The 57,671-nt window shown below is 70.2% G+C and carries 48 protein-coding genes, 2 tRNA genes and 1 pseudogene (2 of these 51 cut by a window edge); 30 read left to right on the forward strand and 21 right to left on the reverse strand.

Annotated features, from left to right (window positions below; all coding sequences use genetic code 11):
* The 4 genes from metX to tssA all read left to right on the forward strand — a co-directional run.
* A protein-coding gene (gene metX, locus LDO11_RS09540; protein WP_232141344.1) for a homoserine O-acetyltransferase MetX crosses the window boundary here: on the forward strand, window positions 1-121 show its 3' portion. Its footprint begins 995 nt before the window's first position; the window shows 121 of its 1,116 coding nt (coding positions 996-1,116); the start codon falls outside the window, past its left edge; it ends in the stop codon at window positions 119-121.
* Window positions 122-177: 56 nt separating this feature from the next.
* Window positions 178-771: a cysteine dioxygenase family protein gene (locus LDO11_RS09545; protein ID WP_232141345.1), complete on the forward strand. Its 594-nt coding sequence runs from the start codon at window positions 178-180 to the stop codon at window positions 769-771.
* Between the two features lie 43 nt (window positions 772-814).
* Window positions 815-901, forward strand: a tRNA-Leu gene (locus tag LDO11_RS09550).
* Between the two features lie 88 nt (window positions 902-989).
* Window positions 990-2,054: a type VI secretion system protein TssA gene (gene tssA, locus LDO11_RS09555; protein WP_232141346.1), complete on the forward strand. Its 1,065-nt coding sequence runs from the start codon at window positions 990-992 to the stop codon at window positions 2,052-2,054.
* Window positions 2,055-2,057: 3 nt separating this feature from the next.
* Here tssA and LDO11_RS09560 read toward each other — a convergent pair whose 3' ends face one another.
* The 6 genes from LDO11_RS09560 to LDO11_RS09585 form a co-directional block, all read right to left on the reverse strand.
* A complete protein-coding gene (locus tag LDO11_RS09560) occupies window positions 2,058-2,816 on the reverse strand; it encodes an OmpA family protein (protein ID WP_435574627.1) in 759 nt (252 codons plus the stop codon).
* A gap of 1 nt (window position 2,817) precedes the next feature.
* Window positions 2,818-3,801: a type VI secretion system-associated protein TagF gene (gene tagF / locus LDO11_RS09565; RefSeq protein WP_129135612.1), complete on the reverse strand. Its 984-nt coding sequence runs from the start codon at window positions 3,799-3,801 to the stop codon at window positions 2,818-2,820.
* Window positions 3,798-7,532: a type VI secretion system membrane subunit TssM gene (gene tssM, locus LDO11_RS09570; protein ID WP_232141347.1), complete on the reverse strand. Its 3,735-nt coding sequence runs from the start codon at window positions 7,530-7,532 to the stop codon at window positions 3,798-3,800. The genes tagF and tssM overlap by 4 nt, the downstream gene beginning before the upstream one ends.
* An 11-nt stretch (window positions 7,533-7,543) precedes the next feature.
* The gene (locus LDO11_RS09575; protein WP_232141348.1) at window positions 7,544-8,974 is read right to left on the reverse strand and encodes a hypothetical protein; all 1,431 of its coding nucleotides are present in this window, start codon (window positions 8,972-8,974) and stop codon (window positions 7,544-7,546) included.
* Window positions 8,975-9,045: 71 nt separating this feature from the next.
* On the reverse strand, window positions 9,046-9,306 hold the full coding sequence (locus LDO11_RS09580; RefSeq protein WP_232141349.1) for a PAAR domain-containing protein: 261 nt from the start codon (window positions 9,304-9,306) through the stop codon (window positions 9,046-9,048).
* A gap of 98 nt (window positions 9,307-9,404) precedes the next feature.
* Window positions 9,405-10,274, reverse strand: a complete 870-nt coding sequence (locus LDO11_RS09585; protein ID WP_232141350.1) for a M15 family metallopeptidase — start codon at window positions 10,272-10,274, stop codon at window positions 9,405-9,407.
* Window positions 10,275-10,382: 108 nt separating this feature from the next.
* Here LDO11_RS09585 and LDO11_RS09590 point away from each other — a divergent pair, with 108 nt between their 5' ends.
* The 5 genes from LDO11_RS09590 to rnt all read left to right on the forward strand — a co-directional run bounded on the left by LDO11_RS09590 (window position 10,383) and on the right by rnt (window position 14,215).
* A complete protein-coding gene (locus LDO11_RS09590) occupies window positions 10,383-11,240 on the forward strand; it encodes a hypothetical protein (RefSeq protein WP_129135607.1) in 858 nt (285 codons plus the stop codon).
* Window positions 11,241-11,278: 38 nt separating this feature from the next.
* Window positions 11,279-12,097, forward strand: a complete 819-nt coding sequence (locus LDO11_RS09595) for an NRDE family protein (protein ID WP_129135606.1) — start codon at window positions 11,279-11,281, stop codon at window positions 12,095-12,097.
* 29 nt (window positions 12,098-12,126) lie between these two features.
* The gene (locus tag LDO11_RS09600) at window positions 12,127-12,897 is read left to right on the forward strand and encodes an SDR family oxidoreductase (protein ID WP_232141351.1); all 771 of its coding nucleotides are present in this window, start codon (window positions 12,127-12,129) and stop codon (window positions 12,895-12,897) included.
* Between the two features lie 72 nt (window positions 12,898-12,969).
* Window positions 12,970-13,536, forward strand: coding sequence for an elongation factor P-like protein YeiP (gene yeiP, locus LDO11_RS09605; RefSeq protein WP_129135604.1), 567 nt, complete (start codon window positions 12,970-12,972; stop codon window positions 13,534-13,536).
* Window positions 13,537-13,549: 13 nt separating this feature from the next.
* A complete protein-coding gene (rnt, locus tag LDO11_RS09610; protein ID WP_232141352.1) occupies window positions 13,550-14,215 on the forward strand; it encodes a ribonuclease T in 666 nt (221 codons plus the stop codon).
* 50 nt (window positions 14,216-14,265) lie between these two features.
* On the opposite strand, the gene sugE is transcribed toward rnt, so the two are convergent.
* The 5 genes and pseudogenes from sugE to rnr form a co-directional block, all read right to left on the reverse strand.
* The gene (gene sugE / locus LDO11_RS09615) at window positions 14,266-14,583 is read right to left on the reverse strand and encodes a quaternary ammonium compound efflux SMR transporter SugE (protein ID WP_129135602.1); all 318 of its coding nucleotides are present in this window, start codon (window positions 14,581-14,583) and stop codon (window positions 14,266-14,268) included.
* A gap of 122 nt (window positions 14,584-14,705) precedes the next feature.
* On the reverse strand, window positions 14,706-14,834 hold the full coding sequence (locus LDO11_RS15740; RefSeq protein WP_343226122.1) for a diguanylate cyclase domain-containing protein: 129 nt from the start codon (window positions 14,832-14,834) through the stop codon (window positions 14,706-14,708).
* A gap of 42 nt (window positions 14,835-14,876) precedes the next feature.
* Window positions 14,877-15,182: pseudogene (locus tag LDO11_RS09625) on the reverse strand (ligand-binding sensor domain-containing protein); the annotation flags it as partial.
* 133 nt (window positions 15,183-15,315) lie between these two features.
* Entirely contained in the window at window positions 15,316-16,065 is a 750-nt protein-coding gene (gene rlmB / locus LDO11_RS09630; protein ID WP_232141353.1) for a 23S rRNA (guanosine(2251)-2'-O)-methyltransferase RlmB, read from the reverse strand.
* 63 nt (window positions 16,066-16,128) lie between these two features.
* Entirely contained in the window at window positions 16,129-18,594 is a 2,466-nt protein-coding gene (rnr, locus tag LDO11_RS09635; RefSeq protein WP_232141354.1) for a ribonuclease R, read from the reverse strand.
* Window positions 18,595-18,695: 101 nt separating this feature from the next.
* Between rnr and LDO11_RS09640 the strand changes: the two genes are divergently transcribed.
* The 3 genes from LDO11_RS09640 (at window position 18,696) to cydC (ending at window position 22,408) form a co-directional block, all read left to right on the forward strand.
* A tRNA-Leu gene (locus LDO11_RS09640) sits at window positions 18,696-18,780 on the forward strand.
* Window positions 18,781-19,001: 221 nt separating this feature from the next.
* A complete protein-coding gene (gene cydD / locus LDO11_RS09645; protein ID WP_232141355.1) occupies window positions 19,002-20,735 on the forward strand; it encodes a thiol reductant ABC exporter subunit CydD in 1,734 nt (577 codons plus the stop codon).
* Entirely contained in the window at window positions 20,732-22,408 is a 1,677-nt protein-coding gene (cydC, locus tag LDO11_RS09650) for a thiol reductant ABC exporter subunit CydC (protein ID WP_232141356.1), read from the forward strand. The genes cydD and cydC overlap by 4 nt, the downstream gene beginning before the upstream one ends.
* Window positions 22,409-22,435: 27 nt before the next feature.
* On the opposite strand, the gene LDO11_RS09655 is transcribed toward cydC, so the two are convergent.
* Entirely contained in the window at window positions 22,436-23,200 is a 765-nt protein-coding gene (locus LDO11_RS09655; RefSeq protein ID WP_232141357.1) for a Crp/Fnr family transcriptional regulator, read from the reverse strand.
* 95 nt (window positions 23,201-23,295) lie between these two features.
* On the opposite strand from LDO11_RS09655, the gene parC reads away from it, so the two are divergent.
* Entirely contained in the window at window positions 23,296-25,539 is a 2,244-nt protein-coding gene (parC, locus tag LDO11_RS09660; protein WP_232141358.1) for a DNA topoisomerase IV subunit A, read from the forward strand.
* Window positions 25,540-25,656: 117 nt separating this feature from the next.
* Here the strand turns inward: parC and bfr are convergent, their stop codons facing one another.
* Window positions 25,657-26,154 carry a bacterioferritin gene (gene bfr, locus LDO11_RS09665; protein WP_232141359.1) on the reverse strand — a complete coding sequence of 166 codons (498 nt, stop codon included), beginning with the start codon at window positions 26,152-26,154 and terminating at the stop codon, window positions 25,657-25,659.
* A 175-nt stretch (window positions 26,155-26,329) separates the two neighbouring features.
* Here bfr and LDO11_RS09670 point away from each other — a divergent pair, with 175 nt between their 5' ends.
* On the forward strand, window positions 26,330-28,972 hold the full coding sequence (locus tag LDO11_RS09670) for a penicillin acylase family protein (RefSeq protein WP_232141360.1): 2,643 nt from the start codon (window positions 26,330-26,332) through the stop codon (window positions 28,970-28,972).
* Window positions 28,973-29,179: 207 nt separating this feature from the next.
* On the opposite strand, the gene LDO11_RS09675 is transcribed toward LDO11_RS09670, so the two are convergent.
* The 8 genes from LDO11_RS09675 to map form a co-directional block, all read right to left on the reverse strand.
* Complete coding sequence (locus tag LDO11_RS09675) at window positions 29,180-29,779, reverse strand: nitroreductase family protein (RefSeq protein WP_232141361.1); 600 nt, start codon at window positions 29,777-29,779, stop codon at window positions 29,180-29,182.
* A gap of 192 nt (window positions 29,780-29,971) precedes the next feature.
* Complete coding sequence (gene fabV, locus LDO11_RS09680) at window positions 29,972-31,177, reverse strand: enoyl-ACP reductase FabV (protein WP_232141362.1); 1,206 nt, start codon at window positions 31,175-31,177, stop codon at window positions 29,972-29,974.
* Between the two features lie 188 nt (window positions 31,178-31,365).
* Window positions 31,366-33,090: an asparagine synthase B gene (asnB, locus tag LDO11_RS09685; protein ID WP_232141363.1), complete on the reverse strand. Its 1,725-nt coding sequence runs from the start codon at window positions 33,088-33,090 to the stop codon at window positions 31,366-31,368.
* A gap of 282 nt (window positions 33,091-33,372) precedes the next feature.
* Window positions 33,373-34,515 carry a succinyl-diaminopimelate desuccinylase gene (gene dapE, locus LDO11_RS09690; protein ID WP_232141364.1) on the reverse strand — a complete coding sequence of 381 codons (1,143 nt, stop codon included), beginning with the start codon at window positions 34,513-34,515 and terminating at the stop codon, window positions 33,373-33,375.
* Window positions 34,516-34,525: 10 nt separating this feature from the next.
* Entirely contained in the window at window positions 34,526-34,885 is a 360-nt protein-coding gene (locus LDO11_RS09695; RefSeq protein WP_232141365.1) for a Spx/MgsR family RNA polymerase-binding regulatory protein, read from the reverse strand.
* 2 nt (window positions 34,886-34,887) lie between these two features.
* Complete coding sequence (gene dapD, locus LDO11_RS09700) at window positions 34,888-35,754, reverse strand: 2,3,4,5-tetrahydropyridine-2,6-dicarboxylate N-succinyltransferase (RefSeq protein WP_232141366.1); 867 nt, start codon at window positions 35,752-35,754, stop codon at window positions 34,888-34,890.
* Window positions 35,755-35,796: 42 nt separating this feature from the next.
* Window positions 35,797-38,406, reverse strand: coding sequence for a [protein-PII] uridylyltransferase (glnD, locus tag LDO11_RS09705; RefSeq protein WP_435574628.1), 2,610 nt, complete (start codon window positions 38,404-38,406; stop codon window positions 35,797-35,799).
* Window positions 38,407-38,501: 95 nt separating this feature from the next.
* The gene (gene map, locus LDO11_RS09710; protein ID WP_232141368.1) at window positions 38,502-39,281 is read right to left on the reverse strand and encodes a type I methionyl aminopeptidase; all 780 of its coding nucleotides are present in this window, start codon (window positions 39,279-39,281) and stop codon (window positions 38,502-38,504) included.
* A 359-nt stretch (window positions 39,282-39,640) separates the two neighbouring features.
* Here map and rpsB point away from each other — a divergent pair, with 359 nt between their 5' ends.
* From rpsB to dnaE, 16 genes are all read left to right on the forward strand, one after another.
* The gene (gene rpsB / locus LDO11_RS09715; protein WP_232141369.1) at window positions 39,641-40,465 is read left to right on the forward strand and encodes a 30S ribosomal protein S2; all 825 of its coding nucleotides are present in this window, start codon (window positions 39,641-39,643) and stop codon (window positions 40,463-40,465) included.
* Between the two features lie 117 nt (window positions 40,466-40,582).
* Window positions 40,583-41,461, forward strand: coding sequence for a translation elongation factor Ts (gene tsf / locus LDO11_RS09720; protein ID WP_129135584.1), 879 nt, complete (start codon window positions 40,583-40,585; stop codon window positions 41,459-41,461).
* Between the two features lie 299 nt (window positions 41,462-41,760).
* On the forward strand, window positions 41,761-43,269 hold the full coding sequence (locus tag LDO11_RS09725) for a GGDEF domain-containing protein (RefSeq protein WP_232141370.1): 1,509 nt from the start codon (window positions 41,761-41,763) through the stop codon (window positions 43,267-43,269).
* Window positions 43,270-43,336: 67 nt separating this feature from the next.
* Window positions 43,337-44,056, forward strand: a complete 720-nt coding sequence (pyrH, locus tag LDO11_RS09730; RefSeq protein ID WP_129135582.1) for a UMP kinase — start codon at window positions 43,337-43,339, stop codon at window positions 44,054-44,056.
* An 82-nt stretch (window positions 44,057-44,138) separates the two neighbouring features.
* Window positions 44,139-44,696 (forward strand): ribosome recycling factor, encoded by a 558-nt coding sequence (gene frr / locus LDO11_RS09735; RefSeq protein WP_129135581.1) that lies wholly within the window; start codon window positions 44,139-44,141, stop codon window positions 44,694-44,696.
* Between the two features lie 119 nt (window positions 44,697-44,815).
* Window positions 44,816-45,559 (forward strand): polyprenyl diphosphate synthase, encoded by a 744-nt coding sequence (gene uppS / locus LDO11_RS09740; protein ID WP_343226121.1) that lies wholly within the window; start codon window positions 44,816-44,818, stop codon window positions 45,557-45,559.
* Window positions 45,556-46,392, forward strand: a complete 837-nt coding sequence (locus tag LDO11_RS09745) for a phosphatidate cytidylyltransferase (protein ID WP_232141371.1) — start codon at window positions 45,556-45,558, stop codon at window positions 46,390-46,392. Before uppS ends, LDO11_RS09745 begins: the two co-directional genes overlap by 4 nt.
* Window positions 46,393-46,429: 37 nt before the next feature.
* On the forward strand, window positions 46,430-47,608 hold the full coding sequence (gene dxr, locus LDO11_RS09750) for a 1-deoxy-D-xylulose-5-phosphate reductoisomerase (protein WP_232141372.1): 1,179 nt from the start codon (window positions 46,430-46,432) through the stop codon (window positions 47,606-47,608).
* Between the two features lie 33 nt (window positions 47,609-47,641).
* Window positions 47,642-49,003: an RIP metalloprotease RseP gene (rseP, locus tag LDO11_RS09755; protein WP_232141373.1), complete on the forward strand. Its 1,362-nt coding sequence runs from the start codon at window positions 47,642-47,644 to the stop codon at window positions 49,001-49,003.
* Window positions 49,004-49,058: 55 nt separating this feature from the next.
* Window positions 49,059-51,590, forward strand: a complete 2,532-nt coding sequence (gene bamA, locus LDO11_RS09760) for an outer membrane protein assembly factor BamA (protein ID WP_232141374.1) — start codon at window positions 49,059-49,061, stop codon at window positions 51,588-51,590.
* A 17-nt stretch (window positions 51,591-51,607) separates the two neighbouring features.
* The gene (gene lpxD / locus LDO11_RS09765; RefSeq protein WP_232141375.1) at window positions 51,608-52,630 is read left to right on the forward strand and encodes a UDP-3-O-(3-hydroxymyristoyl)glucosamine N-acyltransferase; all 1,023 of its coding nucleotides are present in this window, start codon (window positions 51,608-51,610) and stop codon (window positions 52,628-52,630) included.
* Window positions 52,627-53,082 (forward strand): 3-hydroxyacyl-ACP dehydratase FabZ, encoded by a 456-nt coding sequence (gene fabZ / locus LDO11_RS09770; protein WP_129135574.1) that lies wholly within the window; start codon window positions 52,627-52,629, stop codon window positions 53,080-53,082. The genes lpxD and fabZ overlap by 4 nt, the downstream gene beginning before the upstream one ends.
* A 1-nt stretch (window position 53,083) precedes the next feature.
* Window positions 53,084-53,872, forward strand: a complete 789-nt coding sequence (gene lpxA, locus LDO11_RS09775) for an acyl-ACP--UDP-N-acetylglucosamine O-acyltransferase (RefSeq protein WP_129135573.1) — start codon at window positions 53,084-53,086, stop codon at window positions 53,870-53,872.
* Between the two features lie 28 nt (window positions 53,873-53,900).
* Window positions 53,901-55,127: a lipid-A-disaccharide synthase gene (lpxB, locus tag LDO11_RS09780; RefSeq protein WP_435574629.1), complete on the forward strand. Its 1,227-nt coding sequence runs from the start codon at window positions 53,901-53,903 to the stop codon at window positions 55,125-55,127.
* 154 nt (window positions 55,128-55,281) lie between these two features.
* The gene (gene rnhB, locus LDO11_RS09785) at window positions 55,282-55,929 is read left to right on the forward strand and encodes a ribonuclease HII (RefSeq protein ID WP_232141376.1); all 648 of its coding nucleotides are present in this window, start codon (window positions 55,282-55,284) and stop codon (window positions 55,927-55,929) included.
* A 258-nt stretch (window positions 55,930-56,187) separates the two neighbouring features.
* Window positions 56,188-57,671, forward strand: the start of a protein-coding gene (gene dnaE / locus LDO11_RS09790; protein WP_232141377.1) for a DNA polymerase III subunit alpha. It continues 2,041 nt past the right edge of the window; the window shows 1,484 of its 3,525 coding nt (coding positions 1-1,484); it begins with the start codon at window positions 56,188-56,190; its stop codon lies beyond the right edge, outside the window.

Below are 57,671 nucleotides of genomic sequence, written 5' to 3' on the forward strand. Positions count from 1 at the left end.
GCGCGCTGGCGGCTGCGATGCGCGCTTCCTGCCGCTGCCGTCGCCACAGGGCCACGACGCCTTCCTGGTCGACTTCGAGCGCTTCGGGCCGGCGGTGCGCGGCTTTCTCGACGGGCTGTAGGCCACAAGGGGTCGTCCACCGGGCCGTCGCCGCGGGCTTGGCCTAGAATGGCCTGCATGACCGAGACCGCCCTGCCCGACATCCGCTTCACCGGTCGCGACAAGCTGGTGCGCGCCATCGACACCGCGGTGGCCAGCGGTGACGAGCACGCGGTGACCGCCGCACTGCGCACCGTGCTGTGCAACGTGATCGGCGATCCGGAGGTCGAATTGCCGGCCTGCGTGCACGAGCCGGTCGCCGACCATTACGCCCGCCGCGAGCTCTATCGCAGCCCGGAGCACGGCTACAGCATCGTCGCGATGACCTGGGGCCCCGGCCAGGCGACGCCGCTGCACGACCATTGCGGCCTGTGGTGCGTGGAGGGTGTCTGGCACGGGGTGCTGGAGATCACCCAGTACGAGCTGCTGGAACAGGACGGTGAGCGTTTCCGCTTCCGCGCCGCCGGCGGCATGCAGGCGGGCCCCGGCAGCGCCGGGAGCCTGATCCCGCCGCACGAGTACCACACCATCGCCAACGCCAGCAGCGACCGCGTCGCGGTGTCGGTGCACATCTACAAGGGCCCGATGGAACGCTGCGCGCGCTTCGTGCCCGAAGATGGCGAGTGGCACCTGCACACCGACAGCCCGCTCGCGGTGGATCCCGCCGCCTGAGTGCCTCGCAGCGCGCGCGGCTGGCGGTATACTCGCGCTCCGCGCCGGAGTGGCGGAATCGGTAGACGCAGCGGACTCAAAATCCGCCGCCCTTGAAAGCGTGCGGGTTCGAGTCCCGCCTCCGGCACCACCACCCGGCCGACCAGGCTGGCCTGGTTCCTGTCCGATGGATCGGTGCAGGGCTGGACTTGCGAGGCTACCCGGAACGGACTCCCGACATGCTGGACCTGGACGACCTGCTGGCGCCGATCGACGCCACCTACCCCGCCGGCGAAGACCTCGCGTTCTCTTCCGAACTCGACCTGATCCAGGAAGCGCGCCGCGCCGACGACCCGACCCTCGAACAGGGCGACTGGGTCACCGACATCAAGAGCGCCGACTGGCCGGTGGTCGCGCGCACCTGCAGCGACCTGTTGCGCACCCGCACCAAGGACCTGCGCATCGCCGCATGGCTGGTGGAGGCGAATGGCCAGCTGCACGGCCTGGCCGGGCTTGCGCAGGGCTACCGGCTGGTCGCCGGCCTTTGCGACCGCTACTGGGACGACCTGCACCCGCTACCCGAAGGCGACGACCACGAGGAACGTATCGGCAACCTCGGCTGGCTGCTCGGCAATTCCCTGCAGTGGCTGCGCACGCTGCCGATCGTGCAGGCGCCGCAGGGGCGGTTCGGACTGGGCGCATTCGAGGCCGCGCATGCGCGTGGCGACCAGGACCCCGGCGATGGCCGGCCCGGCCTGGAACTGCTCGAGGCCGCGCGGCGCGACACCCCGCATGGGTTCTACCGGCAGCTGCTCGAGGATGCTGACGATTGCGTCGAAGCGCTGCGCGAACTGCAGCTGGCGGTGGACGCACGGCTGGGCGTGGACGGCCCGAGTTTCGCCGCCGTCAACGACCAGGTCGACACCCTGCGGCGGATGCTCGGCCGCTTTGCCCGCGAAGCCGGTGTGCTGACCGATGACGGCGGTGACGCCCACGCGACAGAGGTGCCGATGGGCACCGATGCAGAGTCGACGCAGGGCGCACCGGCGGCGGGCAGCATGCCGGCAACCGCGGGGCCGCTGGCATCGCGCCGGCAGGCGCTTGCCCAGCTGCGCCAGGTCGCGGAGTTCTTCCGTCGCACCGAGCCGCACAGCCCGGTGGCCTATCTCGCCGACAAGGCCGCGCGCTGGGGCGAAATGCCGCTGCATGTGTGGCTCAAGCGCGTGATCAAGGACGATGCCACGCTCGCGCAGATGCAGGAGATGCTCGACGTCGAGGATCCCTCTCAGGACCCCTACGGCTGAGCGCTACAGCACCTTGAACTGGATGCGGCGGTTGCGCGCGCGGCCCTCATCGGTCGCGTTGTCGGCGATCGGCTCGTCCGGCCCGCGGCCGAGCACGCTGAGGTTGTCCACCGGGATGCCCTGCCCCACCAGATAGTCACGCACCGCCAGGGCGCGCGCCTGGCTCAGCGCGATATTGCCCTGGCGCGCGCCGACGTCGTCGGTATGGCCGACGATCTGCACCCGCGCATCGCCGATCTCGCGCAGGCCCGAGGCCATCTCGTCGAGGATGCCGCGGCCGACATCGGTGAGTTGCGCGCTGCCGCTTTCGAACTCGACGATGCGATCGCCCAGCGTCGCGTCGAGCAGGTTCTGTCCGGACCCGCCGGTGCGCAGGCTGTTGGTGACCGTGTAGCGGCTGCTGCTGGCGAGGCTGAGTTCGCTGGCGACCTGCTGCCGCTGCGCCTCGTTGACCACCTGGCCGGTGATGCGCACCGCCTGGCCGTTGACCTCGAGCGCGCCGTCCGACACCCGGCGCAGGCCCGGCCCGACCATGTTGGCGACGTACTCGCCCCAGTTCGGCGGCGTGGGGATGGATTCGATCTGCAGGCGGTCGACCACCCGTTCGGCGCCGTAGACCTCGTGCAGCCGCGCCAGGATCAGCGCCTTGCTGGCCTGGTCGGGCACGATGCCCTCGGCGATGACCGGCTTCGAGGTGTCCTGTGCGGATGCGGTACCGGCCAGCAGTACGCACGCCAGCATCGTGTGGAGGATCGTTCGCATCTCAGGTCCCCAGAAAGGTTTCGCCAAACAGCTTGCGTGCGGTCTTCAGCGACAGGTCGTCGCGGTCGAGATAGCTGGCGAGCCGGTTGAGCGCGTAGTCGCCGGGCAGGTAGTCCTCGACCCAGCCCGCCTGGCTGCCGCGGATCAGGTAGTCCGCCGCCACGGTGGGGTCCAGCACCGCACCCAGCACCTGGTCCTGCGCGCCGTTGAAGCCGACCACCAGCCGCGGTACGGCCTCGTCGCGCACCAGCACTGCGAGTTCGAAATCGCCGCGGGCGATGAAGCCCGAGACCAGGTCCAGCCAGAACGCCGCCACCAGCGGACGGTGCAGGCTGTCGGTGGGCAGCGGCAGCTCGAGGCCCTTGTCGATGCTGATGCCGCCACCGGTGAGCAGCGGCTGCAACAGCAGGCCGAGCGCCGGCAGCATGTGGCGCAGCGAGACCTCGGCATGGCCGGCGTCGCGCAGGCGCGCCTGCAGCGAGCCGATCGTCTCCATGTCGAGGAAGTCGTCGAACGGGGCCTGGTAGGCCAGCGGATCGACCGCGAGCTCGTAGCGCGCCTCCCCAAGCGTACGCAGCGGCTCCTCGGGCGCGTCCGCGCTCACCGCGTTCGCCGACAGGCGCGACAGCCCGGTCCACACCCGTGACAGCGCCAGCGGGCTGCGGGCAAGGAATGCGAGCGGCTGGCCGACCTCGAGCCGGATCGCCGACAGCAACGGGAAACGCCGCGACGAGGCGTCGTGGCTCGGGCGCAGGTGCCCGCACACCACCAGCCGGCTGCGCGAGCCGAGGAACGCATACGCCACGCCGGGGGTGGCGTCGTAGAGACGCTTCCAGTCCGGGTTGCGCGCCAGCAATTCGATGCTGCCGCCCGCCCAGCGGTCGAGCAGTGCCATCAGCTGGTGGTCGTCGGCGGTGCGCACGAAATCCCCGCGTGCCGGGATCTTGCCGAAGTAACTGACCGCGGCCGTCGCTGTCTGGCTCATGCGCCTTCCTCCATGGATGCGTCCACATCGGTGGCGGCGGTGGCCGTCGTGTCCGGCTCGCCGGCCACCGTGGACGGCAGTTGCAGGCCGCGCTGCCACTCGCCACTGCCGCTGGCTGCACCGGCGCGGCGGGTGATGCGCATGTCCACGGTGATCGAGATTCCTTCCGCGCTCCAGGTCACCGAACTGCTGTCCGGACGGCTCTCCACCCGCGCTGCTTCCATCAGCCGGACGAAACCGTTGCTGCCCGGTGCATCCACCACGCGCACGGTGCGGCCGTCGCTGGTGACCACCGACAGCTGCGCGCCCGGCACCTGCCCCGGATTGGGCCACTGGAAGGTGGTCCAGGTCGGCGGCGTATTGCGATAGCGCATCGCCTGGCCGTCGATCTCCAGCGTGTATTCGACCGCGCCGATCGCCGGCGCCGGCTGGATCTGGAAGATCGTGGTGTCCTGGCCACCCGCGCCGGCGGCACTGCCGCTGACCCAGTCGCCATAGCCGCTGACCAGTTCCGGAGACAGGGTGATGCCCATGCCCGCCCAGCGCCGCGGTTCGAGCAGGTTGCCGCGCTGGATCACCAGCGCCCCCAGCGCGTCCCTGTTGAAGCCGGCCACCGCGCCGCTGCTGCCGAAGATCGCCGCGACATCGCCCGGTGCGGCATCGACATCCGCCCCCTGGTCGAACGGGAACTGCCGGCCGATGCCGTCGCGGAACGGCTGGTACACCTGCGCCGCCCACACCCGGTTGATCTCGGCCTCGGTCGGCGCCACCAGCGCGGCAAAGGTCTCGGTCAGCGGGCGCAGCAGCAGCGGCCGCAGCGCGTTGCGCTGGGTCTCGTCGAGGCCATTGAGCATCTGCTCGTCGACCAGCGCGAGCGCCGCGTTGAGTTCGGAGCCGTCGTTACCCAGCGTATCCTGCATCAGCCGGCGGGCACCCGGGCCCGGCTCGCCTTCGGTACGGATCGCGTTGAGCCGGCTGCGCAGCTTGCCCAGGGTCTGGAAATAGCTGTCGATCAGCGCCGGACCATCGCCGGTGCCCAGCAGCCGCGCGAAGCCCTCGAAGGTCTTGCCGACCGGCCCCATTGCCGCCTGCACGGCCTGGCCGGTCCCGGGATCGAGCTCCATCGGCAGGGACGACGGCGCGCGCCGCAGGACCACGCGCTGGAACCACGCCACGAAGCCGCCGCGCCCGGGGCCCTGCGCAGCACGCAGTGCCGCCGGATTGTCCCAGACGGTCTGTTCGTTGATCGCCTCCAGCAGCGCCCGGAGCGGTGAGTTCTGGGGATCGCCGAGGCTGTTCATGCGCGCAACCGCGGCGTCGAAATCCTCGAAGCGGTTGACGCTCACGCCCTGCAGGAATTTCTGCCATTCCTGCGCGTATTCCTGCTTGTACAGCGCGGCCAGCTGGCGCGAGATGTGCTCCGGGCTGCCCGCCAGCGACAGGTCGCTCTGTTCGGTGGTATCGAGCACCCAGTCGGTGGTGCTGAGCTCGCTGCCGGCCGCCTCGTCAAACGCGGCGCGCACATAGTCCTCCCAGGCCTTGCGCGAGAACGCGCCGGAGATCGCATAGCTGCCGGCAATCGCCTCGCCATTACGCTCCTCGCCGACCAGCGAGGCCACGGTAATGGTCGGGAAGCGCGTGGCCGCACGCGCCTTGATCTGTGCGAACACCCGCTCGATGGCCGGCTGGCCCTTCATCACCTGGCGCAGCGCCTCGCGGCTGTCGGCCACCAGCGCGACCCTGGTGTCCAGCTGCGGCCACGCCGGGTCGTCCGCCTGCGCGACGTAGAAACCGAGCAGCTTCTCGGCGCTGCGTGCCATCTCCTCGCGCGACATCTGCCCGCGGTTGGCCTCCAGCCAGCCACGCCAGAAGCGCGTCAGCTGGTGGGCGAGGTGCGCCTGCTCCACGCGCCCACGGTTGCCGAGCATCAGGTAGGTCTTGAGCGCGTTGTAGGCGTCGTTGGCGTCGTCCGGCGAAGCTTCCTGGTACAGCGTGGCCTCCTGCGCCTGTGCCTGGTCGCCCGCCGTGGCGGGCTCCTGCAGGCCACCACCGGCGGCGACGTCGGCCAGGAAGCTCTCCAGCCGCGCGCTGGTGGGCGCAAGCATCACCTGGCGCATGCCGTGGAAGTACTCGTCGCGGAGCTTGCGTTCGATGCGCTCGCTCTGGTCCATGCCGATCACCGAGGCGATGCCACGCGACTGCCGGTGCCGCGCCAGCTGTTCGAGACGGTCCTGCAGCAACGACAGCGCCTGCAGCCGCGACTGCAGGTCGACACGGCCTTCCTGCGCGCGAACCGCCTGCTCCAGATCGCGCGAGGCGTTCTCCACCAGCTGGCGATGCGTCGTGTACGACCAGGCCCAGCCACCCAGTGCCAGCGCCAGTGCCGCCACCGATCCGAGGAACACCGCATAGCGCAGGCGGGTGCGTCGCGGGCTCGAGTACTGCTGCACAAGGCCGCGGTCGGCGAAAATGACCTTGCGGAACAGATCCTTCAGGAAATGCGCGGTATGCCCGGTGGTCGAAGGCTCGACCGCGGCATCGCGCGCCGGCTGCAGCGCGAACTCGCGCGAGACCCGCTCGGACGCGTAGTGCACCGAATGGCCTTCCTGCAGCGCGCTGGTGAAGTAGAAGCCGCGGAACACCGGCTTGAACTGGTAGGGATTGTCCTCGAACAGGGTGGCGATGAAGGTGCGCAGCGCCGGCTTGATGGCTGCGAACTCCAGCGGCAGCGTCAGCAGCCCCGGCGACACCTGGCCGCCGCGCTGCATCGCCATCTGGCTGAGGCTCATTTCCTTGAGGCCGTCGGCGAGTTCGTCGAAATGCGCATCGAAGGCGCCGAGCGCGTCGGTCCCGGCGTTCGGCTCGAAGGGCAGCGTGGCGCCCCAGACGTTCTCGCGCTCGGCCGGGTCGAGCCCACGGAAGAACTCGGTGAAGCCTGCGATCAGGTCGGCCTTGGTGAACACCACATAGACCGGCGCGAACACCTCCAGCCGCTCGGTGATCTCCTGCACGCGCTGCCGCAGGCTCTTGGCGAGCTCGATGGCGAATTCCGGCTTGCTGCCGGAGATCTCGGCGATGCTGGCGGCGATCAGGATGCCGTTGAGCGGCGCGCGCGGGCGGTTCTTCTTCAGCAGGTCGAGGAAGGTCAGCCACTCCAGGCGGTCCTCGACGCTGACCGAGTAGCGGCCGGCGGTGTCGAGCACGATGCCCTCGGTGGTGAAGTACCAGTCGCAGTTGCGGGTGCCGCCGATGCCCTGGATGACATTGCCGCGGCTGTCGCCGAACGGGAATTTCAGCCCGGAATTGAGGATCGCCGAACTCTTGCCCGCGGCCGGGTTGCCGATGATCACGTACCAGGGCAGCTCGTACAGCGCGGCCTTGCCCTTGAGCACGCCGATGCGCGAGGACTTGATCGCCGCCACCGCTTCCATCATCCGCGTGCGCAGCGCTTCGGTATCGGCCTTCGCCGCGGGGCGTGCGTGTGCGACCGCGCGATCGGCGTCCTCGGCCACCATCCGGTCGATGCCCTGCGCCGCACGTCGCGCACGCAGCCGGCGTACCAGCCACACCGCCGCGGCGACCAGCAGCGCCACCACCAGCAGTGCCAGCAGCCACATCCCGATCCGGCGCAGCCCATCGGCGCCGAACATGGCGATCGCCGCCGCGGAGACGATGCCGATCGCGGCGAGCACGCGGTAGTCGGTGAGGTAGTAACGCAGTCTGCTGAACATCGGGCAATCCGTCAGGCGACAGTGGCCGGCGCATCGGCGTCGGCGCGGGAGCTGGAGCCATCGTCGTCGACCGGCACGATGGCAAGGGCGAGGCGCCGGCGCTCGTCGAGCAGTGACAGCGCCAGCAGCGGTTGTGCGGAGTCCTGCACCCGGGCAGCCGCCAGCGCCAGCAATGCGACCGGTGCCACGATGCCGAGCGCACCGTTGGCGATGCCCAGCGCCGGGCACTGGTGGGCGGTATCGAGATCCGGGCAGACCAGCGACACCGCGGCGGCGGTCTCCACCGCGGGCGCGGTGCGCTGGTCGGCGTCGCTGAGCACCAATCCGACCGATGCGGGCTCGATGCCCGCCTCGCGCATCGCGCGTTCCAGCAGGTCGGCGGTGGCGCGCGCGCCGGCACGCAGCGACGCCAGCGAGGTTTCGCCGTCCACCTGCGTGTGCACGAACGCCATGGCGCCGTGGGACCCGGCCGCGCGCTGCAGCAGCACGCCAGCTGCACCCTCCCCCGGCACCAGGCCGTCCTGGTGGCGCGCACCCATCAGCAGGCCTGCGGACTCCAGGCGGCGGACCGCCTGCGCGCCGACCTGCGAATCCGCCGCCAGCAGCAGATGCCAGCGCGTCGCTCGATCGGGGCCATCCGGGGCATCCGGGGCATCCGCAGGTTCCAGCAGCGGTCGCATCCGCGCCCAGGCTTCGCGGGAGTCGACGACCGCCATGGCCTGCACCTGCAGTTGCGCGGCCGGCAGCCCGCAGTCGATCGCGTGTTCCTGCATCGCGGCGGCACATGCTTCGCGCAGTGCCGCCGGCCAGGCCGCCGACAGCAGCAGGTGGACGTCGATACGTTCGCGCATCGCAGCCGTTTCGCGGTGGTGCATGCCGGCAACCACCTGCCCGTCGGCCTCCACCACGCGCGGCAGCAGGGCCGCGGTCTCGACGAACAGGGCCTCGGCCACCGGCTCGAGCAGCGCCAGTGCGCGCAGCGCCTCCTCACCGGCCCGCACCCCGGGCGCGTGCCGCCGCAGCAGCTCTTCGGCCATCAGGGTGTCGAGATGGGCAACGAACGCGGCAAACACCGGCAGCCCGTCGCGATCGCGCAGGGTCGGATGCAGGCCGGGGCGCCGCGGCTGCACCAGCGCGGCCAGCGCATCCGCTGGCGTGTCGGCGACAGGCAGCCACACAGCACTGGCGCGCACGGCCATCGACGGAGGGGTGATCGCGTCGCGCCTGTCAGCGTCAGCGGCGGCGGTCGCCGGTATGTCGGTTGCCGCGTCGGCACGCTTGCGTCGTGCCTTGCGCGCCACATGCACGCCACCCAGCAGCAGCAGCGGCAACCCGCCCAGCACCAGCGCCATCTGCATGCCCCCCGGGGTGGCGCCGGTACCACGCCAGATGCCGATCGCGCACACCCACACGACGGCGAACACCACGACGGCCACGAGCAACGCCCGCATCATGCCGATGCGCCCCCGTCGCCGTGCATTCCCCTGCGGGCGTCCTGCCCCATGCGCCCGCCTCAGTCCACGATCGTGGTGGATTGCGACGACAGCAGCGTGCCCCCGCACGCGGTCCTGTCGCCGTGCCGGGCGACGGGCTGGCCGTCGACGATGAGCGTGGGATCACCCGACGCGATGGTGGTGGGGCCGTGGCGCTGGCAGACGACGCTGTCACCGACGCGCGCGATCGGCGTGCCGGCGATATCCGATGTCGGGGTGCCGGAGACCACGCTTCCCCCGTGGTCGATCCGGTCGCCGATGACGATGATTGGACGCGACATCGCGTGCTCTCCCTGTCGTTACCGCTCCTGCGGACCGCAGCCGGTCCGGCCGCGACGATAACAGGTGTCGGCGCCGCTTGGCATCCCTGCGTATGCGCTCAGTCGCTGGCCGCGCGGCGTGCCGCACGTGCCTCACGGCAGCTGCGCGTGGACTCGACATGCACGTAGTCCTTGAGGCGCGTCCAGCGCCCGCCCCAGGTGAGCCCGGCCTGCTCGGCGAGTTCGCCATAGAGGAAGTACGCGCGCCGGGTCCAGGCATCGCCCATGTCCCACTGCAGCTTGCCGTCGCGCATCGGTGCGCTGTCCAGTGCAAGGCCGTACTGGTGGCAGCTCGACCATGCGCCCGCCAGTGTGGCGCGCCCCTCGCGCGCGAGCTCCGCCTGCCGCTCGGGCGACCGGTAGCCTTCCACCAGCACCATCCGGATCCCGTACTGCGACTGCATCACCCGGTAGATCGCCAGTACCCGCTGCTGCAGGTCGGCATCCACATGATCCCAGCGGCGGTCGGCGGTGACGACCTCGGGCCGCTCCTCGCGGATCTCGCGGGTGGTGAACACCGCCGGCGGCGGCGGTGGCGGTGGTACCAGCCGCTCGCCGCGCAGTAGCCCGGCGATCATCGTCTGCGATTCGCCGAGGTCGTCACCCTGGAAACCGGGCAGCACCACACGCTGGCGCAGGCCGAGCACGAGCAGCGGCGGCAGTACCAGCAGGACGACGGAAGCGAGCACCAGCCAGCGATGCCTGCGCAGGCCCTGGCGTACGCCCGAGCCAACCCCGGCCGCGGCACGCCCGCCGGCACCGATGCTCCGCGCAAGACCACCCGAGACCCTGGTTCCGGTTCGCGCGAAACGTGCCCGGATCCGCGCCCACCACCCCGAGAGCGCATCGCGCGCGCCGTCGAACAGCAGCAACCAGCTCGACACGCAGGCCAGCACGAAGAACACCAGCAACACGACGAGAACCGTCATGCCGCCGCTCCACACGGATGGCACGCCATTGACGCCGCGCCATCCCGGCTGCATAGAATGCGGCAACGGACTGATCCCGGCCGCGGCCGGACAAGCGCAGGATTGCCCTTGAACACTGGCGAATCGACCCGTCCCAGCCTGGTCGCAGGTAGCGGCCACACTGTGGCCGCAGGCAGCGGCCGCATCCTTGCGGACATGGAACAACGCAGGCCCGAGCGCACGCGCAGGCCGCGCAGCGGTCGTGGACGCACGCTTGCCGGCAGGCGGCTGCTGCTGGGGGTCATCGCACTCACGGTCCTTGTGTTCCTGCTCCTTGCGGCAACGCGCCTGTGGCAGGGCGTGGCCGTGGATCCGGCGCAGACTGTCCATGATCCGGCGACCGCCTTGCAAGACATTCCGGCTGCCGCGGACGCGGGCGAGCCACCACACGATGTCGCAGTGATCGTCGACGAGCGCCCGGCCGATCCGTTCCAGCGTCTTTCGGCCGGGTCGGCGGCTCCGGGGACGACCGCGGTCGCTGCCGCGGCCGCCGGAGCAGCCGCCACCCCGGCCGCGCCGCCGACGGCACGGGTCGGAGGGTCCGAACGCGTCCCGACGCGCGCGACGACCGCCCGGCGTGCGGCCGCGACCGCACCTGCGGCTGCGGCCGATGACGGCGGGCTGCTGTCGACGCTGATGCGGATCATCCACCAGGACGGCAGCGCGCCTGGCGAGGAGCACGAGTCGATGGACGCCCTGGTGGCGCAGCTGCGCGCGGACGACGAGCGCAGCCGCCAGACCCAGGCGCGCCTGGAAAGCCTGGGTGGACCGCAGGCGCAACCGGTCTCGCGGCGCGAGGCGCGAGCCCGGCAGCAGGTGGAGCAGGCGCTTGCTGCCTGCCCGCGTGCGAACACTCCAGCCGGCATCGCCTGCCGCGACCGCGTATGCGCGCCGCATGCCGGGCGCCTGGCGCTGTGCCCGCTCTGACGACGCTGCAACCCGCGCCAACCCGCTAGGCTGGGGCCATGTGCCTGGTCGCCCTCGCCTATCGCCTGCACCCACGCTGGCCACTGGTGCTCATCGCCAATCGCGACGAGGCGCATGCGCGCGCCACCGCGCCCGCCGGTTTCGATCCGGATGCCGGTGATGCCGGTGAGGTCTACGGCGGTCGCGACCTGGAAGCCGGTGGCAGCTGGTTGCAGGTGTCGACGCGTGGCCGGCTGGCCGCGGTCACCAATGTGCGGCGCGGGCTCGAACCGGAGCAGGCGCGGCGTTCGCGCGGCTGGCTGGTGCGCGATTTTGTGCGCGCCCGGGACGGTGCGATGGCGTTTGCCGAAGCGCTGCAGCCACAGGCCCGCGCATACGGCCGTTTCAACCTGCTGGTCTGGGATGGCGAGACCCTGGCCTTCGCCAGCAACGTGCCGGAACCGGTGGCGATGCCGGTGGCACCGGGCCTGCACGCGATGTCCAACGGCGCGTTCGACGCAAGCTGGCCAAAAAGCGCACATGCGACCGGCGCCCTTGCCGCGTGGCTCGACGCCCTGCCCGGTCGCGATGGATCGGTCGTGACTCCGCAGATGCTGGCGCCCCTGTTCGACGCACTCGCCGACACCGCACAGGCGCCGGACGAGCGGCTGCCCGATACCGGCGTCGGGCTTGCGCTGGAGCGCCGGCTGTCGCCGGCCTTCATCCGCGATCCGGTCTACGGCACGCGCTGCAGCTCGGTGGTGCTGGTCGAGGCGCAGTCGCTGGTGTTCGCGGAACGGCGCTTCGGCCCCGATGGTGCGGCCGCCGGCGCCTCGTTCGAGGTGCTGCCGCGGACGTCGCTGCCAGCCGCCGGGTAGAATCGCGTCCTTTCGCCGCAGGAGTTCCCATGCAGCTGTCCGACATCCGCGCCATCGTCACCGGTGGCGTTTCCGGGCTCGGCCTGGCCGTCGCCGAGCATCTCGTCGCCCGGGGCGGCAAGGTCGCGCTGTTCGACGTCAACGACGGCAAGGGCGCCGAAGCGGTCGCCGCGCTGGGCGACGACAACGCGCGCTACTTCCGCACCGATGTCACCGACGAGACCGGCGTGGCCACCAATGTCGCCGCCGCCCGCGGGTTCCTCGGCGGCCTCAACGCCTGCATCAACTGCGCGGGCATCCTGGGCGCCGGGCGCGTGCTCGGCCGCGACGGCGCGATGGCGCTGGAGCACTTCTCGAAGACGGTGATGGTCAACCTGGTCGGCAGCTTCAACGTCGCCAAGGCCGCCGCCGCGGTGATGCAGCACAACGAGGCCGGCGAAGACGGCGAGCGTGGCGCGATCGTCAACACCGCGTCGGTGGCCGCGTACGAGGGCCAGATCGGCCAGGCGGCCTACTCCGCCTCCAAGGCCGGCGTGGTCGGCATGACCCTGCCGATGGCGCGCGAGTTCTCGCGCTTCGGGATCCGCGTCAACACCATCGCGCCGGGAATCTTCTGGACCCCGATGGTGGACGGCATGCCGGACGACGTGCAGGCCTCGCTGTCGGCGTCGATCCCGTTCCCGTCGCGCCTGGGCCGACCTGAGGAATTCGCCGACCTCGTCGCCTATCTGCTCGGCAACCGCTACATCAACGGCGAGACCATCCGCCTCGACGGCGCGGTGCGGCTGGCGCCGAAGTGACGCCCGCGAAGTAACACCACTGCCGCGGCGCAGGCGTGCCGCGGTCCACCCCACATCCGACCGAACACATCCATGAAAGCCAGCGACATCAAGAAGGGCAACGTCGTCGAATACAACGGTGGCGTGTACCAGGTCCGCGACATCGAGCGCAGCTCCCCGCAGGGGCGCGGCGGCAACGTGCGCTTCCGCTTCACCATGTACAGCGTGCCGGGTGGCAACAAGCTCGACGCGAGCTTCGACGCCGACGACAGCCTGCCCGAGGTCGAACTGCTGCGCCGCCAGGCCAGCTTCTCCTACAAGGATGGCGACGCGTTCGTGTTCCTCGATGACGAGGACTACACCCCGTACCAGCTCGATGCCGACGTGGTCGGCGATGACGCCGGCTACATCACCGACGGCCTGGGTGGCTGCTTCGTGCAGGTCATCGACGACCAGCCGGTGGGGCTGCAGCTGCCGCAGACGGTGACGCTGGAGATCGTCGACACCCCGCCGGAACTCAAGGGCGGCACCGCCACCAAGCGCCCGAAGCCGGCCACGCTGTCGACCGGTCTGGAAATCCAGGTGCCGGAATACATCGCCAACGGAGAGCGCGTGCTGGTCAACACCACCACCGGCGAATTCTCCGGCCGCGCCGACTGAGCGCGGCGAACCCATGAACGAGCCTTCCACCACGCAGGACGTCCCCGCGCCGCCGAGCCTGCTGGCCAAGCGCTTTCGCGGCTATCTGCCGGTGGTGGTGGATGTGGAAACCGGCGGTTTCGACTGGAACCGCCACGCGCTGCTGGAGATCGCCGCGGTGCCGCTGGATGTCGACGCCGACGGCAGGCTGGTGCTCGGCGAGACCGCCAGTGCCCACCTGGTGCCGGCGGCAGGCACCGAGATCGACCCGAAGTCGCTCGAGGTGACCGGCATCGACCTCGACCATCCGTTCCGTTTCGCCAAGCCCGAGCGCGATGCACTCAGCCACGTGTTCGCGCCGGTGCGCACCGCGCTGAAGCGGCATGGTTGCCAGCGCGCCATCCTGGTCGGCCACAACGCCCATTTCGACCTCAACTTCCTCAACGCAGCGGTGGCGCGCAGCGGCCACAAGCGCAACCCGTTCCACCCGTTCAGCGTGTTCGACACCGTGACCCTGGCCGGCGTGGCCTATGGCCAGACCGTGCTGGCACGCGCGGTGCAGGCGGCGGGCTTCGAGTGGAATGCCGCCGATGCGCATTCGGCCGTGTACGACGCCGAGCAGACCGCGCGGCTATTCTGCACCATCGTCAACGCATGGCCGGCGCCGCCGCCGCCGGCGCCACCCGCAGTCCCGGTCTGACCGCCGACGCCACAGCCGGCACCGGCACCGGCGGTCAGGCGGTCAGGCGGTCAGGCGGTCGCCAGCTTCAACCCGATCACCCCCGCCACGATCAGCGCGATGCTGATCAGCCGGCCCGGATTCGCCGGCTCGCCCAGCAGCGTGATGCCGACCAGTGCGGTGCCGACCGCACCGATGCCGACCCAGACCGCGTAGGCGGTGCCCAGCGGCAGCGCCTTCATCGCCTGGGCCAGCAGGCCGAAGCTGATCGCCATCGCGGCGAGGGTGCCGACGGTGGGCCACAGGCGGGTGAAGCCTTCGGTGTACTTGAGCCCGACCGCCCACACGACCTCGAACAGGCCGGCGAAAAACAGGATGGTCCAGTGCATGGGAACACTCCGGTAGGCCGGGGCCGTCCCCGTTGCGGTTGGAGCGGCGGGGTCGTCCCCGCGTCCTCGATGGCGGCATTCTAGCCAGCCGCCGTCGCGCGGCGTGACCCGGGGATGACCACTCAGGCCATGTGGATGCGGTCGCGGCCCGCGCTCTTGGCGCGGTACAGCGCCTCGTCGGCCCGACGATAGACATCCGCCGGCGACGCATCGCGCGGCTCCAGCATCGACGCGCCGGCGCTGACGGTCACCCGCAGCCCGGAAAGGCCGCCCCAGTCGCTGCGCGCGGCCAGGCTGCTCCACAGTGCGCCGTCGTCATCGACATACAGCGCGCCCACGCCGTTGTCGGGCAGGGCCGGCTGGCTGGTGCTGCGATCGAAGACGGTGAATTCGAGGCCGTCGTAGCGCACCAGACCTTCCCAGGTGGCGAACCACAGGAAACCATCGGGCGTCTGCGCGATATCGCGGATCGAGTTGTGCGGCAGGCCGTGGCGCGTGGTCCAGCGGTCGACCAGGTAATCGCGCAGCGGCGCCGCCGGCAGTGCGGTGGCCTGCGTGGTGACGGCGGTTGCCGGAAACGCCGCTGCCGGCCAGGCCATGCCCAGCAGCAGGCAGCCGAGAATGCAGATGCGACGCAGGGCGCCCGCCACGTACGCGGCCATGCCGCGCGCGCGCCCGCCATCGTCAGGGCCCCGGACCACGGGCCGCAGCACGCGCGCCACGGCCAAGGGTTCAGCCCGTCAGGCGCTGGCGCACAGCCTCGAACAGTGCGACGCCCGTGGCCACCGACACGTTGAGACTTTCGAATCCGCCCGGCATCGGGATGCGCGCCAGGCTGTCGCAGTGTTCGCGGGTAAGACGGCGCAGACCCTCGGCCTCACCGCCCAGCACCAGCGCCACGTTGCCGCGCAGGTCGAGGCTGTACATCGAGGTTTCGGCATCACCGGCCAGGCCGTGGATCCACACGCCCTGCTTCTGCAGTTCGCGCAGGGTGCGGGAGAGATTGGTCGCACGCACCACAGGCACGGTATCGGCGGCACCGGCGGAGGTCTTGCGCACCGTGGCGTTGACCTGCACCGCCTTGTCCTTCGGGATCACCACCGCGGTGGCGCCGGCCGCCGCGGCACTGCGCAGGCAGGCGCCGAGGTTGTGCGGGTCCTGCACGCCATCCAGTACCAGCACCAGCGCCTTGCCACCGGCAGCCTCCACCATGGCGGCGAGGTCATGCTCATCCCAGGTTCTGGCCGCGATATACCGCGCGGCCACGCCCTGGTGCCGCAGCCCGCCGGCCACGCCGTCGAGCGCCTGCTGGTTGACGCGGCGCACGTCGATGTCGCGACGCCGCGCCGCGGATTCGATCTCGGCGATGCGCGGGTTCTTCGCGCCCGCCTCCAGCAGCACCTCGCGGACGTTCCCGGCATCGTGCTCGACGGCCGCCGCAACGGCGTTGATGCCGGCGATCCAGGAGGTCTGCTTGCTCATCGCGGTCCGCGGTACTCGAGGGGGCGCCCATTGTAGACGGACGGCAGGGGCCGCCGCCCGGGATCACCCGTAGGGCTTCTTGACCCGCTTGGCCGGCTTGCCGCGCGGCGGCGGCGGCTTCGGTCCGCGATCCTCCTCGACCAGCCCGAAATCGATCTTGCGTTCCTCGAGGCTGGCCTTGAGCACGCGCACGTCGAGGCGGTCGCCGAGGCGGAACTCGCGCCCGGTGCGCTCGCCGGCCAGCGTCTTGCGCAGCGGATCGAAGTGGTAGAAGTCGCGCGGCAGTTGGGTGACGTGGATCAGCCCGTTGACCTTGGACTGGTCGAGCTCGACGAACAGGCCGAAGCTGGTCACGCCGCTGATCACGCCGGAGAACTCGCCGCCGACGTGCTGCTCCATCCACGCCGCGCGGTAGCGCTCGTCCACCTCGCGCTCGGCCTCGTCGGCACGCCGACCGCGCTCGGAGCACTGCAGTGCCAGCGCGGCCATGTCGTTGGTCGAATAGCGGAACGACGACGGCTTCCTGCCCGACAGCACGTGCTTGATCGCGCGGTGCACCAGCAGGTCGGGGTAGCGACGGATCGGCGAGGTGAAGTGCGAGTACGCCTCCAGCGCCAGCCCGAAGTGGCCGATGTTTTCGGCCGAATACACCGCCAGGCTCTGGCTGCGCAGCAGCACCGATTCGAGCAGCGCGGCATCCGGACGTTCGCGCACCTTGGTCAAGAGCGCGGTGAAGTCCTTCGGCTGCACCTTGCCCCACGGCGGCATGCGCAGCTGGAACTCCTTGAGGAACTCCAGCAGGTCGGCGTACTTGGATTCCGGCGGCTTGTCGTGGATGCGGTACATGCCCGGCACCTCGGAGGCCAGCAACGCCTTCGCCGCCTCCACGTTCGCGGCGATCATGCATTCCTCGATCAGCTTGTGTGCGTCGTTGCGCAACAGCATGCCGGCCTGTACCACCTCACCGCGGTTGTCGAGGACGAAGCGCACCTCCGAGGTCTCGAACTCGATCGCCCCGCGCTTGTTGCGCGCCTTCGACAGCACCTTGTAGAGCTGGTGCAGGTGGCGCAGCTGCGGCATCAGCGCACCGACCTGCGCCTGCGCATCCGGATCCTCCTCGCCGACCGCGTTCCACACCTGCGTGTAGGTCAGGCGCGCGTGCGAGTGCATCACCGCCTCGTAGAACTCGGACTGGTGCACGCTGCCGTCGCGGCCGACCTGCATGTCGCAGACGAAGCACAGGCGGTCCACTTCAGGACACAGCGAGCAGATGCCGTTGGACAGCGTCTCCGGCAGCATCGGCACCACGAACCCCGGGAAGTACACGCTGGTGGCGCGCAGCTGCGCCTCGTTGTCGAGCGGCGTGCCCGGCTGCACGTAGTGCGAGACGTCGGCGATCGCCACCACCAGGCGGAAGCCGTCGCGGTTGGGTTCGCACCAGACCGCGTCGTCGAAGTCCTTGGCGTCCTCGCCATCGATGGTCACCAGCGGCAGCCGGCGAAGATCGCGGCGCGCGTTGGCAGTGGGAATGTCGACCTCCAGCGGGATCGCCGTGGCCTGGTCGATGACCTCCTGCGGGAACTCGTGCGGCAGGTCGTGGCCGTGTATGGCCGCCTCCACCACAAGCGATGGCGTCAGCGCATCGCCCAGCACCGCCAGCACCCGACCGATCGGCGGCCGGCGGGCATCGCCGGCGTTGACGATCTCGCATACCACCAGCTGGCTGTGCTCGGCGCCATTGCGCGAATCCTGCGGCACCTGCACGTTGCGCTGGATGCGGCGGTCGTCGGGCACCACGTAGCTGATGCCCGACTCCACCATGTAGCGGCCGATCAGGCGCGTCAGCCTGCGTTCCAGCACCTCGACGATCGCGCCTTCGCGGCGACCCCGGCGATCCATGCCGGTGACACTGGCCATCACCCGGTCACCGTGCATCACCTTGCGCATCTCGCCCGGCGGCAGGAACAGGTCGTCGCCGGCACCGGTGTCGGGACGCAGGAAGCCGAAGCCCTCGGGGTTGGCGATCACCGTGCCGGGGATCAGGTCCATGCGCGCCGCCGGCACGAAGCCGCCGCGCCGGTTCTGCAACAGCTGGCCATCGCGCACCATCGCGCCCAGGCGCTTGCCCAGCGCATCGAAGCGCTCCGGCTCGGTCAGCGCGAAGTGGGTGGCGAGGTCATCGGCGGTCTGCGGGCCATCGGCCTCGCCCAGCCACAGCAGGATGGCTTCGCGGCTGACGATGGGATTCTCGTAACGGCCCGCCTCGCGCTCGGCCTGCGGATCGCGGAACCCGCCCGGCTTGCCGGCGCCGCCCGGCTTGCGGCCCGGCTTGCGGCCCGTCGGAGGCTTGCCGGGTGTCTTGCCCGACGTGGCGCGCGGCGCGTCGCGCAGCGTGTCCGGCATCCAGCCCGGAAGTGCATCGCCGCCGCGGCCCCTGGCCTTCGGCGTGCCGCTTTTCTGTGTGCCCCCGCGCGTTGCGGAGGTGCTGTCGACGCGCTTCTGGCCGCGTTTGCCTGGTGTCTTTGCCATGGCGGCGATGGTACATGGCGGCTTCCGCGACGACGCGTGATGCGGATGCATGCGAAGCGTTGACAAGGTCTCCTCCGCACCGCAACATACGCGCCTCACCTGCCCAGGTGGCGGAATTGGTAGACGCACTAGTTTCAGGTACTAGCGGGTAAAACCGTGGAGGTTCGAGTCCTCTCCTGGGCACCAAGCAACAACGTCGGGACGCTGCAGCAACTCCCGAGGTGATGAAGAAACCCCGCCGAAAGCGGGGTTTTTTGTTGGCCGGGTACGGGCGTTGCCGGGGTCGCGGTGGCGACACGCCATCCACGACGGACACGCGCCACAGATGCACGGGGAGCCACGGACGCGCCTGGTGACGCGGCTACAATGGCCGCGCGCTCCGCGCTCCCATCGTCGAACCGTCCTCCATGGATCCAGCAGACGCGGCGGAACCGCTGCCGCAAGCCTCCGTATCCCGTGCCGACCAGATCCGCCGCCTCGATGCGCTCGCAGCGCCGGTGCGCGGGCGACTGCGTGTGGCCGGCGGATGCACGGTGGTCGCGGGCTGGCTGCTGATCGCCCAGGCCGCGCTGATCGCACTGCTGGTCCAGCGCGGGCTGGTGGAAGGCGCGGCCCCGGCCTCGCTCGCGCCCGCCCTGCTGGCGCTGGTCGCGGTAGGACTGGCACGCGCCGCGCTGCTGCTGGGTGCCCGCCGCACCGCCGATGCCGCCGGCACCACACTGCGCGCCAGCCTGCGTCGCACCCTTGCCGTGCGCGTGCTTGGCCGCGGGGCGCCATGGCTGCGGCGCCAGCGCAGTGGTGCATTGAGTGAACTCACGGGCACCCATGTCGACGCGCTCGACGGCTACTTCGGTGGGTACCTGCTGGCGCGGCTGGAAGTGATGCTGGTGCCGCTGGCGATGCTGGTGGTGGCCCTGTTGGTGGAACCCGTGGTCGGCGTGCTGCTGCTGGTGACGATGCCGCTGGCACCGGTTTTCATGATGCTGGTCGGCTGGGGCGCGCAGGCGGCGAGCCAGCGCCAGCTGCGTGCGCTGTCGCGGATGGGCGGTCATTTTGCCGACCGCCTGCGCGGACTCGGCCTGATCCGCCTCTACGGGCGTGGCAACGCCGAACTCGCGGGCATCGAAGGCGCGGCCGAGGGCCTGCGCGAGCGCAGCCTGAAGGTCCTGCGGATCGCCTTCCTCTCGTCGACGGTGCTGGAATTCTTCGCCTCGGTGAGCGTGGCGGTGATCGCGCTGTACCTGGGCATGAGCTACCTCGGCATGATCGACCTGCGCGGCGGTGCGCCGCTGACACTGGGCACCGGGCTGTTCCTGCTGCTGCTCGCCCCGGAGTTCTATGCACCGATGCGCCGGCTGGCCGCGCACTACCACGACCGTGCGAGCGCGCTGGCCGCGCTGGAGGAGATCGAGCATGCGCTGGCCGACGACGTCGAACCCGCATCCAGTGCGGCGCTACAGGCGGACGAGCCGATCCGGTCCACGTCCCTAGCCCCGGCGGCATCCACCACTGCACCTGCGGTGACGTTGCAGGGCATCAGCGTGCGCCACGCCGGCGCCGGGCGCGACGCGCTGTCCGCGCTCGACCTGGAGATCGCGCCCGGTGAATTCGTGGCCCTGGCGGGTGGCAGCGGCAGTGGCAAGAGCACGTTGCTGGAAGCGATCGCCGGCTGGCTGCCGCTGCGCGAGGGCCGCATCGTCATCGCGCCGCCCGACGCGCGCATCGGCTATGCGCCGCAGCGTCCTTACCTGTTCCACGGCAGCATCGCCGACAACCTGCGCATCGCCCGTCCCGACGCCGACGACGCGTCGCTGCAGGCCGCCGCCGAAGCCGCGCAGGTCATGCGTTTCGCCACCCGCCTGCCCGGCGGGCTCGACACCGTGATCGGCGAGCGCGGCTTCGGGCTGTCCGGAGGCGAGGCCCGGCGCATCGCGCTGGCGCGGCTGTTCCTGCGTGACCCCGCCCTCGCCCTGCTCGACGAGCCCACCGCGTTCCTCGACCCCGACACCGAACGCGCCGTGCTCGAGGCGCTGGTGGCCTTCGCCCGCGGGCGCACGCTGATCGTGGCCACCCACAGCGATGCGGCACTCGAGGCAGCCGGCCGGGTGGTGAAACTCCATGCCGCGGGTGGCCTGCAATGAGCGGACCCGCGACCGGTTCGGCGGCGGTGTTCCGCCGCCATGCGCTGCCGATCACGCTGGCGATCCTGTTGCTGGCGGCGACCGTGGCCGCGGGCACCGGGTTGCTGGCACTCTCGGGTCATTTCCTCACCGCGGCCGCGCTCGCCGGCGGGCTGGCATCGGGATTCAATTTCTTCGGACCATCGGCCGGGATCCGCGCGCTGACCTTCGCGCGCATCGTCTCGCGCTATGCGGAAAAGCTCTACGGGCACGACGTCACCCTGCGCCTGGCACGCGACCTGCGGGTGTGGTTCTTCGCACGCGCCCTGCCGCAGGCACCGCTGGGGCTCGGCCGCGAGCGGCTGGGCGACCTGCTGGCGCGGCTGGTGGGCGATATCGAGACCGCCGACGGCCTGCTGATCCGTGCACTCGGCCCGCTGCTGGCACTGGCAGCCATCACGGTGGTGGTGATCGCGGCCACCGCACTGGTGTTGCCGCCCGCTGCGCTGTGCCTGCTGGCCGCGGCGCTGGCGATCGGCGTGGGTGTGCCGGCGACCACCGGCTGGGGCGCGCGCAATGCCGAGCACGACCGCGCGACCGCACGTTCCGGGCTGCGGCAGGCGATGCAGGAAGGCATCGAAGGCGCGGCCGACCTGATCGCACTGGATGCGCAGGCCGGGCAGCTGGCTCGCATCGACGCCGCTGCCGGCGAACTGGCCGCGCGCGAATCGCGCCTGCTGCAGCGCCTGTCCTGGTCGGGACTGGTGCATGCGCTGGTGGTCGCGCTCGCATTGCCGGCGCTGCTGTGGCTGCTACTGGTGGCGCACCATGCCGGCGAGATCGGCACCGCGGCCGCCGCGGCGGTGCTGTTTGCAGGCGTCGCCCTGTTCGAGGTCGCGGCCGGCGTCGGCCAGGCCTGGCAGGCATTGCGCGCGGCACGGGCATCGCTGCGGCGGCTCGATGACATCGCGATGCGCGCAGCGCCGGTGGAGCCACCGGCGGAAGCTGTCGCGCTGCCGGCACAGGGCATGCTGCAGCTGTCCGGCGTGCGCTTCGACTGGGGCGGCGCTGCGCCACGCGCGGTACTCGACGGCGTCGACCTCGAACTGCGCCCCGGCGAACGTGTTGCGATCTCCGGCGACAGCGGCGCCGGGAAATCCTCGCTGATGGCGCTGCTGCTGCGGCTGCGCGACCCCGATGCCGGGCACATCGCGTTCGGCGGAGTGGATCTGCGCGAAGCCGACCTCGCGGACTGGCACGCGAGGCTTGCCTGGCTGCCGCAGGATGCGCCGGTGTTCGCCGGCAGCGTGCGCGACAACCTCGCGATGGGCGACGCCGCCGCCGACGACGCACGCATGTGGCAGGTACTGGAGGCGGTGCGCCTCGGCGATACCGTGCGCGGCCTGCAGGGTGGACTCGACGGCTGGATCGGCGAGAGCGGCAGCAGCCTCTCCGGCGGGCAGGCACGGCGGCTGGCGCTGGCGCGTGCATTGCTGCGCGATGCGCCGGTGATCCTGCTCGATGAACCCACCGAAGGCCTCGACGTGGACACCGCGCATGCGCTGCTGCACGACGTCGCCTGCCTTGCCGAAGGCCGCAGCGTGCTGATGATCAGTCACGACACCCTGCCCGCGGGCGTCGTGCACCGGCGCTACCGCCTGCGCGATGGTCAGCTGCAAGCGGCCGACGCATAGCGCCGCGGGCCTTGCCGCGAGGAACGCTCAGCCCGAGGGCTGCACCAGCGCGCGCAGCCGGTCGGGCGCGCGCAGTTGGATGTGGTGCGGATCGTCGAAATGCACGAACTCCTCCCGGCGCAGCCGGGTGAAGCTGCGGCTGACGGTTTCCACCGTGAGCCCGAGATGGTCGGCGATATCGGCGCGCGTCATCGGCAGATCGACGCGATCCGCCTCGCCACCGCGCTGGTGCTGGCGCGCGGCCATGTCGAGCAGGAAGCCCGCGAGGCGTTCGAGCGGCGTCATCCGTGCCAGCGCCATGTGGTTGGATTCGCTGGCATCGAGGGCGTTGAACGCGCGGTCGAGCACGCCCGAACCGAGCTCCGGGTGGCGCTCGCACAGCGCGCGCATGCCCTGCAGCGGGAACGCGCACAGCGCGGTGTCGCTGATCGCCTCGATGGTGTGCCGGTGGGTCAGCGAACCGGTCAGGCCGATGAAGTCGCCGGCCTGCAGGAACCCGGCCACCAGGCGGCGGCCATCGCCCAGCACGCGCACCTGGCGCAGCATGCCGCTGGTGACGGTGTAGACATCACGGCGCGGCGCGCCCTCGCGCGCCAGCGTGGCGCCCGCCGGCAGCCGCAGCTTGCCGGCCGCGGCCTCCAGATCGCGGGTTTCCTCCTGCGGCAGCGACGCGCACACCGACAGGTGCCGGGCCAGGCACCCGTCGCAGCCCACGTGGGGCTCGCGTCGCGGTGCATCGGTGCGCCCGCGTACTCCTTGCGGAGCCGCCTGCGGGCTGGCGCGCTTGCTCATCATGGACTCCGTCGCGGGTGGTCATTCTAGCCAGGCAGGGCGTGAACCCTGGCTGCCCCGGTAGAATCGACGGTTTCCCCGCAGTACCGGTCCCGATGAACGACACCGTCCGTCCCGTCTTCCATGGCTTCGAGCAGATCCCGCTGCGCGAGTACGCCGAACGCGCCTATCTCGACTACTCGATGTACGTGGTGCTGGACCGCGCCCTGCCCTTCATCGGCGACGGCCTGAAGCCGGTGCAGCGCCGGATCATCTATGCGATGAGCGAGCTCGGACTGGGCTCCGCGGCCAAGCCGAAGAAGTCCGCGCGCACCGTGGGTGACGTGATCGGCAAGTACCACCCGCACGGCGACAGCGCCTGCTACGAGGCGATGGTGCTGATGGCGCAGCCGTTCTCGTACCGCTATCCGCTGATCGACGGCCAGGGCAACTTCGGCTCCAGCGACGACCCGAAGTCGTTCGCCGCGATGCGCTACACCGAATCGAAGATGACCCCGATCGCGGAGATGCTGCTGGGCGAACTCGCGCACGGCACCGTCGACTGGACCGCCAACTTCGACGGCACGCTCGACGAGCCTTCGTGGCTGCCGGCGCGGCTGCCGCACCTGCTGCTCAACGGCACCACCGGCATCGCGGTCGGCATGGCCACCGACGTGCCGCCGCACAACCTCAACGAGGTGGTGAGCGCATGCGTGCGCCTGCTCGAGGATCCGGACGCCAGCGTGCGCGACCTCTGCGAGCATGTGCGCGGCCCGGACTACCCGACCACCGCCGAAATCATCACCCCGGCGTCGGACCTGATCACGCTGTACGAGACCGGCAGCGGCGCGATCCGCGCGCGCGCGACCTGGGCGCGCGAAGCGCACAACATCGTGGTGACCGCGCTGCCGCACCAGGTCTCGCCTTCGAAGGTGATCGAGCAGATCGCCGCGCAGATGCGCGCCAAGAAACTGCCGTGGCTGGAGGACATCCGCGACGAGTCCGACCACGCCAACCCGACCCGCATCGTAATGGTGCCGCGCTCGAACCGTGTCGATGCCGAACAGCTGATGGGCCACCTGTTCGCCACCACCGACCTCGAGCGCAGCTACCGCGCGAACTTCAACGTCATCGGGCTCGACGGCCGCCCGCAGGTGAAGAACCTGAAGATGCTGCTGTCGGAATGGCTCGAGTTCCGCTTCGCCACCGTGACCCGCCGCCTGCAGCACCGTCTGGAAAAGGTGGAGCGTCGCCTGCACCTGCTGGAAGGCCTGCTGGTGGCCTTCCTCAACCTCGACGAGGTGATCCGCATCATCCGCACCGAGGACGAGCCGAAGCCCGCGCTGATCGCACGCTTCGCGCTCTCGGAAGAACAGGCCGAGTACATCCTCGAGACGCGCCTGCGCCAGCTGGCACGCCTGGAGGAAATGAAGATCCGCGGCGAGCAGGACGAACTCGCCACCGAGCGCGACCGCATCACCGCGACGCTGGGCTCGAATGCGAAGCTGAAGAAGCTGGTCAAGGACGAGCTGCTGGCCGACGCGAAGAAGTACGGCGATCAACGGCGTTCGCCCCTGGTGGCACGCGGCGCGGCCCAAGCGCTGGCAGAGACCGACCTGGTGCCCAGCGAGCCGGTAACCATCGCGCTCAGCGCCAAGGGCTGGGTGCGCGCGGCCAAGGGCCACGACGTCGACCCGGCGGGGCTGTCCTACCGCGAGGGCGACCAGCTGCTGGCTGCGGTGCGTGGCCGCAGCACCCAGACCGTGGTGTTCCTTGATTCCAGCGGCCGCAGTTATTCAACGATCGCCCACAGCCTGCCGTCGGCGCGTGGCAACGGCGAACCGCTGACCGGGCGCTTCTCGCCGGCGCCCGGCGCATCGTTCGTGGCCCTGGCCAGCGGCGAGCCGGATGCGCGCTTCGTGCTGGCGTCGTCGCAGGGCTACGGCTTCGTGACCCGCTTCGAGAACCTGGTCGGCCGGCAGAAGGCCGGCAAGGCGATGCTGTCGCTGTCGGAAGGCGCGCAGGTGTTGCAGCCCGCGCAGCTGTGCGGTACCGCCGACGACCGCATCGTCGCGGTGACCAGCGCCGGGCACCTGCTGGCGTTTCCGGTCAGCGAACTGCCGGAACTCGAGCGCGGCAAGGGCAACAAGATCATCGAGATCCCCAAGGCCAAGCGGGGCACGGAGCGGGTGGTCGCGGTGGCGGTGCTCGGCGCCGGGCAGACACTGCAGGTGAAGTCCGGCGCGCGCACGATGTCGCTGTCGTGGAAGGACCTGGACAGCTACATCGGGGTGCGGGCGAGTCGTGGCGGACTGTTGCCGCGCGGTTGGCAGAAGGTGGAGGCGCTCGCAGTCGAGTAACGCAGCGCGTGGCGACGCGGTGGGTTGCGTCGCACGGGCGCGAATCCGGTGTCTCGAAGGCCGGTGTCCCGAAGGAAGGGATGAGGGCCGCGTGGGAATGGCACGCGGCGGTTGCCCCTAGTGCGTGCCGGCGTCCGTGCCGCCGGCCTCGCCCATCCTGCTCTGCTGGTAATTTTCCAGGCCGATCATCCTGATCAGGCGCAGCTGCTGTTCCAGCCAGTAGGTATGGTCTTCCTCGGTGTCGGCGAGCTGGGTGACCAGCACTTCCCGGCTCACGTAGTCCTGGTGCTGCTCGCACAGCGCGATGCCGCGGGCGAGATCGCCGCGCACCTTGTACTCGAGGTCGAGGTCGCGCTGCAGCATCTCCTCCACCGTGCGCCCGGGTTCGAACGCGTGCGGGCGCATGTCGGGATCGCCCTCGAGGAACAGGATCCGCCGCAGCAGCGCATCGGCGTGCTGGGTCTCCTCCTCCATCTCGTGGTTGATGCGCTCGTAGAGGCGATGCAGGCCGAGGTCCTCGTAGCGGCGCGAATGCAGGAAGTACTGGTCGCGCGCCGCCAGCTCGCCGCGCAGCAGCTCCTTCAGGTATTCGATGACTTCGGGGTGACCCTTCATGACGCGACCTCTCGACGGACAGCTGGACGGCCGGAGTATGCCGGCTTGTGCGCGCATGCGATCGGATGAGAATCCGTCCGAGTCGCATTCGCGTGTCGGCAGGGTCCGGCAAGGTCCGCCGCTGCTTCCACGCCGCGCCCTCCTAGAATCGGACCTTCGACAAGGGGGATGGACCATGCGGCCTGGAATCCGGCGCCCGCTTCGCGCGGGCCTGCTGTTGCTGATTGCCATCGCGTTGCTGGCGGCCCTGGCCGCGTGGCTGCTGTTGCGCGGCAGCGTGCCGCGGCTGGACGGGGATTCCGACCTTGCCGGCCTGGGTGCCCCGGTGGCGGTCAGCCGCGACGCGCTCGGCGTGGTGACCATCGAGGCCGGCAGCGAGGCCGATGCGATGCGCGTGCTGGGCTGGGTGCACGCGCAGGAGCGCTATTTCGAGATGGACCTGATGCGTCGGGTGCCGGCGGGCGAACTGTCGGCGCTGTTCGGCGCCCGCGCCCTCGACGTGGACCGCGCCAACCGCATGCATCGCATGCGCGCACGCGTGGAGGCGCGGCTGCCGGACATCGTCGCCGGCCGCGAGGCGTCGCTGCAGGCCTATGTGGATGGCGTCAACGCAGGCCGCGACGCCTTGCGCGTACGCCCGTGGCCCTACCTGCTGCTGCGCCAGCGACCGCAACCGTGGACCACGTCGGACACGGTGCTGGCGGGCTATGCGATGTACTTCGACCTGCAGGACGCGGCCAACACGCGCGAGCTGGCGCTGGCGCGCCTGCGCGAACACCTGCCGCCACCGCTCTACACCCTGCTCACCCACGCCGGCAGCAGCTGGGATGCGCCGTTGTCCGGCGAGGTCTGGGGCGACGCAACGCTGCCCGATGCCGCCGTCCTCGACCTGCGGACGCTGCCCACGCCGGCAGCGGATACGCCGGTGGCGCCGGCCCAGCAGCTGATCGGATCGGTGCCGGGGACGGGCGACAGGAGCGGGGGTGCGCGCCTTGCGTCCGAAATGCCTGCCCTCACTCCACCGTCCGCTCCGCGGTGGCTCGCCCTCTCTGCCGTGATGCCGGAGAGATTCATTGGCGGCGTGCCTGCGGAGACCGACCTCCTGCCCGGCAGCAACAATTTCGCGGTTTCCGGCCGACTCACCGACGACGGCCGTGCACTGGTGGCCGACGACATGCACCTCGGCCTGCGCGCGCCGAACATCTGGTTCCGCGTGCGCCTGCGCTATCCCGACGCCACCGCACCCGGCGGGCAGGTCGATGTCACCGGCTTCACCCTGCCCGGCCTGCCCGCGGTGATCGTGGGCAGCACCGGCCACGTGGCCTGGGGTTTCACCAACAGCTACGGCGACTACCTCGACTGGCAGCGGGTACGGCCGTGCGCCGCGCCCGGGCCGGCGACCACGGCGGGTTGCACCGGCTACGAACGCCATGAGGAACGGATCGCGGTGGCTGGCGGCAAACCCGTCACCGTGGCGGTGGACGAAACCGCATGGGGCCCGATCCTGCATCGCGAGGCCGACGGCAGCGCGCTGGCGCTGCGCTGGGTGGCACACCTGCCCGGCTCACTGGACTTCGGGCTCGCCGGATTCGTGCGCGCACGCAACCTCGACCATCTGCTGCAGATCGCCAACCGCACCGCCACGCCCACGCAGAACCTCGTCGCCGGCGACCGCCATGGCGCGATCGCCTGGCGGCTGCTCGGCCCGCTGCCACAGCGCGCGCCGGGTTGCGACGGCGCGCGGATTTCCACCGCGCCCGGTGGCGATGGCGATGGCGATGGCACGACCTGCGAGCCCTGGCCGATCGCCACCAACGCATCCCCGCTGCTGCGCTCGCCCACGGCGGACCGGTTGTGGACAGCCAACAACCGTATCCTCGATGGGGCCGGGTTCCAGCGCATCGGCGACGGCGGCGCCACCCTCGGCGCACGCGCGAGGCAGATCCGTGACGCCCTGGCCGCAGGCGAACGGTTCGACGAGCGCGAGCTGCTGGACATCCAGCTCGACGATCGCGCGCTGCTGATGACGCGCTGGTGGGAACTGCTGCGCACGTTCGCTGGCAACGACGCGACCGCCGGCAGCGACGACCACAACGCGCCCGCGCTGCGCGCGCTTGCGGCGGCATCCGCTGACTGGAGCGGCCACGCCGATGTCGATTCGGCGAGTTACCGCATCGTGCGGGCCTGGCGCCTGGCGGTGCATGCGCGGATCGCCGACGGCCTGGCCTCGCCCGCGCTGGCAACTCTGGGTACCGACTTCGCGCTGCCGTCGTTGCCGCACCTCGAAGGCGTGGCATGGCCATTGCTGGGCGCACGTCCTGCGCATCTGCTGCCGCGCCGCTACAGCTGCGCGACGCGCGCACCCGGCGACGCCGTCTGCGACGACGCCCGCGATGGCTGGACCGCGCTGCTCGAGGATGCGGCAGCCCAGGTGCGCGACGAGCTCGGCCAAACCGACCCTCTGGCGGCGCGGACCTGGGGCGAACGCAACACCGCCTCGATCTGCCATCCGCTGGCGGGTGCGATTCCGCTCATCGGTCGTCGTCTGCTGTGCATGCCGGCCGAGCCACTGCCGGGCGACAGCATGATGCCGCGCGTGCAGGGGCCGGGTTTCGGCGCCTCGCAGCGGATGGTGGTGGCCCCGGGGCACGAGGCCGATGGCATCGCCCACATGCCCGGCGGCCAGAGCGGCCATCCGCTGTCGCCGTTCTGGGGCGCTGGCCACGACGACTGGGCCCGTGGCCGCGCCTCGCCGTTCCTGCCCGGAGAAACCCGCCACCAGCTCCTGCTGTCGCCGGCGAGCGCCGCGGGCGACTGACGTCGATCCGCCCGACCGGCGGCGCGACCTCGGTCACACCAGGCAGTGCACATCCCTTTGGGTCAAGGGCGCAATCGAGGCCAGGCCGCTCCCAAACGAAACGCGTAACCGCTGGGAGCGCTTTCGTGCGATGCCTGCCGCCGGGGCCACGCTTTCGACCCGGCAGCCGCTTCGCCGATAGGCGATCCCGTCAGCGCCAGCCGCCGCTCAGCCGAAGACGCGGAAACGCGTGCTGTCGTCGATAAAGGTCTTCTCGCCGATCGGGCCTGCGTTGGCGCCGAACGGCATCTGCGCGCGCAGCTTCCAGCTCGCCGGCAGGTTCCAGGCCTTTGCCGCGGCCTCGTCGGGCAGCGGGTTGTAGTGCTGCAGGCTGGCGCCGATCCCGGCATTGGCCAGCGCGGTCCAGACCGCGAACTGGGCGATACCGGTGGAATGTTCGGACCACACCGGGAAGTTGTCGGCATACAGCGGGAACTGTTCCTGCAGCGCCTTCACCACGTCCTGGTCCTCGTAGAACAGCACGGTGCCGGCGCCGGCGGCGAAGCTGTCGATCTTCTGCCCGGTGGCGGCGAACGCCTTGGCCGGCACGATCCCGCGCAGCGCCTCGCGAACGATCTCCCAGAAGCGCTTGCTCTCGTCGCCATGGAGGATCACCGCGCGCGAGCTCTGCGAGTTGAAAGAGGACGGCGCCAGGCGGACCGCTTCCTGGATCAGCGCAGTGGTCTCGTCACGCGACAGCGGAAGCTCGGGGCCCAGCGCGTACTGGCTGCGGCGGCGGCGGATGGCATCGAGAAAGGTCTGGGACATGGGCATCTGCTCATCAGTGGATGGATGAGAGAAGGTTATGGGCGTTTGCCGCCAAAAACAGAACAGTCGCCGGAATGAATCGTTTCATTCGCGCCGGGAGGTGCCGGCAAGGCGTGGGGTAAACGCGGACGGCTGCGTCCGCGTATCCCGTCATCCGCCTTTTGTGCACCCCGCCATCGGCCTGTCTGCCCGTCAGAGTTCGATCACGTCGAAATCGGCCACCGGATCCACCTCGGCGTCGTAGTCGACGTCGTCGCGCTCGAAGCCGAACAACTTCAGGAACTCGTGCTTGTAGCTGGCGTAGTCGGTCAGCTCGAACAGGTTCTCCGTGCGCACCTGCGGCCACACGGCCTGGCATTGCGCCTGCACGTCGTCGCGCAGTTCCCAGTCGTCGAGGCGGAAACGCCCTTCGTCGTCGACTTCACCGACAGTGCCGTCGGCGCGGTACATGCGCTCGCGGAACAGGCGGTCGAGCTGTTCGATGGTGCCTTCGTGCAGGCCCTTTTCCTTCATCACCTTGAACACGATGGCGATGTACAGCGGCAGCACCGGGATCGCCGCGCTGGCCTGGGTGACCACCGACTTCAGCACCGCGACGTTCGCGCTGCCGCCGTTCGCGGCGAGCCTTGCATCAAGCCGCCGCGCGGTGGCATCGAGGTCGACCTTGGCGCGGCCCAGCGCGCCATGCCAGTAGATCGGCCAGGTGATCTCGGTGCCGATATAGCTGAAGGCCACCGTCCTGGCGCCATCGGCGAGCACGCCAGCGGCCTCCAGCGCGTCGATCCACAGCTGCCAGTCCTGGCCGCCCATCACCGCGATGGTGTCCTCGATCTCCTGCTCGCTGGCCGGCTCGATCGTGGCCTCGATGACCTGGTCCCTGTTGGTATCGATGGCGGTCGAGGTGTAGGCCTCGCCGATCGGCTTGAGCGCCGAACGCTTGACCTCGCCGGTGTCGGGCAGCTTGCGCACAGGCGATGCCAGCGAATAGACCACCAGGTCCACCTGCCCACCCATTTCGTCGCGGATCAGCTCGATCACCTTCTCGCGTGCGGCATCGGAGAACGCATCGCCGTTGATCGAGCGGCTGTACAGGCCCGCCGCTTTGGCTTCGCGGTCGAACGCGGCGGCGTTGTACCAGCCGGCGGTACCGGGCTTCTTCTCGCTACCCGGCTTCTCGAAGAACACGCCCAGTGTGTCCGCGCCGAAGCCGAACGCGGCGCTGATGCGTGCGGCCAGCCCGTAGCCGCTGGAGGCACCGATCACCAGCACCTTCTTCGGCCCGTCACTGCGCACCCCCTGTGCCTTCGTCGCCGCGATCTGGTCGCGCACGTTGAGCGCGCAGCCGGTCGGGTGGGTGGTGGTGCAGATGAAGCCGCGGACCTTGGGTTGGATGATCACGGTGTGCTCGTTGCCAGTCGGACAGACGGGCAAGTTTACTGCGCGGTCGTCGGCGACCGTCCGTACGCGGGTCGATGGTGGCGCCTGACAGGAGCGGCCCCGGCCGCCACCAGCCGCCCGCGGGAAGGCCATCGCGCACGGCGGTGCTGCCACACTGCATGGGCCGGGTTCTCCGGCCCATGCCAGCGTCAGGCCGCGATCACCGGCGACGGCTGCGGATCAACCACGACCGCATCGTTGTGCACGCCCGCAACCGCGCGACCGGAGGGATCGGCGGCATTGGCGAACGACGCGTCCCATGCAATCGCCGCCGGCGACGAACACGCGATGGACTTGCCGCCGGGCACCGTTTCCGCCGCCGCGGCGCCGGGAAACTGCTGCTCGAACAGGCAGCGATACCAGTACGCCTCCTTCGTCTGCGGCGGGTTGTGCGGGAAGCGCCGCGCCGCGGCGGCGAGTTCGCGGTCGCTGACCCGGGTGCCGGCACAGGCCTTGAGACCGTCGATCCAGCCATAGCCGACGCCATCGCTGAACTGCTCTTTCTGCCGCCAGAGGATCTCGTCGGGCAGCCAGCCCTCGAAGGCCTGGCGCAGCACGCCCTTCTCCATCCGTTGCGGGCCCGAGGACCCCTTCTCGACCATCTTGTGGCGCGCATCGATGCGCATCGCGACATCGAGGAATTCACGGTCGAGGAAGGGCACGCGCGGCTCGACGCCCCAGGCCATCATCGACTTGTTGGCACGCAGGCAGTCGTAGTTGTGCAGTCCATCGAGCTTGCGCACCAGCTCGTCGTGGAACTCGCGCGCATCCGGTGCCTTGTGGAAATACAGGTAACCGCCGAACACCTCGTCGCTGCCCTCGCCCGACAGCACCATCTTCACCCCCATCGCCTTGATCCGCCGTGCCAGCAGGAACATCGGGGTGGAGGCGCGGATGGTGGTGACGTCGTAGGTCTCGATATGGCGGATCACCTCCGGCAGGGCATCCAGGCCTTCCTCGAAGCTGTATTCGAATCCGTGGTGCACGGTGCCCAGCGCCCTGGCGGCAACCTCGGCCGCGGCAAGGTCCGGCGACCCTTTCAGCCCGATCGCGAACGAATGCAGGCGCGGCCACCAGGCTTCGCTGCGGTCGCCATCCTCGATGCGATGGCGTGCGTAGCGCGCGGCGACGGCGGCGACCAGCGACGAATCCAGCCCACCCGACAGCAACACGCCGTACGGCACGTCGGTCATCAGCTGGCGGTGCACGGCGGCCTCGAAGGCCTCCCGCAGCCCGGTCAGCGACACCGGCTCCCCCTCGACGGCGGCGTAGTCGCGCCAGCCCGGCCGGTAGTAGCGGGTCAGCGCGCCGGTGGCGCTGTCGTAGCAGTGCCCGGGCGGGAACTGGGCGACGTCGGCGCAGCTGCCGGCAAGCGCCTTCATCTCGGAGGCCACGCGCAGGCGTCCCTCGCGGTCGTGGCCCCAGTACAGCGGCACCACGCCCATCGGGTCACGCGCGATCAGCACGCGGCTGGCGGCACGGTCCCACAGCGCGAACGCGAAGATGCCGTTGAGGCGCTCGAGGAACACCTCCGGCGCCTCCTCGCGATACAGGGCGTTGATGACCTCGCAATCGGAACCGCTCTGGAAGGCGTAGCGGTCGCCCAGGTCCGTCCGCAGCGCCTGGTGGTTGTAGATCTCGCCATTGACCGCGAGCACCAGCGCGCCGTCCTCCGACCGCAGCGGCTGCGCGCCGCCGGCCGGATCGACGATGGCCAGCCGCTCGTGGACCAGGATCGCACCGGCGTCGACGTGCACGCCGCTCCAGTCCGGGCCGCGATGGCGCTGCCGCAGGGAACACTCCAGGGCCTCCCGGCGCAGGCTGGCGAGGTCGTCGCCGGGTTGCAGGTCGAACACGCCGAAGATCGAACACATATGGAAGTCCCCCGCCTCAGGTTGGAAGCAACGCAATCCGCCGGGACCGCAGGCCATCGGTATCGCGGCCATAAAAAAACCCGCATCGGCCGATGCGGGTTCCGGCGTCCTGGCGGGGCCTGTCCTGCTACGCCGGTCCACGATCCCGCGTCGGCCACGTGCGATTGTTCGCGCGCGCGACGTTGCCGTTGGGATTGCGGTTGTGGCCATGGCGGGACATGGGCCGACGCTACAGCGCACGGGTGCGCGCCGCAACGGTTTCAACGGCAACCGTCCACCTCCTCAAACGCCAGCGTTGGCCGCCAGCAGCCGCTCGATGATCGCGAGGTACAGCCCCGGCAGCGCTTCGAGATCCGCCACCCGCACGTGCTCGTCGACCTTGTGGATGCTGGCGTTGACCGGGCCTACCTCGATGCACTGCGCGCCAAGCGGCGCAATGAAGCGCGCATCCGAAGTGCCGCCGCCGGTGCTCTCCTCCGGCGCCGCGCCGGCGAATGCCGCCAGCACCTCGCGCGCGGCCGCGCGCAGGGGACCCTCCGGGGTATGGAAGGGTTCGCCGCTGCGGTGCCAGGACAGCGCGTGGTCCAGCCCGTGGCGCAGGCACATCGCCTCGATGGCCTCGATCAGCCGGTCGGCGGTCCAGTGCGGGTTGTAGCGCAGGTTGAACTGCACCTCGAGCGTGCCCGGCACCACGTTGGTCGCCCCGGTGCCGGCATGGATGTTGCTGACCTGCAGGCTGGTCGGCGGAAAGCTCTCGTAGCCGTCATCCCACGTACGCGCGGTGAGTTCGGCCAGCAGCGGCATCGCCTCGTGCACGGGATTGCGCGCCAGCTGCGGATAGGCCACGTGCCCCTGCACGCCGCGCACGGTGAGCGTCGCCGACAGCGACCCGCGGCGACCGACCCGCAGCAGGTCGCCGAGCACCATCGTGGACGACGGTTCGCCGGTGATGCACCAGTCGATGCGCTGGCCACGCTGGCGGAAGTGTTCGGCCACCCGGCGTACGCCGTCGATGGCGTCGCCTTCCTCGTCGGAGGTCAGCAGCAGGGCCAGCGTCCCGGGGTGATCGGGGTGTGCTGCGACGAAACGCTCGGCGGCCACCACGAAGGCGGCCACGCCACTCTTCATGTCGGCGGCCCCGCGCCCGTACAGCACGCCATCGCGGATCTCCGGCACGAACGGATCGCTGGTCCACGCCTCGCGCGGGCCGGGCGGCACCACGTCGGTATGGCCCAGCAGCACCAGCACCGGCCCACCGCTGCCATGGGTGGCCCAGAGGTTGTCGACGGCACCGAAGCGCAGGTGCTCGCAGGCAAAGCCTGCGCGGGCCAGACGATCGGCAAGCATGCTCTGGCAACCGGCGTCATCCGGTGTCACCGAGGGACGCGCGATCAGTCCGCAGGTGAGGTCGAGGACGTCGGACATCGCGGGTCGCTCAGCCCACGCCGAAGCGTTTCTTGAAGCCGTTGTCGGTAAAGCCCTGGGTGACCACGCCGTCATCGGTGACCACCACCGGCCGTCGGATCAGCTGCGGATATTCACGCAGCAGCAGCTTCCATTCGGCGTCGCTGCCGGGCGCCTTGCGGTTGGCAGGCAGCGTGCGCCAGGTGGTGGACGAGCGGTTGACCAGCGCGTCCCAGCCACCGGCCTGTTGCGCCCAGCCGGCCAGCACGTCGGGCGGCTGCGGGGTGTCGCGGTAATCGACGAACCCATGGGCAACGCCGAAGCGATCCAGCCACTTGCGTGCCTTTTTGCAGGTGTCGCAGTTCTTCAGGCCATACAGCGTGGTCGCCATGCTCAGCCCGCCAGTCCGCGCAGCAGGTCGTTGACGCTGGTCTTGGCGCGGGTGCGCTCGTCGACCTGCTTGACGATCACCGCGCAGTACAGCGAATGACTGCCGTCCTCTGCCGGCAGCGAACCCGCCACCACCACGCTGCCCGGCGGCACGTAGCCGTAGCTCACCTCGCGGGTGGCGCGGTTGTAGATGCGCGTCGACTGGCCGAGGAACACGCCCATGCCGATCACGCTGTGGTGGCCGACCACGACGCCCTCCACCACCTCCGAGCGCGCCCCGATGAAGCAGTGGTCCTCGATGATGGTCGGCGCCGCCTGCAACGGCTCCAGCACGCCGCCGATGCCGGCGCCGCCGGAGATGTGGCAGTGCCTGCCGACCTGCGCGCAGGACCCCACCGTGGCCCAGGTGTCGACCATCGTGCCCTCGCCCACGTACGCGCCGATGTTGACGAAGCTCGGCATCAGCACCACGTCGCGTGCGACATGGCTGCCGCGCCGCACATAGGCCCCGGGCACCACCCGCACACCGGCTTCGCGGAACATGGTCTCGTCGTAATCGGCGAACCGTGCCTCCACCTTGTCCCAGTACGGCGCGGGGTCGGCCTCCACCATGGCCATCTCGTTGATGCGGAAATACAGCAGCACCGCCTTCTTCACCCACTCGTTGACCTGCCAGCCGCCGCGGCCGTCGGGCTCTGCCACGCGCAGCTCGCCGCTTTCCAGCCCGACCATGGTCTGCTCGACGGCCGGACGCACGGCGCCGTCCATCTCCTCGGGGGTCAGCGTGCCGCGGCGGTCGAACGCGCTGTCGATGGTGGTGTGCAGGACCGTCACGGCGGCGGGGTCGGTGTTGAACGTGGGCAGGGTCATCGGGGGATCCGTACGTAGTGCGGTGAAGACGCCGGCGATTGCTCAGCCGGCATCCAGGGTCGCGAGCAGCGCCTCGCGCAGTGCATCGCGCGCGGGCCCGTCGAGTGGCTGGTTGTGGCGGTCGCTCAGCCGGAACACGTCCTCGACGCGCTCGCCGAAGGTGGCGATGCGGGCATCGTGCACCCGCATGCGCTGGCTGCGCAGCACATGGGCGACATCGGCGAGCAGGCCCGGGCGGTCGGTGGCCACCAGGCTGAAGATGGTGTGGCGGCCGTCGGCGCTGTCGTCGAAGCCGATCTGCGGCACCACGCGGAAATGCCGCAGATGGCGCGGCTGGGTGCGGCGCGCCGGATGCACGTCGAGCGAGCCGGCAAGCACGCTGGCGAGCTTGCGCTCGATCGCCTGCGGGTCGGGCATATGGCGCGGATCGGACGGCAGTACGTGGAACACGTCGAAGATCGTGCCGGCCGGGCCGTCCAGCGCACGCGCCTGCTGGATTGCCAGGCCGCTGCGGTCGAGGGTGATCGCGATCGCGGTGAACAGGCCATCGCGATCGGGCGAGTGCACGAACACCTCGAGTGCAGGCACGCCCTCGGCCAGCCTGCGCACGCGCACGACGGTGTCACCGGCAGCAGCGGCGCGCAGCGACAGCGCCTGCCAGGCGACCTGGTCGGCACGACCGCGCAGGAAGGCCTCTTCCGGCATCCGTGCAAACAGCGCATCGGCATCGTCCACGCCGCGTGCGGCCAGCAACCCGCGCGCCTGGTCGCGGGTTTCCGCGGTGCGCTGCGCGGCCGCGACCGGATTCTCCAGCCCGCGCCGCAGTGCCAGCCGGGTGGCGGTGCGCAGGTCGGTCAGCAGGCGGTCCTTCCAGGCGTTCCACAGGCGCGGCGAGGTGCCGGCGATATCCGCGCAGGTCAGCAGGTACAGATAGTCCAGCCGCTCGCGGTCGGCGACCTCGCTGGCGAAGCGGTGGATCACCACCGGGTCGGAGATGTCGTGCTTCTGCGCCACTGTCGACATCAGCAGGTGCTGGCGCACCAGCCACTCGACCAGCGCGGTGTCGGCATCCGCCAGGCCGTGGCCCTCGCAGAATTCGCGCGCATCCACGGCGCCCAGTTCGGAATGGTCGCCGCCACGGCCCTTGGCAATGTCGTGGAACAGCCCGGCCAGCAGCAGCAGCTCGGGCTTGCGCAGCGCCGGCCAGACCCCGTGTGCGCCGGAAAAGCGCGCGTCCTCGGCCTCGTCGGCGAAACTCGCGATGTTGCGCAGCACCGCCAGCGTGTGCTGGTCCACGGTGTAGACGTGGAACAGGTCGAACTGCATGCGCCCGGTCACCCGCGCGAACTCGGGGATCCAGGTGCCGAGCACGCCCAGGCGCGCCATGCGCTCGAGCGTGCGCACCGGCACCGGCCCGCGCAGCAACTCCAGGAAACGCAGGCGTTCTGCGGCCGTGGCGTCGCGCCACGACGGCAATGCATGCAGGGACTCGGCCAGTGCGCGCGCGGTCTGCGAGTGCAGTCCGCGCAGATCGGGTTGCGCCGCCCAGGCGGCGAACAGGTCGAACACGGCACCGATATCCGCGCGCGGCCACACCTCGTCGCGCGCGGCAAGATAGCCGCGGCGCGACACGAAGGCCGCATCCAGCACCACCAGCTCGCCCTCGCCCTCGATATGTTCCTCGAAGCGCTGCAGCAGGCGATCGTTGATGCGCAGCACCACCGCGGCACTGCGGTAGAAGCCCTGCATCATCTGCTCGACCAGTGCGTTGTCGGCTTCCCCGACGTGGTCGAGCCGGGCGGCGAGCGCCTTCTGGTGGTCGAAGCGCAGGCGCTCCTCGGCCTTGCCGGCCACCAGGTGCAGGCCGAAGCGCAACCGCGACAGCGCCTGGCGTTCGCGCTCCAGGGTGGCCAGTTCGTCGACGCCGAGCTGGCCGAGCGCGATCAGCTGCTCGAAGCCGTGCACGCCGAACACCGCGCGCGCCATCCAGCGCAGGGTCTGGATGTCGCGCAGGCCGCCCGGACCGTCCTTGAGGTTCGGCTCGAGGTTGTCGGCGGTGTCGCCGAAGCGCGCGTGGCGACGGGCCTGCTCCTCGCGCTTGCCGTCGAAGTAGCGCTGCGCGGTCCAGCCGGTGCGCTCGGGGGCGATGGCCTGTGCCAGCGTGCGCACGTCCTGCTGGCTGGCCAGCAACGGGCGCGCATCCTGGAGGTTGGTCTGCACGGTCAGGTCGGCGTCGGCCTCGCAGGTGCATTCGCCCGCGGTACGCACCGCGTGGCCCACCTTCAGGCCGGCATCCCAGAGCAGCGCGAACAGCCGGCCAAGGGCGTCGGCATGCGGCGCCCCGGCGCCCTCGCCGGCGAGCGCCAGCACGTCGATGTCGGAATGCGGGAACAGCTCGCCGCGGCCGTAGCCGCCGACCGCGAACAGCGCCAGCGGCGCATCCGCAGGCACGCAGCGCGCCCATGCCTGGCGCACCCAGCCGTCGACCGCGGTGGCGCGGGCGGCAAGCAGGCGGTCGACGTCCTCGCCGTCGTCGAAGCGCGCGGCGAGCTGGGCATCGTGGTCGGCGAGCGCGGCGCGGGCCTCGGCAGCCCACGCCGCATCACTCGTGGACTCGCGCTCCGCTCCGGGGGGCGGCGGCATGGTGGCCATCGTCAGCGCCGCCGGATCGCCACTGGCGCCGCGTATTGCGGCAGCCGATGGCGGGAGCGGCAGCGTGGCCCGACGGTGTGCATCGGTATCGACGCCTACAGGAACGCGTCGTTGTCGTCGCCCGGCAGGCGGGTCAGGATGTCGAACCCGTCAGCGGTCACGGCGACGGTGTGTTCCCACTGCGCCGAGAGCTTGCGGTCCTTTGTTACCACGGTCCAGCCATCCGGCAGCACGCGGGTATGGCGCGCGCCCTCGTTGATCATCGGTTCGATGGTGAAGGTCATGCCTTCCTCCAGCACCAGGCCCTCGCCCGGGCGGCCGTAGTGCAGCACCTGCGGCTCGTCGTGGTAGACCTTGCCGATGCCGTGCCCGCAGTACTCGCGCACCACGCTGAAGCGCTCGGACTCCGCACAGGTCTGGATGGCGTGGCCGACATCGCCGAGCGTGGCGCCCGGACGCACCGCACGGATGCCCTCGAACAGCGCCTGGCGGGTCACCTCGACCAGGCGGCGCGCCATCACCGATGGCGTACCGACGTAGTACATGCGGCTGGTGTCGCCGTGCCAGCCGTCCTTGATGACCGTGACGTCGATATTGATGATGTCGCCGTCCTTGAGGACCTTGTCGCCCGGAATGCCGTGGCAGATGACGTTGTTGGCGGAGATGCAGGTGGCACGCGGGTAGCCGCGGTAGCCGACGTTCGCCGGCACCGCGCCCTGCACCTGGACGATATGGTCGTGGCAGATGCGGTCGAGTTCCTCGGTGGTCACGCCCGGCTTCACGTACGGGGCGACCATATGCAGCACCTCGGCGGCCAGGCGGCCGGCCTCGCGCATCTTCTCGATGTCTTGGGGAGTCTTCAGGTTGATGGCCATCACGGCATTATCCCCGATCGCGCGGCGCGCTGCCTCCCGGGCGGCGGCTCCCCGCCACGGGTGCCGCGTGCGGTCGGCGACCACCCGCAACTTGCCCGCCCCCGACCCGGGGCGTATGATCGCCGGCTGACCTGCCCGCCCGGGCCGGTCCGTCGATGCCGGACGTCACCGGCAAATACACACCCGCTGCAACCCCCCGTGCCGGGGTGCGCGTGCCGCCGGAGCCCAGGCCCCGGTCCGCATGTCGTCGGCCACGGAGGCGGCGGGGAGGACCAACCCCGGAACCATCGCGCTCGGCCCTGCCCTGCGCCCGCCCACCACATGCCCGGGCGGCGGTTCCATCACTGGAGTCACCCGCAATGCCCCAGATCACCATGCGCCAGATGCTGGAGGCCGGCGTCCACTTCGGCCACCAGACCCGCTACTGGAACCCCAAGATGTCGCAGTACATCTTCGGCGCCCGCGGCAAGATCCACATCATCAACCTCGAGAAGACGGTTCCGCTGTTCAACGACGCGATGAACTTCATCTCGGGCATCGCGCAGAAGCGCGGCATCATCCTGTTCGTCGGCACCAAGCGCAGCGCGCGCGACGCGATCAGGGAAGAGGCCGAGCGTTGCGGCATGCCGTACATGACCCAGCGCTGGCTGGGCGGCACGCTGACCAACTTCGCCACCGTGAAGAAGTCGGTGTCGCGCCTGAAGGAGCTGGAAGCCGCCGAGACCGACGGCACCTTCGAGAAGCTGGTCAAGCACGAAGTGCTGGGCCTGCGTCGCGAGCGCGAGAAGCTGCTGGCCTCGCTGGGCGGCATCAAGGACATGGCGCGCCTGCCCGACGCGCTGTTCGTGGTCGACATCGGCCATGAGGACATCGCGATCAAGGAAGCCAAGAAGCTCGGCATCCCGGTGATCGCGGTGGTCGACACCAACTACAACCCGGAGCTGGTCGACTACGCCATCCCGGGCAATGACGACGCCATCCGCGCCGTGCAGCTGTACGCCAGCGCCGCCGCCGACGCCGTGCTCGAGGGCAAGGCCGCCGCACCGTCCGCCGCCAGCGTGCGCGAGGAAGAGTTCGCCGAGGGTGGCGAAGGCCGTGGCCGCAAGCCGGGCGCGCGCAAGGGCAAGAAGGCCGACGAGGCCGAAGAAGCGGCCGCTCCGGCTCCGGCTCCGGCTGCCGAGTAAGGCTGCCCAGGCACGCCGCCGCCACCCGCGGCGGCCCGCGACGCGGCCTTCGGGCCGCGCCGTACCGGGACGGCTGTTCCGTCCCGCGACCCCATTCCGCTATCTCCGAGGTATCCGATGGAAATCACCGCAAGCCTGGTCAAGGAACTGCGCGAGCGCACCGGCGCCGGCATGATGGAGTGCAAGAAGGCACTCACCGAAGCCAATGGCGACGTCGACGCAGCCGCCGAGGCGCTGCGCAAGTCCGGCCTGGCCAAGGCCGACAAGAAGGCCAGCCGCGTTGCCGCGGAAGGCCGCGTGGCCACCGCCCAGGCGGACGGCCGTGCCGTGCTGGTCGAGGTCAACTCCGAGACCGATTTCGTGGCCAAGGACGAGAACTTCCTCGCCTTCACCGACGCCGTGGCCGCTGCCGCGCTGGCGATCGACGGCACCGATGTCGAGTCGCTCAAGGCCGCGAAGCTCGCCTCCGGCGAGACCGTCGAGGAAGCCCGCGCCGCGCTGATCGCCAAGGTCGGCGAGAACGTGCAGGTGCGCCGCATGGCGCGCGTGGACAGCGGCAACAACATCGCCGCCTACGTGCACGGTGGCCGCATCGGCGTGCTGGTCGAGGTCAAGGGCGGTGACGCCGACCTCGCCCGCGGCCTGGCGATGCACGTGGCCGCGATGAACCCGCCGTACAACAACGCCGCCGACGTGCCGGCCGACTTCGTCGCCAAGGAAAAGGAAATCGAGCTGGCGAAGATGTCCGAGAAGGACAAGGCCAAGCCGGCCGAGATCCTCGAGAAGATCATCAGCGGCAAGATCGCCAAGATCGTCAACGAGGTGACCCTGGCGGGCCAGCCGTACGTGCTCGACACCGACAAGACCGTCGAGCAGGTGCTCAAGGCCGCCGGCGCCGAAGTCGTCGGCTTCCAGCGCCTGGCCGTGGGCGAAGGCATCGAGAAGGTGGTTGAGGACTACGCCGCCGAAGTGATGAAGCAGGCCGGCCTGGCCTGACGCGTCACGCTTCGCGCTGTACCGGAAAAAGCCGCGGACCTCCGCGGCTTTTTCTTTGGTTCGCACCTGGCCATGGCGGAAGTCGGGGGTTGCAAGCTTCCGCCGTGTGCCCGGACTCCGTGGCACCACAGGCGCGTCTTCTCAAGGGACGCCCGCAGGATATGGCAGGCCTGCGTCGGCCCTGGCATGCACCCGTCTGCATGAACAACCGCCGTCCACTGGCGTGACGCCCATCACCTGCGCGCTAAAGGTTCGCCGGCACGCGCCGATAAGGCCGTCGACGCATACCGATCGCCGCCATGCACCCCGAACTGGTTTCCCTGCTCTCGCACTGCCGGACGCTGCCCACGCTTCCGGGCGTTGCGCTGCGCATGATCGAACTGGCGGAGGATCCGGCAACCGACCTCGCCGTGGCTGCCGAGGCGATCGCGCTGGATCCGGCGCTGAGCGCGCGCCTGCTGCGCATCGCAAATTCGCCGCTGTACGCGAGCGCGCATCGCCGGCGCGTGGATACCCTCTCGCAGGCACTGGCACTGCTCGGGCTCAACGCCGCGCTCAGCCTGGCGCTGGGGTTCGTGGTCGCCCGCACGCTGCAGCCCGACCATGCACTGGCCGGCATGCATGAACGCGTCTGGCAGCGCAGCGCGCTCGCGGCGATGGCGGCGCGCCTGCTGGCGGAGCGGCTGCAGCTCGAACGCCCGGAAGAGCTGATGCTCGGCGCGCTGCTGCAGGACATCGGCATCCTCGCCCTGCTCCACGCCATGCCCGAGCGCTACGCGGAACTCCCGCAGGTGCCACTGCAGGGGCGCGAGCGGCTGGAGGTCGAACGCGACCACCTCGGCGGCGACCACACCGAAGTCGGCGCCTGGCTCGCCGGCCGCTGGGGCCTGTCGGCGTACCTGCAGAGGATGATCCGCGGCAGCGAGACCGTCGAGACCGGCGACCGCACCCTGGGCTGCGTGGTGGCCGCGGGCCTGCTCGCCGATGTCTGGGTGCAGTCCGGCGACGAGCATGCCGGTGGGCAGCTCGCCCGGGTGGCTACGGCGCTGGAACTGGAGCCGATCGATATCGAGACGCTGCTGGAGCGGTTGACGGCGCTGGCGCCGGAGATGTCGGCGCTGTTCGACATGCGCATCGAACGCGAGGAACAGGCGCGCGAGATCGAACAACAGGGCCGCGAACTGGCGATGATCCGCCACCTGCTCGAACGCGAGGACCTGCAGGAAGCGGTGCGCGAGGCCACGCGCCTCAAGGCGCGCACGCGTGAGCTCGACGACCTGGTGCGGCGCGATCCATTGACCGGCGCCTACAACCGCCGCCAGCTCGAGGATGTCCTGCAGCAGGCGTTCGAGGAGGCCGAGCGCCGCCGCGAGCCGCTGTCGATCGCCTTCATCGACCTCGACGACTTCAAGCTGGTCAACGATCGCTACGGCCATCTCGTCGGCGACACCGTGCTGCGTGAATTCAGCCAGACGCTGACGCGGATGCTGCGCGCCAGCGACCTGCTCGCGCGTTACGGCGGCGAGGAGTTCCTGGTGGTGCTGCGCCGCTGTGGCGCCGAACGCGGCAGGCAGATCCTCGAGCGCATCCTCGCCGACATCGCCGGGATGCCACTGGCCACGGTCGACGGTACGCCGATCCACATCACCTTCTCGGCGGGCCTTGCAACCCATGGCGAGGACGCGCGGTTCATCGATGCACACGCGATGCTCGCCGCCGCCGACGAAGCGCTGTACGGGGCCAAGCGCGAAGGCCGCAACCAGGTGGCGATGCAGCCGCGCGCGGCGTACCCGCCGGATTGTGCATAGCGCGCGACGGCGCGGCGAACGGGCGATCGGCTAGAATCCCGGCGGTTTACCCATCCCCGAGGCCCGCATGTCCACACTCGCCTATCGCCGCGTCCTGCTCAAACTGTCCGGCGAGGCCCTGATGGGCGACGAGGATTACGGCATCGACCCCAAGGTCATCGGCCGCCTCGCACGCGAGGTGATCGAGGCCCAGCACGCCGGCGCCGAAGTCGCGCTGGTCATCGGCGGCGGCAACATCTTCCGCGGTGCCGGGCTCGCCGCCAGCGGCATGGACCGCGTCACCGGCGACCAGATGGGCATGCTCGCCACCGTGATCAACGCACTGGCGATGCAGGACGCGCTGGAGAAGCTCGGCGCCAAGGCGCGGGTGATGAGCGCGATCAAGATCAACGACGTCTGCGAGGACTACATCCGCCGCCGCGCGATCCGCCATCTCGAGAAGGGCCGTCTGGTGATCTTCGCCGCCGGTGTCGGCAGCCCGTTCTTCACCACCGATTCCGGCGCCGCGCTGCGCGCGATCGAGATCGGCGCCGACCTGCTGCTGAAGGCGACCAAGGTCGATGGCGTGTACGACAAGGATCCGAAGAAGCACGCCGACGCGGTGCGCTTCGAGCAGCTCAGCTACGACGAGGTGATCTCGCGCGGCCTGGAGGTCATGGATACCGCGGCGTTCGCGCTGGCCCGCGACAGCAGCCTGCCGATGCGGGTGTTCGACATGGGCCAGCCGGGCGTGCTGCTGCGCATCCTGCGCGGCGAGGCGATCGGCACCCTGGTCACCGGCCGCTGATCGCACGCCGGCCCGGCGGGCAGCGTCGCACCGCGCGGTGCACGTATAATCCCGCGGTTCCCGACCGCAGCTGGAGCCGGCGATGCTCGACGATATCAAGAAAGACACCCAGACCCGCATGGCCAAGAGCGTCGAGGCGCTCCGCCACACGCTGGTCAAGGTCCGTACCGGCCGTGCCTCGACCGCGCTGGTCGAGCACCTGAAGGTCAACTACTACGGCTCCGACATGCCGCTGTCTCAGGTGGCCAGCGTGTCGGTGAGCGATGCACGCTCGCTCACGATCACTCCGTGGGAAAAGCCGATGGTCGCCGCGGTCGAGAAGGCGATCCTCGCCTCCGATCTCGGGCTGACGCCCAACACCGCCGGCACCACCATCCGCCTGAACCTGCCGGCCCTGACCGAGGAGCGTCGCCGCGAGCTGTCCAAGGTCGTGCACAGCGAGGGTGAGGACGCGAAGGTCGCGATCCGCAACATCCGCCGCGATGCCAACCAGCAGGTCAAGGAACTCCTCAAGGAGAAGCTGATCTCCGAGGACGACGAGCGCCGCAGCGAAGACGAGATCCAGAAGCTCACCGACAAGGCGATCAAGGACGTCGACGAAGTGGTCAAGGCCAAGGAACAGGAGCTGATGGCGGTCTGAGGACCGGTCAGTCGCGGGTTGTGATCGGACACACACCAGCGCCGGCTGACGCCCGGCCCCCGCCCGCGCGTCCGGATCCACGTGATCCGGCCGTCGCCGGCGCCAGGGATGTCGACGCGGTGCCACGGCACCTGGCGATCATCATGGACGGCAACGGCCGCTGGGCTGCGCGGCGCAGGCGGCCGCGTGCGATCGGCCACCGCGCCGGCGCACGCGCGGTCAACCTCTGCATCGACTGGTGCGTCGAACGTGGCATCGGCGCGCTCACCCTGTTCGCGTTCTCCAGCGAGAACTGGGGGCGGCCCGAGGACGAAGTCGGCGCGCTGATGAAGCTGTTCATGGGTGCGCTCGACCGCGAGATCGACGAGCTCGACCGCCGCGGCATCCGCATCCGCTTCATCGGCGAACGCAGCCGTTTCGCGCCGCCGCTGCAGGCGCGCATGGCCACGGCCGAAGCGCGCACGGGGCGCCATTCGCGTCTCGCGCTCAACATCGCGGTGAGCTATGGCGGCCGCCAGGACATCGCCGCGGCCGCGCGCGCATTGGCGCACGACGTCGCCGCCGGCCGGCTGCGCCCCGAGGACATCGACGAGCAGCTGCTGGGTACGCGTGTCGCGCTGGCCGAGCTGCCGCCGCCGGATCTCTTCATCCGCACCGGCGGCGACCTGCGCATCAGCAACTTCCTGCTGTGGCAGCTGGCCTATACCGAACTGTGGTTCACCGATACCCTGTGGCCCGACCTCGATGCGGCCGTGCTCGACCGTGCGTTGGCCGACTACGCCGCCCGCGAGCGGCGCTTCGGGCTCACCAGCGCCCAGGTCGCACCCACCGCCCCACACGACACGGATACCTTAGACGCATGACCCGAACCCGCGTGCTCGCCGCACTGGTGATGGCGCCCCTGGCGATCGCCGCGGTCCTGCTGCTTCCCACCCCCTGGATGGCCGCGCTCGCCGCGGTGCTGTTCCTGGGCGCACTGTGGGAGTGGTACCGGCTGGCCGAAGTGGAGGACACCACGGCGCGTGGCGTACTGCTGCTGGCCAACCTGCTGCTGATGGTCGCGGTGGTCTGGGCATCGGCCAACGACCCCGGCAGGTCGCTGGTACTGCTGAAGCTGCTGTGCGTGGCGGGCATCGGCTGGTGGCTGGTGGCGATGGCCTGGCTGCGCCGTTTCGAATTCGGCACGGCCGGCTCCGGCAGCGCGCGCATCCTCAAGCTCGCCGCCGGCACCGCCGCGATCATTCCGGCCTGGGCCGCGCTCGGGCTGATCCACGCCGGCGAGCCGGCAGGCGCCGGCTGGTTGCTGGTGGCACTGATGATCGTCTGGGCCGCCGATTCCGGCGCCTACTTCGCCGGCAGGAAGTTCGGGCGGCACAAGCTGGCACCGCGCATCAGCCCCAACAAGACCGTGGAAGGGCTGCTGGGTGGCCTGCTCGCCGGCCTGGTCGTGGCGCTGGCCGGCGCCCTGCTGCTGGGCACGCCGGCCACGCAGCTGTGGGCGGTGGTGCTGGTGGCGCTGATCGCGGTGCTGTTCTCAGTGGTCGGCGACCTGTTCGAGAGCCTGCTCAAACGCCAGGTCGGCATGAAGGATTCCGGCAACCTGATCCCCGGCCACGGCGGCCTGCTCGACCGCGTCGATGGCGTCATCGCCGCGCTGCCGGTGTTCGCCATCGGCCAGATCTGGCTGGGGTTCTGAGCGTGCGCAGCACCCCGTCCACGCGTACGGCGACGCGATGAAGCCGCAGCGCGTCGCGGTCCTCGGCGCGACCGGTTCCATCGGCGGATCCGCGCTCGACGTCATCGCCCGCCATCCGCAGCGCCTGTCGGCCAGCGTGCTGGCCGCCGGCCGCAACGTCGACGCGCTGGTCGCGCTATGCGTGCAGCACCATCCGGCGCACGCGGTCATCGGCGAGCCCGCCCTGTACGGCGCGCTGCGCGACGGCCTGCGCGCGGCCGGCCTCGCGACAGAGGCACACGCGGGCGACGAGGCGCTGTGCGCGCTGGCGGCCGGTGACGCCTGTGACAGTGTGGTCGCGGCGATCGTCGGCGCCGCCGGGCTCGATTCGACGCTTGCCGCGGCACGCGCCGGCAAGCGGCTACTGCTGGCCAACAAGGAATCGCTGGTGATGGCCGGTGACCTGGTGATGGCCACGGCACGCGAGTCGGGCGCCTGCATCCTGCCGATCGACAGCGAACACAATGCGCTGTTCCAGTGCCTGCCCGATGGCCGGGTCGGTGCCGGCGTCCAGCGCCTGGTGCTGACCGCGTCGGGCGGGCCGTTCCGTGGCCGCGACCGCGCTTCACTTGCATCGATCACCCCGGCACAGGCGGTGGCGCATCCGAAGTGGTCGATGGGCCCCAAGATCTCGGTCGATTCGGCGACGCTGATGAACAAGGGTCTCGAGGTGATCGAGGCCCACCACCTGTTCGGGCTCGGCAACGGACGCATCGGCGTGGTCGTGCATCCGCAGAGCCTGGTGCACGCGCTGGTGGAATACACCGACGGCTCCACGATCGCCCAGCTGGGCCTGCCCGACATGCGCACCGCGCTCGCGGTCGGCTTCGCATGGCCCGAACGCATCCCGTCCGGCGTGCCCGCGCTCGACCTCATCGCCCACGGCCGGCTGGACTTCGAGGCGCCCGACATGGACACGTTCGCCTGCCTGCGCCTGGCGCGCGAGGCGCTGGATGCCGGCGGCTCGGCACCGGCGGTGCTCAACGCCGCCAACGAGGTGGCGGTTTCAGCCTTCCTTCAGGGCCGCATCGGTTTCCTGAGCATTCCCGCCATCGTCGAATCCGCGCTCGCGGCGTTGCCCCCGGTCGAGATCGCCTCGCTGGAGGCCGCACGCGAGGCGGACGCGCAGGCGCGCCACCACGCCACCCTGGCCCTGCCCCGTCATGCCTGCGCATGAACGACATGAGCCCCGCCCCATGAGCCCGCGTCAATGAGCGACTTCCTCGGTTCGGTCTGGTGGCTCATCGTGAGCCTGGGCCTGCTGGTCACGTTCCACGAGTTCGGCCACTACTGGGTGGCACGCCGCAACGGGGTCAGGGTGCTGCGTTTCTCGGTCGGCTTCGGCCGCCCGCTGTGGATGCGCCGCGGCCGCGACGGCACCGAGTACGCGATCGCCGCGATCCCGCTTGGCGGCTACGTGAAGATGCTCGACGAGCGCGAGGCGCCGGTGGCTGCGGACGAGGTGTCGCAGGCGTTCAACCGCAAGTCGGTCGGCCAGCGCATGGCCATCGTTGCCGCCGGGCCCGCCGCCAACCTGCTGCTGTGCGTGGCGCTGCTGTGGGCGATGTTCGTGGTCGGCCGCCCCGATTACGCACCGGTGGTCGGCCATGTCCAGGGCGTCGCCGCCGAGGCCGGGCTGGCCCGCGGCGACCGTATCGAAGCGGTCGGGGAGCGCGCGACGCCGACCTGGAACGAAGTGCAGATGGCGCTGCTGCCGGCGGCGCTCGACCGCGCCGACGTGCGCGTGGCGGTGGTGGATGCCGATGGCAACCCAGCCGAACGCACCCTGCCGCTGTCGAAGCTGGCACCGGAACTCGACGACCGCGCGCTGCTGCCCGCCGTCGGCGTGCTGCCCCGGCACCTGCTGGCGCCGCCGGTCATCGGCCGGGTGCATCCGGATTCACCCGCGTGGGGCGTGCTGGCCGAGGACGACCGCGTCACCGCGCTGGACGGCAACCCGGTGGCCACGTTCGACCAGATCGGCCCGCTGGTGCAGGCGCTGGGCGAACGCGGCGGCACGGCGATGATCGAGGTCGAGCGCGACGGCGAGCGGCTTGCCCTGGAGGTCGCGCCGCGGCGCGTGCACGACGAGGCGCGCGGCGACTTCTGGGCACTGGGCATCGAATCCACCCGGGCCGCGGTGCCACCGAAGGACGCGCTGCAACGCTACGGGCCACTCGAGGCGGTGCCCGCTGCGCTGCGCGAAACCGTGCATCTGACCGGGCAACTGGTCGGAATGATCGGACGCGCGTTCACCGGCCGCATCGCCGTGGAGAACACCGTGGCCGGCCCGATCACCATCGCCCGGGCCACCAATGCCTATGCGCAGCAGGGTGTTGCGTGGTACCTGACCATCCTCGCGCTGCTCTCGCTGAGCCTCGCGGTCATCAACCTGCTGCCGATCCCGCTGCTGGATGGCGGACACCTGTTGTATTACCTTATCGAGTTGGTCAAAGGCAGCCCGGTCAGCGAACGTGCGATGGCGGCCGGTCAATCGGTCGGCCTGGTGCTGCTGGCCGGCCTCATGGGGCTGGCGTTCTACAACGACATCCTGCAACTGGTGCAACGCTGACCGCACGAATCCCGCCCCGTGACCACCGCGGGCGCTTCCCCAACGGACGTTCTAGATGACGCGAATTCCCAGCCGCCGCCTGCTTGCACTTGCCCTGTCCGCGGCCCTTACCGCCCCCGCCTGGGCCCAGACCATGCCGGAGGCACCTGCCGCGCAACCGGCGGCCAGCGGCGCGTTCACCGTCTCGGACATCCGCATCGACGGCCTGCAGCGCATCGGCGCGGGCACGGTGTTCACCTACCTGCCGATCGAGCGTGGCGACACCATCGACCAGGTCCGCGTCGGCGAGGCGGTGCGCGCGCTGTATCGCACCGGCTTCTTCGAGGACGTGCAGGTCGGCCGCCAGGGCGACATCCTGGTGGTTGCCGTGACCGAGCGCCCGGCGATCAACCGGCTCACGCTGACCGGCAACAAGGACATCAAGACCGAGGACCTGCAGCGCGGCCTGGCCGACATCGGCCTGTCGGAAGGCGACACCTTCGACCGCCTCGCGCTCGACCGCGTCACCCAGGAACTGACCCGCCAGTACAACAACCGCGGCAAGTACAACGTCACCATCACCCCGACCGTCTCGCAGCTCGACCGCAACCGCGTCGACGTGACGATCGCGGTCGACGAGGGCAAGGTGGCGAAGATCCGCCACATCAACCTGGTCGGCAACGAAACCTACGACCAGGAGACGATCACCGACAGCTGGGAGTCGTCCGAGAGCAACTGGCTGAGCTGGTACCGCCGCGACGACCAGTACTCGCGCGAGAAGCTCTCCGGCGACCTCGAGAAGCTCAACAATTTCTATCTCGACCGCGGCTACGTCGATTTCTCGATCGACAGCACGCAGGTCGCGATCAGCCCCGACCGCCGCGACATGTACCTCACCGCGGGCCTGACCGAGGGCGAGATCTACACGATTTCGGGGGTCGAGGTCACCGGCGACACGATCCTGCCCAGGGAGCAGATCGAGGAGCGTGTGTTCGTGCGCGAGGGCCAGACGTTCTCGCGCGCGCTGCTGGAACTGAGCTCCGACGCGATCGTGGCCACGCTGTCCAACATCGGCTACGCGTTCGCCCAGGTGAACCCGATCCCGGACGTCAACCGTGACGACCGCACGGTGGCCATCAACATGCAGGTGGTGCCGGGCCCGCGCGTCAACGTGCGCCGGGTGGTGTTCAAGGGCAACACCCGCACCTCCGACGAGGTGCTGCGCCGCGAGATGCGCCAGTTCGAAGGCAGCTGGTATTCGCAGGCCGCGGTCGACCGTTCCAAGGTGCGCCTGCAGCGCCTGGGCTTCTTCGAGTCGGGCAGCGTCAACGTCGAGACCCAGCCGGTGCCGGGCAGCGACGACCAGGTCGACGTGGTGTTCAACGTCAAGGAAACCGCGTCGGGCAGCTTCGTGTTCGGCCTGGGCTACTCGCAGCTGGCCGGCGTCACCACCTCGGTGCAGCTGTCGCAGAACAACTTCCTCGGCAGCGGCAACCGCGTGTCGATCGAGGCCAGCCGCAACGTCTACCTGCAGCGCTATGCGTTCTCCTACCTCAATCCGTACTTCACCGACGACGGCATGTCGCTGGGCTACAACCTGTGGTGGCGCGAGTTCGACAACTCCGAGTTCAACACCGCGCAGTACTCCTCGACCAATGCCGCGGCACAGATGTTCTTCGGGATTCCGATCACCGAGAACGACAGCATCTCGCTGATGTTCGGCATCGACCGCAACGAGATCTACGCCGACCGTGGCTACACGCCGGATTCCATCGTCGACTACATCGATGCCTTCGGCTCGCGCACGTTCAACTCCTGGCGCACCGAGCTCGGCTGGGCGCGCGACAGCCGCAATGACTTCCTGCAGCCCACCCGCGGTACCTACCAGCGCGTCGGTCTCGAGGTCACCCTGCCCGGTTCGACCGCGGAGTTCTACAAGCTCAACTACGAGTTCTCCAAGTACTGGCCGATCAGCCGCGCCCTCGTGCTCAACACCCGCGCCGAGATCGGCTACGGCGACAGCTACGGCGACGACGTCACCCGCAATGTCTGCTTCACCGATCCGCAACTGATCGATCACGACAACGATCCGGCCACGCCGCCGGTGTACCAGCCGGGTCCGGACCCGTCCAATCCCTGCGACCCGACCTCGCCGGATTACCTGCGCACGATCACCGCGTCGGGCCTGCCGTTCTTCGAGAACTTCTACGCCGGCGGTACGCGCTCGGTGCGCGGTTTCCGCGACAACACCCTCGGCCCGCGCGAGTCCGCGCAGGGCAGCACCTACCTGCAGCCGATCGGTGGCGCGCTGAAGACCGTGGGTTCGCTGGAGATGTACTTCCCGACCCTGCTCGACTCGCCGGCCGCGCGCATCTCCGCGTTCGTCGACTTCGGCAACGTGTTCCGCGACCTCGACGCGTTCGACGCCAAGGACCTGCGCATTTCCGCCGGCGTGGCACTGATGTGGCGCGCCCCGGTGGGGCCGATCTCGATCAGCTACGCGATCCCGCTGGAGTCGCAGAAGGACGTCTACGGTGGCGCGGGCGAACTGCTGCGCCGCGGCGACGAGACCGAGCGCCTGCAGTTCACCTTCGGCGGCGCGTTCTGACCGGCCGCAACGCGACGATGGACATGCAACACCACAGCGCCGCCGATCTGGCGCGGCGCTTCGGGCTGGAACTGCGGGGCGAAGGCGATACGCAGGTCTCCGGCGTGGCCCCGCTGTCGCGTGCCACCGCGACTGAACTCAGCTTCCTCTCCAACCCGCGGCTGCGCGACCAGCTCGCATCGACCGGCGCCGGCATCGTGGTGCTGCGCGAAGGTGACGCGGGTTCGTTCGCGGGCACCGCGCTGGTCGCGCACGACCCGTACGTGGCCTACGCGAAGATCGCGGCGCTGTTCGAGCCGAAACGCCCGTCGCGCCCCGGCATCCATCCGAGCGCGGTCGTCGACCCGACGGCACAGGTGCACCCGGAGGCCGAGATCGGCCCGCTGGTGAGCATCGGTGCGCGCAGCAGCATCGGCGCCGGCTGCGTGATCGGCCCGGGCTGCGTGATCGGCGAGGACTGCCATCTCGATATCGACTGCGTGCTGGTGGCGCGCGTCACCCTCGACCGCCGCGTGCGGCTCGGCAGGCGCGTGCAGATCCAGCCGGGCGCCGTGCTCGGCGCGGAAGGTTTCGGCATGGCCATGGAGGATGGCCGCTGGATCAAGGTGCCGCAGCTGGGCGGCGTGGTCTGCGGTGACGACGTCGAGATCGGCGCCAACACCACCGTCGACCGCGGCGCCCTCGATGACACCGTGCTGGAAGAAGGCGTGCGCCTGGACAACCTGATCCAGATCGCCCACAACGTCCATGTCGGTGCGCATACCGCGATGGCCGGCTGCGTCGGCATCGCCGGCAGCACGCGCATCGGGCAGTACTGCCTGATCGCGGGCGCCGCCGGCATCGCCGGACATCTGGAGATCTGCGACCGGGTACTGGTGCACGCGATGTCGATGGTGTCGAGCTCGATCACCGAGCCGGGGGAATATTCGTCGGGAATGCCGGCCATGGCGACGCGCGACTGGCGCCGCAATGCCGCGCGTTTCCGGCAACTCGATGCGCTCGCGCGCCGCGTCGGCGCGCTGGAGAAGGGGAAGGAATGAGCGACGAATTCAAGCTGCCGATCGAGCACGACGGCGTACTCAAGCTGCTGCCGCACCGGTATCCGTTCCTGATGATCGACCGCGTGGTCGAGTACGAGCGTGGCAGGCGCGTGCTCTGCCACAAGTCCGTCAGCGGCAACGAGCAGTTCTTCCAGGGCCACTTCCCCGGGCGTCCGGTGATGCCGGGCGTGCTGGTCATCGAGGCGCTGGCGCAGGCCGGCGGCGTGCTCAGCCACCTCGACCTCGATGCCACCCAGCGCGGCGGGCTGTCGTACCTGGTCAAGGTCGACAAGGCCAAGTTCTCGCGGATGGTGATGCCGGGCGACCGCCTGGAGCTCGAGGTGCACCTCAAGCGCGCAATCCGCAACATGACCCTGTACTGCGGTACCGCGCGCGTGGATGGCAACGAAGTCGCCTGCGCGGAGATCCTCTGCGCCGAGGCCCGCAGCTGACATGGCCGCGGGCGCGACGATCCATCCGAGCGCTGTCGTCGATCCGGCCGCGCGCCTGGGTGACGGCGTCGAGATCGGCGCGTTCACGCTGGTCGGGCCCGAGGTCGAGATCGGCGACGGCACCCGCATCGGGCCGCATTGCAGCATCCACGGGCCGACCCGGATCGGCCGCGACAACCGCATCCATGGCCACGCCGCCATCGGTGGCGAGCCGCAGGACAAGAAGTTCCACGGCGAGCGGGTGGAGCTGGTGATCGGCGACCGCAACACGATCCGCGAGTTCACCACGATCAACCGTGGCACCGGCGACGGCGGCGGCTGCACCCGCATCGGCAACGACAACTGGTTGCTGGCCTATACGCATGTGGCCCACGACTGCGTGGTCGGCAACCATTGCGTGTTCTCCAATAACGCCACGCTGGCCGGCCATGTCGAGGTCGGCGACCACGTGATCCTCAGCGGGTTCGTCGGTGTGCACCAGTTCTGCCGGATCGGCATGCACGCCTTCATCGGTATGGGCGCATTCGTCAACGGCGACGTGCCGCCGTTCGTGATGGTGGCGCAGGACGGCTATGGCCGCCCGCGCGGCATCAACAGCGAGGGGCTCAAGCGCCGTGGCTTCGACACCACGCGCACCGCGGCGATCAAGCGCGCCTACCGCGCGCTGTACATGGGCGGCGGTTCGCTGGAGGAGGCGCGCGCGAAGCTCGCCGATCTGGCCGCGGACAGCGCGGACGTGCGCGCCTTCCTGGACTTCGTCGAGGCCGGGCAGCGCCCGTTGCTAAGATGACCGGCCCGGCCCGGAACCACGCGCGCCCGTGAACACCACGACCACGACCGCACCGCGTCCGGCCACCGCAGCGCTCCAGTCCCCGCACCCGGCCACGCTGCCGGCGGCACCGCGTTTCGCGCTGGTGGCGGGCGAAACCTCCGGCGACCTGCTCGGCGCCGGCCTCGTCGATGCACTGCGCGCACGGTTCCCGCAGGCAAGCTTCGCCGGCGTCGGCGGCGACGCGATGCGTCGCGCCGGCGTCGATACGTGGTATGACGCCTCAGAACTCGCGGTGATGGGCCTGAGCGAAGTGCTCGCCCACCTGCCGCGACTGCTGCGCCTGCGCGCCGGCCTGCACAAGCGCGTGCTCGACTGGCAGCCGGACGTCTTCATCGGCATCGACGCACCCGACTTCAACCTCGGCCTCGAGCGCCGGTTGAAACAGCGTGGCCTGCGCACGGTGCACTACGTCAGCCCGTCGATCTGGGCCTGGCGCCGTGGACGCGCCGCGAAGCTTGGCCGCAGTGCGGACCGGGTGCTGTGCCTGTTTCCGATGGAGCCGCCGATCTACGCGAAGTACGGCGTGGACGCGCGCTTCGTCGGCCACCCGATGGCCGACGAGATGCCGCTCGAACCCGACCGCCGCGCCGCGCGCCAACGGCTCGGCCTGCAGAAGCAGGGGCCGGTGCTGGCAGTGCTGCCGGGTTCGCGACAGGGCGAGATCGCACGCCTGGGCCAGGTGTTCCTCGACGCCGCCGCGCTCGTCGCGGGCGCGGCGCCCGGCCTGCAGGTGGTGGTGCCTGCGGCCAACGCGGCCTGCCGACGCATGCTCGACGACATCGCCGCCGCCTCACCGCTGCGTGGCGACGCGCTGCGCATCATCGACGGCCAGGCCCGCGAGGCGATGGTGGCCGCGGACGTGGTGCTGCTGGCCTCGGGCACGGCCACACTGGAAGGCCTGCTCGCCAAACGCCCGATGGTGGTCGGCTACCGCGTGTCGCGCAGCACGGCCGCGATCGTGCGCGCGCTCGGCCTGCTCAAGGTCGACACCTACTCGTTGCCGAACGTGCTGGCCGGCAGGCCCGTGGTGCCGGAGCTGATCCAGGAGGACTGCACCGCGGAACGGCTGTCGGCGGCGGTGCTGCGGTTCCTGCAGGACCCGGCTGCGGCCGCCGCGCTGGTGCCGCGATTCGCGGAGATCCACCGCAGTCTGCGTCGCGATGCCTCTGCACGTGCTGCGGATGTCATCGAAACCCTGATCGACCGTCGCTGAGCCGCGTGGCGGCCTGTCGCAGTCAGCTGGCCGTCCTTGTCGCACCGGCCCGTCGCCGATACCCTGCCCGCGTGCAGCATCGTCCGTCCCCGACCCCCGTCATGCCCCTTGCGAACGCCGCCGGGCGCTGCCGCCCCCGCGGGGACTGCGGCGCATGAGCGTGCCGGACGACTGGATCGTCGGCGTCGACGAGGCCGGCCGCGGCCCACTCGCGGGGCCGGTGGTGGTGGCGGCCGTGGTCTTCGATCCCACGCGGCCGCGCATCAACGGTCTCAACGACTCCAAGCAACTCAACGCCGAACGGCGCGAGACGCTGTATGCGCGCATCGTCGAGCGTGCGCTGGCGTGGAGCATCGTGTCGGTCGACGTCGACGAGATCGACCGCATCAACATCTTCCACGCCACCATGCAGGGCATGCGCCGCGCGCTGGAGAACGCCATTGCCGGGCTGGAGTACGAACGCTGCGTGGCGCGCATCGACGGCAACCACCTGCCCAAGACCCTGCCCTGCCGCGCCGAGGCCTGGATCGACGGCGATGCACGCGACCGCGCGATCATGGCCGCGTCGATCCTCGCCAAGGTGGCGCGCGACCGTGCGATGGTCGCCCTGCATGCCGACCATCCGGTGTACGGCTTCGACCGCCACAAGGGCTATTCCACCCCCGAGCACCTGGCGGCATTGCGCGCGCACGGGCCGTGCGTGATCCATCGTCGCAGCTTCGCCCCGGTGCGCCAGGCGCTGGAACCCGCGGCGCCGGTGTGCGAGGACCTGTTCGCACCGGTGGGGCTGGTGCCCGCCTGACCCGCCACCCGCGGTTTCCGCGGGTCGCTGCACACGGCCCGTCCGCACGCCAGTACCGCGACGCCTGCTGACCTCGAGCCGTCGCGCCTTGCCCTCACCCACCACCTGCCTTCGCAGGTGGTACCCCCTCTCCCGCCTCGCAGGAGAGGGGCGTCGGCGGGCGGCCTGCGGCCGCCGGTTTTCTTCGGGGGGGCATGTCAAGTCTTGTCGGGTCCATGCCCCCGGCCTACCCTGCGGAGTTGACGCGACGCCCGTCCGATGTCCAGCCGCTTCGTCCATCTCCACCTCCACAGCGAGTTCTCGCTCGCCGACTCGACGATCCGCATTCCGCAGCTGGTCGGGCGTTGCGCTGCGCTGAACCAGCCGGCGCTGGCGGTGACCGACCGCAACAACCTGTTCGGGCTGGTCGGCTTCTACGGCAAGTGCGAGTCGGCAGGCGTCAAGCCGATCGCCGGCGCCGACGTGATGGTGGCCCTCGGCGACGAGCCCGCGTATCCGGTGACGCTGCTGTGCCGCAACCGCGACGGCTACCTCAATCTCTCTCGACTGCTCACCCGCGCCTGGCTGGAAGGCCACCGCAACGACGGCGTGGTGGTACGCCCCGACTGGCTGAAGGCACATGCCGGCGACCTGTTCGCGCTGGTCGGCCGCCACACCGAAGCCGGGCGACTCGCCGCCACCGGCAAGCATGAGCTCGCGCTCGGCTGGCTGGCCGACCTGCAGGCCGCCTTCGACGACCGCCTGCATCTGGAACTGACCCGCACCGGGCGCGATGGCGAGGCGCAGTTCAACGACTTCGCCCTGCATGCCTCGTCGGTGCGCGGGATCCCGGTGGTCGCCAGCAACGACGTGCGCTTCCTCGACGCCGATGGTTTCGAAGCGCACGAGGCGCGCGTGTGCATCGCCTCCGGGCGCGTGCTCGACGATCCGCGCCGCCCGCGCGACTACAGCCGCGAGCAGTACCTGAAATCCAGCGAGGAGATGTGCGAGCTGTTCGCCGACATCCCCGATGCGATCGACAACACCGTGGCGCTTGCGCAGCGCTGCAACGTCGAACTCGGCCTGGGCACGTACTACCTGCCGCAGTTCCCGGTGCCCGACGACCACACCCTCGACAGCTGGATCCGCAAGGAAGCGCGCGACGGCCTGGAGGAGCGGCTGGCGAAGTATCCGGTGGCCGCCGGCCACACCCGCGAGAGCTACGCCGAGCGGCTGGAGATCGAGCTCGACGTCATCACCAAGATGGGGTTCCCGGGCTACTTTCTGATCGTGTCGGACTTCATCCGCTGGGCGAAGGAACACGACATCCCGGTGGGCCCGGGCCGCGGTTCCGGCGCCGGCTCGCTGGTGGCGTGGGCGCTGAAGATCACCGACATCGACCCGCTGCCCTACGACCTGCTGTTCGAGCGGTTCCTCAACCCCGAACGCGTGTCGATGCCGGACTTCGACATCGACTTCTGCATGGACCGGCGCGACGAGGTGATCGACTACGTCGCCGCCAAGTACGGCCGCGACCGCGTCAGCCAGATCATTACCTACGGCACGATGGCGGCGAAGGCGGTGGTGCGCGACGTCGGCCGCGTGCTCGGCTACCCGTACGGCATGGTCGACGGCATCGCCAAGCTGGTGCCCAACGTGTTGGGCATCTCGCTGTCGGATGCGATGGGCCGCACCGACAAGTCGCGCAGCGACGAGGCCTGGCGTTCGCCGGAGCTTATCCAGCGCTACCAGGACGAGGACGA

The organism is Alterluteimonas muca, from assembly GCF_021191595.1.
Lineage (GTDB): Bacteria > Pseudomonadota > Gammaproteobacteria > Xanthomonadales > Xanthomonadaceae > Luteimonas > Luteimonas muca.

Coding starts and splice junctions, on each gene's coding strand:
- LDO11_RS09560 (WP_435574627.1), bottom strand. CDS start 2,816: ATGCGAACGATCCTCCACACGATGCTGGCGTGCGTACTGCTGGCCGGT.
- rnt (WP_232141352.1), top strand. CDS start 13,550: ATGAACGAGCCTTCCACCACGCAGGACGTCCCCGCGCCGCCGAGCCTG.
- LDO11_RS09745 (WP_232141371.1), top strand. CDS start 45,556: ATGACCCGAACCCGCGTGCTCGCCGCACTGGTGATGGCGCCCCTGGCG.
- fabZ (WP_129135574.1), top strand. CDS start 52,627: ATGAGCGACGAATTCAAGCTGCCGATCGAGCACGACGGCGTACTCAAG.
- rpsB (WP_232141369.1), top strand. CDS start 39,641: ATGCCCCAGATCACCATGCGCCAGATGCTGGAGGCCGGCGTCCACTTC.
- map (WP_232141368.1), bottom strand. CDS start 39,281: ATGGCCATCAACCTGAAGACTCCCCAAGACATCGAGAAGATGCGCGAG.
- LDO11_RS09695 (WP_232141365.1), bottom strand. CDS start 34,885: ATGGCGACCACGCTGTATGGCCTGAAGAACTGCGACACCTGCAAAAAG.
- parC (WP_232141358.1), top strand. CDS start 23,296: ATGAACGACACCGTCCGTCCCGTCTTCCATGGCTTCGAGCAGATCCCG.
- frr (WP_129135581.1), top strand. CDS start 44,139: ATGCTCGACGATATCAAGAAAGACACCCAGACCCGCATGGCCAAGAGC.
- tsf (WP_129135584.1), top strand. CDS start 40,583: ATGGAAATCACCGCAAGCCTGGTCAAGGAACTGCGCGAGCGCACCGGC.
- sugE (WP_129135602.1), bottom strand. CDS start 14,583: ATGCACTGGACCATCCTGTTTTTCGCCGGCCTGTTCGAGGTCGTGTGG.
- LDO11_RS09675 (WP_232141361.1), bottom strand. CDS start 29,779: ATGTCCCAGACCTTTCTCGATGCCATCCGCCGCCGCCGCAGCCAGTAC.
- dapD (WP_232141366.1), bottom strand. CDS start 35,754: ATGACCCTGCCCACGTTCAACACCGACCCCGCCGCCGTGACGGTCCTG.
- LDO11_RS09595 (WP_129135606.1), top strand. CDS start 11,279: ATGTGCCTGGTCGCCCTCGCCTATCGCCTGCACCCACGCTGGCCACTG.
- dxr (WP_232141372.1), top strand. CDS start 46,430: ATGAAGCCGCAGCGCGTCGCGGTCCTCGGCGCGACCGGTTCCATCGGC.
- pyrH (WP_129135582.1), top strand. CDS start 43,337: ATGTCCACACTCGCCTATCGCCGCGTCCTGCTCAAACTGTCCGGCGAG.
- tagF (WP_129135612.1), bottom strand. CDS start 3,801: ATGAGCCAGACAGCGACGGCCGCGGTCAGTTACTTCGGCAAGATCCCG.
- bamA (WP_232141374.1), top strand. CDS start 49,059: ATGACGCGAATTCCCAGCCGCCGCCTGCTTGCACTTGCCCTGTCCGCG.
- asnB (WP_232141363.1), bottom strand. CDS start 33,090: ATGTGTTCGATCTTCGGCGTGTTCGACCTGCAACCCGGCGACGACCTC.
- LDO11_RS09545 (WP_232141345.1), top strand. CDS start 178: ATGACCGAGACCGCCCTGCCCGACATCCGCTTCACCGGTCGCGACAAG.
- LDO11_RS09725 (WP_232141370.1), top strand. CDS start 41,761: ATGCACCCCGAACTGGTTTCCCTGCTCTCGCACTGCCGGACGCTGCCC.
- rseP (WP_232141373.1), top strand. CDS start 47,642: ATGAGCGACTTCCTCGGTTCGGTCTGGTGGCTCATCGTGAGCCTGGGC.
- glnD (WP_435574628.1), bottom strand. CDS start 38,406: ATGGCCACCATGCCGCCGCCCCCCGGAGCGGAGCGCGAGTCCACGAGT.
- LDO11_RS09580 (WP_232141349.1), bottom strand. CDS start 9,306: ATGTCGCGTCCAATCATCGTCATCGGCGACCGGATCGACCACGGGGGA.
- lpxD (WP_232141375.1), top strand. CDS start 51,608: ATGGACATGCAACACCACAGCGCCGCCGATCTGGCGCGGCGCTTCGGG.
- LDO11_RS09655 (WP_232141357.1), bottom strand. CDS start 23,200: ATGAGCAAGCGCGCCAGCCCGCAGGCGGCTCCGCAAGGAGTACGCGGG.
- LDO11_RS09600 (WP_232141351.1), top strand. CDS start 12,127: ATGCAGCTGTCCGACATCCGCGCCATCGTCACCGGTGGCGTTTCCGGG.
- bfr (WP_232141359.1), bottom strand. CDS start 26,154: ATGAAGGGTCACCCCGAAGTCATCGAATACCTGAAGGAGCTGCTGCGC.
- yeiP (WP_129135604.1), top strand. CDS start 12,970: ATGAAAGCCAGCGACATCAAGAAGGGCAACGTCGTCGAATACAACGGT.
- tssA (WP_232141346.1), top strand. CDS start 990: ATGCTGGACCTGGACGACCTGCTGGCGCCGATCGACGCCACCTACCCC.
- rlmB (WP_232141353.1), bottom strand. CDS start 16,065: ATGAGCAAGCAGACCTCCTGGATCGCCGGCATCAACGCCGTTGCGGCG.
- rnr (WP_232141354.1), bottom strand. CDS start 18,594: ATGGCAAAGACACCAGGCAAACGCGGCCAGAAGCGCGTCGACAGCACC.
- rnhB (WP_232141376.1), top strand. CDS start 55,282: ATGAGCGTGCCGGACGACTGGATCGTCGGCGTCGACGAGGCCGGCCGC.
- LDO11_RS09670 (WP_232141360.1), top strand. CDS start 26,330: ATGCGGCCTGGAATCCGGCGCCCGCTTCGCGCGGGCCTGCTGTTGCTG.
- cydD (WP_232141355.1), top strand. CDS start 19,002: ATGGATCCAGCAGACGCGGCGGAACCGCTGCCGCAAGCCTCCGTATCC.
- dapE (WP_232141364.1), bottom strand. CDS start 34,515: ATGTCCGACGTCCTCGACCTCACCTGCGGACTGATCGCGCGTCCCTCG.
- tssM (WP_232141347.1), bottom strand. CDS start 7,532: ATGTTCAGCAGACTGCGTTACTACCTCACCGACTACCGCGTGCTCGCC.
- lpxA (WP_129135573.1), top strand. CDS start 53,084: ATGGCCGCGGGCGCGACGATCCATCCGAGCGCTGTCGTCGATCCGGCC.
- LDO11_RS09585 (WP_232141350.1), bottom strand. CDS start 10,274: ATGACGGTTCTCGTCGTGTTGCTGGTGTTCTTCGTGCTGGCCTGCGTG.
- cydC (WP_232141356.1), top strand. CDS start 20,732: ATGAGCGGACCCGCGACCGGTTCGGCGGCGGTGTTCCGCCGCCATGCG.